This is a genomic window from Candidatus Methylomirabilota bacterium (assembly GCA_035936835.1).
Lineage (GTDB): Bacteria > Methylomirabilota > Methylomirabilia > Rokubacteriales > CSP1-6 > AR37.
Genome location: DASYVT010000113.1, coordinates 1 through 55,915, shown reverse-complemented (window position 1 = coordinate 55,915; position 55,915 = coordinate 1). Strand labels below are relative to the sequence as shown.

The following is a 55,915-nucleotide window of genomic DNA, read 5'->3' as shown; positions in this document are numbered from 1 at the left end:
GAGAGCATCACGCGCCGCACGAAGAACCGCGTCTCATCGAAGGGAATGAGCTCCACCCAGACCTCGACATCGTCCGTGGCCCGCGCCTTCCACCATTCGCGCACCCGCGCGGGCCCCGCGTTGTAGGCAGCGATGGCCAGCCGCGGCTCCCCGAACTCCTTCATGAGCCCCGCCAGGTAGAGGCTGCCGAGAGCGAGGTTGGCGCCGGGATCGGCCAGCATGTCGTCGCCCGCCGGCAGCCCGCGCCCCTTGGCCAGCTGGCGCGCGGTGTCGGGCATGAGCTGCATGAGCCCGCGCGCGCCCACGCGCGATCGCGCCTGCGGGTCGAAAGATGATTCCTCGCGCACGACGGCGGCGACGAAATACGGGTCCAGCGCCGCGCGCGTAGCGGCGTCGTTCAGCTCCGTGCGCCAGCCGAGCGGGTAGAAGAAGTCCCAGAAGGCCCGCGGTAGCGAGGGTGGGGCGCTTCGGGCGAGGCCGATGAAATGCCGCCTCAGGATGCGAAGCGATTGGAAGTGTCGCGCCTCCTGCGCGTAGGCGGCCGAGAGCGCGTAGAGCCGACGGGGGTCGCCCGTCGAACCCCGCACGGCCTCGTCCATTTCCTCGTCGGCGAAATCGCCGAGCCCGACGGCGCGGAGCGCCTCGACCCGCGCGTATGGCGCGTCGGCCTGGAGCGTCTCGCGCGGGTCGACCGGCAGCGAGGCCGCGAGCTGGGCCGAGGCGGGGTTGCGCGCCGGGTTCGCCTGGGCGCGAGGCGCGCGGCGAGCGGCCAATACGCCGTAGTAGCTGCGCGGCGCCTCGGCCACGACATTGGCGAACTGCCTGGCCGCGCCCTCCGCATCTCCACGCTGCTCATGCGTGCGCCCGATCCAGTACATCGAGGCGTCGCGATAGCCCGGGCTGGCCGTCCGGACGCCCTGGATGCGGCCCCAGCGCTCGGCGGCCTCGGCATACTCTGCGCGCAGCCACGAAAGCCAGCCGAGCCGCCACGCCGCGCGCAGCCCCTCCTCGGACTCCGGATAGCCGTGCGCCAGCCTGAGATAGGCGGGCTCGGCCGACTTCGGGTCGGGGCCCGATTCGAGGAGCCGCGCCTTGAGAAGGAGCGCTTCGGGGACTTCCGGCGCCTTCGGGGAATCGGCAGCGAGCCGGTCCACGGCGGCGATCGCGCCGTCCCGGTTCTTCCTCTGCTGGATCTTCGCCGACTCGAGGAGCCACGGCGCGCGCTTGTCGGCGGGCGACAGCCCGAGCCCGCGGTTGACCGCCGCGAGCGCCACATCGTCCCGCCCCGAGCGCCGCGCGCCGTCCACCACCACGCGGAGCGCCCTCAGCGTCAAGTCCACGGGCCGCGCTCCGGCGAGGACCGCCTCCGCCTCGGTGCGCGCCTGGTCACCGACACCGGCTGCCGCCAGGCGCTCCGCGCGCTCGACGCGCTGGACCGGGGTGAGTGGGGCGACGGGAAGGCCTCGCGCCTCGAGGGCGCGAAGCTCCCGCGCCGCCGCATCGGCCTGCGGCGTGGCGGGGGCTGAGAGCCAGAGATCGCGGAACGCGACCGCGGCCTCGCCCGCGCGGCCGGCCGCGGCGAGAGACTGGCCCATGCGGAGCCGCGCCCGCGGCGCCTGGGCGTCGTCGGGGAACCGGTCGAGGAAGCGGCGCCAGAGCCCGGCCGCGCCCGCGTCGTCTCCAATCCGCGAAGCCTGTTCGGCGGCAAGGAGAAGCGCGGGCGCCGCGGCGCGGCTGTCGGGCGCGGCGTCGGCGGCCTGCAGCGCCGCGGCGCGCGCGGCGGAGGCGTCGCCAAGGCGCGCCAGGCTCTCGGCCTGGTGGAGCAGCGCGTACTCGGCGATGGGGGATGCGATGCGGCTGACGTCGCCCAGCTCGCGCGCGGCCTGCGCCCAGTCTTGGGCCCTGTACGCCCCGAGCGCGGCGGCGAAGCGCTCGCGCGCCTCGGGCGACAAGCGCGGGACCGCGGGTCCTGCCGCCCGGACGGGGACGGTGAGGACCAGGAGGGCGAGGCATCCGACGGCAGCGAGCGCCCGTCGCATACTTCGAGTCTACCGCAGGGACGTGTCGCGGGCGATTTTCCGGGTGTAGACGATCCGCTGGATCGCCGTCAGGTTGGTCAGCAGGGCGAGCAGCGCCATGACGGGCGTGAGCAGATGGAACGTCGCCCCCACGATGAGAGCGATGAGCCGCTCCGGACGCTCCATCACGCCGATCTCGCAACTCACGCCGATGGACTGGGCGCGCGCCTTCGTGTAGCTGACCATGACCGTGCCGGCGAGCGTGGCCATGGTCAGGATCGCGCCCGGCGTGTCGGTCGTGTGCTCGTAGTAGACCAGGATGCCGAGCAGGACGGCCAGGTCCGAGTAGCGATCCACCACGGAATCGAGGAACGCGCCGTAGTCGCTGTCCGAGCCGGCGAGGCGCGCGACCGCACCGTCGAAGAAGTCGAAGAGCCCCGCCACCGCGAGCAGCGCCGCCCCCCAGCGCAGGCGCCCCACGGAGAAGACGTAGGCCGCGGCGATGCTCACGCCGAGCCCCAGCACGGTGAGATGGTTCGGGCGGACCCGCGCGCGAAAGAGGAGCCGCGCGACAGGGTCGAAGAAACGGTGCAGCGGGGCCTTGTAGTGACCGAGCATCTACAGCGGCTTCAGGAGCGCGTCTTCCAGCGCTCCCCGCACGCGGGCCATCTCGTCGGGATCTTCGATGCGGAGGCCGTGCGGGTCCGCGACGTAGAAGGTGTCGAAGGCGTGGTCGATGTCCGTGGCGATGCGCGCGCTCGCGATCGACAGCTCGAACCCCGCCAGCGTCCGGGTAATGAGGTGGAGGAGGCCCACGCGGTCGGGGCACTTGACCTCGACCACGGTGTGCGTGTCCGACAGGTGGTTGTCGACGGAGACCTTGGCCGGGCCCGGGACCGGCTCGTCGCCGGAGCGGCTGCCCCGCCGCGCGGCCAGGAGCTCTTCCACCGTCTGCTCGCCCAGGAGCACGCGGCGCAGCGACTGGAGCGTCCGGCGCCAGCGCGCCTCCTCGGTCACCGCCTCGCCGAAGGGGTCGTTGACCTGGAAGGTGTCGATGGCGACGCCGTCGGCGCGTGTGTGGATCTGGGCCGAGAGGATGTTGATGCCGTTGGCGGCCAGGCTGCCCGCGATGAGGGAGAAGAGCCCCGGCACGTCGCGCGTGACGATGACGAGGTCCGAGGAGCCCAGGTCCGGGTGGTGGAAGAGCTCGGTCGCCACCGGCTCGTCCTCGAGGCGCTCGATGAGCCGCATGTGCGCGGCGATCCTCGCCGGCGGTGTCGTCGCCAAGTAGCGCTCCGAGGTCATGGCGAGGTGCCCCGGCACCGCGCGCTTGAGGCCTGCGTCCCGGAGCTCGGTCAGGACGCGCTGGGCGACGTCTTGGAGCGTGAGCTTCTCAGGGCGGCCGCCCGTCAACCGCTGGAGCGCGGCGCCATAGAGCTCCCAGAGGATCTGCGCCTGCCAGCCCGTCATGACGCCGGGGCCGACGGCACGCATGTCGGCAAAGGTGAGAAGGTAGAGCTTGCGGAGGCGCTCGGGCGTGCCGCAGAGCGCGGCCAGCGCCTCGACCGTCTTGGGATCGTTGACGTCACGCCGCTGGGCGATGTGCGAGAGCGCGACGTGCTGGGCGACCAGGAAGACCACCGCGCCTGCGGCCTCTCCCTCGAGCCCGATGCGCGCCGTCAGCTCCTCGGCGAGCGGAATGCCCTTGGCGACGTGGCCGTGCCCCTTGCCCTTGCCGATGTCGTGCAGGAGCATGCCCAGCATCAGCAGGTCCGGCCGGTGGACCTCGTTCAGGACCTGCGCGATCCCTTCGGAGGAGGCGGACGCGCCGGGCGCCAGCGCCTCGAGATTCTCCACGGCGAGGAGCGAGTGCTGGTCCGCCGTGAACTTGTGGTAGACGTCGTACTGGACGAGGCAGGTCAGCGCGTCCCACTCGGGCAGGTAGCGCCCGAGAAAGCCCACCTCGTGCATCTGGCGGAGCGTCTGCGCCACGCGTCCCCAGTTGCGGCAGATGTCGAGGAAGAGTTCGCGCGCCTCCGGCGAGCGGCGGAAGCCGTCGTCCACGAGGTCGAGGGCCTCCTCAACCGCCCGCTCCACGTCCACGCCCAGCTCGAACCCGAGCCGGTGCGAGTGCCAGAAGGCCTTCATGAGCCGCGCGGGCTCGGCGCGGAAGTCGCGCCCGTCGGGGTGGACGAGGTGGATGCGCTCGTCCATCACGAAGAGCCCGTCGGCCAGCGCCTCCTGGCGGAGCCGGCGCAGCGCGGTGCCTCTCCGCGAGAGCGTCTCCTGGCAGCGCGCGATCAGGCGGCTCGACACCCGGTGGATGACGCGGGCGTGGAGGTAGTAGTCGCGCATGAATTTCTCGACGTCGAGCGAGACCTCGTCGCTCTCGTACGCGAAGCGCTTGGCGATCTGCGGCTGGACGTCGCGCGAGAGCACGTCGTTCTTGTGGCCCGAGAGGAAGTGGAGCTCGTTGCGCACGCGCCAGAGAAAGGTCAGGGCCGCGTCCGTCAGCCGCTCCTCGCGCTGGGTGATCAGCCCCTTCTCGAGGAGATCCCGCAGGGTGCGCGCGCCGAACTTGGTCGAGGCGAGCCACATCGCCGTGTGGAGGTCTCGCAGGCCGCCCGCCGACTCCTTGACGTTGGGCTCGCCCATGTAGGGCGAGCCGCCGAACTTCCGGTAGCGCTGGTCCCGCTCGGTCAGCGCCGTCTCCAGGAACTGGCCGAAGTCCTTGCGGTAGACGTTCTCGGCCAGCACGCGGCGGAAGCGCTGGAAGAGCCGCCGGTCGCCGACCACGTAGCGCGCCTCCTGCATGGAGGTACGCGACGCGAAATCCGTGCGGGCCATGGCGACGCAGTCGGGAAGACTCCGGACCGAATGCCCGACCGTCAACCCCAGGTCCCACAGCGTGTAGAGCAGCACCTGTGTGACGCGCTGGACGAAGGGCCCCATCTCCCCGTCGTAGATGACCATGAGGTCCAAGTCGGAGAGCGGGCCCAGCTCCCCGCGCCCGTAGCCGCCCAGGGCCACGAGCACGATCACCCCGGGGACGGCGCCCTCCTTCTTGGCGTCCTCCACGGCCAGGCGGAAGATCGTCGAGAGGAAGCCGTCCATGAAGGCCGCATAGGCCTGCACCGACTGCTGGCCCGAGGCGCCGCCGAGGTGGGCGGCCTTGAGGAAATCGACGTTCTGGGCAAGGTGCTGGCGGAGGAGCTCGAGCCTCAGCCGGCGCCGGCGCTCCGCACCTTCGGCGGCCGTGCCTTCGAAGCCCCGCTCCGCCTGCGCCTCCACGCGCCGGAGTTGGCGGAACAAGTCCGCAGACATGTCGAAACCCTACATGGCAGGGCCAGGGATGTCAAACGTGGCGCGGACTTGGACGGCGGGATGATCTACCCAGCACTCGGCTCGCCTCCGGCTGCGCCTCGAACGATCTACCCAGCACTCGGCTCGCCTCCGGCTGCGCCTCGAATTACAATAACGGCCCATGAGACGGATCTGGCGCGAGGCGCTCTCGGCAGTGACGCCCTATGAGGCAGGCAAGCCGCTCGAGGCGCTCGAGAAGGAGCTGGGGCTGGCGGCCATCCTCAGGCTCTCGGCCAACGAGAGCCCGCTGGGCCCTTCCCCGATGGTCATCGAAGCGCTGCGCCGCGAAGCGCCGCGCGCCCACCTCTACCCGGACGGCGGCTCGACGGCGCTCCGCGAAGCGATCGGGCGGCGGCTGGGTGTTCCGCCAGGCTGGATCATCGCCGGCAACGGCGGCGACGAGATCCTGGGGCTCATCGCGCGCGCGGCCTTCGAGCCCGGCGACGAGATCCTGATGCCGCACCCGGCCTTCGAGCCCTACGACATCGAGGCGCGCCTCTCGGGCGCCACGCCCATCAGAAGCCCGCTCAAGGGCTACGACACCGACCTCGACGACATCCTGGCGCGCGTGACCCCGCGCACCAAGACCGTCTTCCTCTGCACGCCTCACAACCCGGCGACGACCATTATCAGACGCGAGCCGCTCGAGCGGTTCCTCGCCGCGCTCGGCGATGACCCGCCGCTCGTGGTCCTCGACGAGGCGTACCGCGATTTCTGCGACGATCCGGAGACGGCAGACGGCGTCCCGCTCGCGAAGCGGTACCCGCGGCTGATCTCGCTCCGCACCTTCTCGAAGATCGCGGGGCTGGCGGGGCTGCGGGTGGGCTATGCGGTGGCGCAGGAGGAGGTTATCAGCTGGCTGGGCCGCGTGCGCGCACCCTTCAACGTCAATCGCTTCGCCCAGGTCGCGGGCGTCGCGGCGCTCGAGGATGCCGCGCATCTCGAGCGGACCCGCGCGCTCATCCTCGCCGAGCGCCCGAGGCTCCTCGCTGAAGTGGCGCGGCGCGGCGCGCCCGCGCCCCCCTCACAGTCGAACTTCATCCTCCCGCGTGTCGGCGGGCAGGCGGATGCGCTCAGGGCGGCTCTCCTCAAGGCGGGGATCCTGGTGCGGGACGGCGCGGCCGTGGGCTTCCCCGGCCATCTCCGGATCGCCGTCAGCACCCGCGAAAACAACGACCGCCTGCTCAAAGCCTGGGACCGCGCCGCCAGCTAGCGCTCCTACCCAGTCGCAACGTCTCAACAGGTCAGCTGCGGTCGGCGCTCTCGAGCGAGCGGATGCGGCGGGACAGCGTGACGAGGAGCCGCTGGGTCAGCTCGGGCACCTCGCGCAACAGCTCCTGGAAGTTCTTCCTGTCGATCACCAGCACGCGGAGCGACGTCGCCGCCCGCACCGTCACGGAGCGCGGTCCTCCGTCGAGGAGGCTCATCTCGCCGAAGAAATCGCCGGGCTTGAGGAAGACCCGCTTCTTACCCGGCTTCTCCACGGCCGCCGACCCGTCGAGGATGACGAAGAACTCGTCGCCGGGCTGCCCGGCCCGCGTGAGCGACGTGCCCTCGGGCACCTCGACCACGCGCGAGATGTCGGAGAGCGAGCGCAGCTGCTTCTGGGTGCAGTCGGCGAGCAGCGGGACTTCCTCCAGGTGACGGATCTTCTCGTCATGGCTCACGCGAGGCCCGGAGGGGTCCGCTCGGCGCAGGGCATCTTTGAGGTCCTGCGGGATCGAACCGTCGAGGATCCTGCCGATCAGTTCCATGCGGCCTCCTTCGGCGTTACCAGCGAGCGGGCGGCTTGGCGCCCCGCGCCTTGTCGTCCCCCGCCTTGGTCGCCGCTTCCCGCTCGGCGTGCAGCGCGCGGAGGTCCCGTTCGAACTTGCCGATGCGCTCCTGGGCCAGGGCCGCCTGCAGTCGCAGGTCCTCGGCTTCCTTGTAGACGCGCGTCATTTCCTTCTGGAGCTTGGCCGCTTCGTGCCGCGCACCGGACCACTTGACCCAGAGCACCGCCGAGAGCACCACGAGGACCAGGCAGGCGGCGATGAGGGCCCAGGGACGCCGCGGCGGCCGCTCGTCCCGCAGCGGGCCGGCGTCCTGCTCGTCCTCTGGGGAGCGATCCCTGCGCATGTCACTTCGAGACTAGCATCACGGGGTCGGGCGCCGCCAGAATTTGCTAGAGTGCGGCCGTGATTCCGGGCGTCCACGTGGGCCACGTCACCGATCTCCGGTCGCTCACCGGCTGCACGGCCATCCTGCCTGAGCGGCCGGCGGTGGGCGCGCTCGAGATCGCCGGCTGGGCGGCGGGGGTCCACGGCATCGAGTTCCTCGACCCCCGCCACCTGGCGCCGACGGTGGACGGCATCGTCTTAGCAGGAGGCAGCGCCTTCGGCCTCGAGGCCGTCTGGGGCGCGATGGAGTATCTCGAGGAGCATGGCCGGGGCTTCCCGGTCTCCCGCACCGTGGTGCCGCACGTCGCGGGCGCGATCATCTTCGATCTGAACGTGGGCGATCACCGCGTCCGGCCGGACCGCGCCATGGGCTACGCCGCGTGCGCCGCGGCCCGGCCGGGGCCGGTGGAGGAAGGCAGCGTGGGCGCCGGGACGGGCGCGACGGTGGGGAAGCTCTACGGCATCGAGCGCGCCATGCGCGGCGGCCTCGGCGTCTCGCGCGTGGAGCGGGATGGCGTCGTCACGGCCGCGCTCATGGTCGTCAACGCGGTCGGCGACGTGCGCGACCCCGTCACGGGCCGCCTCATTGCGGGAGCGCGGGACGCGGCCGACGGCAGGCGGCTGGTGGACTCAGCCGCGGCCCTCGAGAGCGGCGCACCGCCTCCCGGATTCCGCCCCGTCAACACCACCATCGGCGTCGTCGTCACGTCGGCCGCCCTCGGCAAGGCCGAGGCCGCGCGCGTGGCGCGGCTGGGCCTCCAGGGATTCGAGCGGGCGCTCTCTCCCCCTCACCTGCCGACGGACGGCGACGCCCTCTTCTGCCTGTCCGTCGGGGACGCGCGGGCCGATCTCGCGTCGCTGGGCAGGGCGGCGGCGGAGGCCGTGGCGGCGGCGATCGCGCGAGCCGTGCTCTGCGCGACGTCACTGCCGGGCCTCCCGGCGGCGCGGGAGATCGAAGCCCAGAATTCTTGAAGTGCCGCGCGCGGCACGGGGTAGAATCCGGGAGTAGAAGTTGCTTTGCGCCCACTCGGCGCCGCCGTTCTCCGGATCATGCTGGGCGTGGTCTTTATCGCCCACGGCTACTACGTCTACGACGTAGTCACTTCCGACGCGCCCAGCGCGATGATCACCAAGCGGCTCGGCCTGCCCCTCGGCGACTACATCACGTCATACATACTCCTCGCCCATTTCGTCGGCGGCATCATGCTGATCCTCGGGGTCTTCACTCGCATTGCGGCGATGGCGAACCTGCCCATCATGATGGGGGCGGTAGTGCTGTTCCAGTTCGACCAGGGGTTCTTCCTGCGAGGGGTGATCATCGACGCCGCGTGGGGCAAGGCGGACGTGGTGGGCTACGAGTACGCGCTGTTCGTCCTGGCTGCGATCCTCGCCCAGTGCTTCCTCGGCACGGGCGCCCTCGGGCTGACCAAGAGCTAGCCGGGCCTTCAGCGCAATGCTCCTTTAGATTGGCACTCGGGGCGATCGAGTCGCCCCTCAGCTCGGGCGCACCACGGTGCACGTGATGAATTAACGCGTTTCTTCCATCCAGAGCCCGAGCGCGCGCAGCGCCGGCTCGTCATTGAAGTGGAAAAGACAGGCCGGAGCCGACGCCGAGAGGTTCTGGTGCTGGACCCACTGCCAGGGCGGAACGGCGACACAGTCGCCCTGCTCCCAAGTGAAGGTCTCATCCCCGATCTTGCTCTCGCCGCGGCCTTCGATCACGTGGAAGACCCCGCTCGCAGTCCGGCGCTCTGCCGGCGTCCGCTCGCTGGGGCGCAGCCACTGCGCCTCGCAGCCCATCGTGCGGAGCGGAAAGGTTCCGGTGCGCGGGTTGACGTAGCGGAGGACGACCGGCCGGCCGGCCGTCGCCTCAGCCGCCATCGCCTCGAGCGCGCCCCGCACCGTGCTCCACGGCCAGCGCACCTGCGGGTAGCCCGTGTCCTCGTACCGCGAGGCGCGGGGCACCATGCCCGCGGCGGTGAACTCGTCCTGGGAGGAATCGCCTGTCGTCGAGGGGGCGGCCGCCGGGCGCATCTTCGACGCCCAGGCCGCCTCGAAGCTCCGGACGAGCGGGATGTCGAGCCCGTCAAGCCAGATCACCGGCTCCGTCCCCTCGTGGCCGTGGTCGTGCCAGCGCATCGGCGGGGTGATGATGAGGTCTCCCGGCTCCATCGCGCACTTGACGCCGTCCACGGTCGTGAAGGCGCCGCGCCCCTCGACGATCAGCCTGAGCGCGGCCGGGGTGTGGTGGTGGCTCGGCGCCGTCTCGCCCGGCAGGATGATCTGGAGCCCCGCGAACAAGGTCGCCGTCGCCGCGTACGCTCCACCCAGGCCCGGGTTGCGCAGCACGAGCACGCGGCGCTCGGCCTGCTCGATCGGCACGAGGCGCGCCGCCTCGAGCAGCGGCCCGCGCATCTCGGTCCAGCGCCAGCGGTGGGGCACCGCGCGGGTCATACGCTCCTGAGGCAAGAGCGCGTGCAGCGCCGTCCACAGCGGCGCCAGGGAGAGCCGGTCCAGCCCCGCCGAGTACTCGGCGGGCAAGTTCGGATCGCGGGTCGTCATCGAGCTAGAATCCACGTTCATCTCCACCCAGGTGACGTAGGAAAGTGCTTCAGCATACGGGCGCCCGCAGGCGCCGTCAAGAACGTCACCCGCGGCGTGCCGGGCTGGGCGTCACGACCCGATCGAGCCAGGTTGTCACGATCGAGCAGAAGCCCGCGGGGTCGTCGAGGATCAAGTGGTGCCAGGCGTCCTTCACCTCGGCGAACTGGCCGCGCTGCACCGCGGTGGCGACGCGGAGCCACGCGTCGCGGTCCATGATCCGGCTGCCCTCGCCGCGCACCACAAGCGTGGGGCAGACGACGCCGGGCAGGAGCGGCCAGGCGTCGGGCCGCGCCTGGGCGAAGACGCGACGATCGAAAGCGTAGTGCCAGACGCCGCACTTCCGTTCGACGACGGCCGCCTCGCCGAGATGGCGGATCCAGTCCGCGGGCGCCTTCGTCTCCGGCGGCGAGAGCCGGTAGCGCGCGCCCGCCTCGGACGGATTCGCGAACTCAGGGCCCGGGCGCTCGACCTGCTTGAGCGCCCAAGCCGTCTCGTCCTCCGACCATTGGGTCATGGTGTCGGTGATGACGAGGGCGCCCACCCGATCTGGGAATCGGGCGGCGAGATACGCGCCGACGTAGCCTCCCAGCGAGTGACCGATGACGAGCGGAGACCGCCAGCCGAGGGCGTCGAGGACGGCGACGATGTCGGCGGCGTAGTCCGCGGGCCGGTAGGCAGGGGGCTCGGACCAGCCGCTGCCGCCGTGGCCGCGCAAGTCGAGGGCGGCGACGGAGAAGCGCTCGGCCAGGAGCGGCGCGGTCCAGTCCCACCAGTGGCTGTGGGCCGCCAGCGAGTGGAGGAGGAGCGCCGGCGTCCTGCCGGGCTCGCCCCACTCGTGGAGCCGGAGGCGCAGACCGTTCACCTCGATGTCGCGCGCGGCGCCGCAGGCCATCCTAAGCGGCTCTACTCCTCCGATGCTCCAGGCCTCAGCGTGTCGCGGGCGTCCGCCAGGCGCTCGGCCTCGCTCCGCACCTTCGCCAATCGTCCCGGGTCGTAGAGAAAGCGCGGCTCCGTCGTGTAGCCCGACCAGCTCGCCATGTAGTCGGGCCGTGACAGCCCGAGCGCGAAGTCGGAGATCTTCGCCGGGTTGGCGAAGTCCGCCATGATGCCGACCTCTCCGAAGAGCTGCGGGCGCTTGTCGTCAAGAAGGGCCCCGAGGGCCTTGGGATGGGGCCCGTGGGGCAGCCCGACGGGGTGCACCGAAACCATGCCCTCCGAAAAAACACCGCCGCGGCTGAAGAACTTGCCGGTGTGGTACCCGAGAGTCTCGCAGTAGTCGAGATTGTTGTGGAAGAAGGGCACCCAGAGCCCTTCCTTCTCGGCCGAGCGCACGGTGAAGACGCAGATGTAGCAGCCGGGCAGGATGAAGACCGTGTGCCCCGAGGGCGGCACGTGCGAGCGGTCGGCGACCAAGGGACGCACGTCCTCCACGGCGAACTTGTACGGCAGGTACGTGCCGCGCCAGCCGACCGCGTCGAACGGATGCGTCGCGTGCACGCGGCGCGCGTAAGTGCCGTCGGTCTTCGAGACGATCTCGAAGCGCCCGGCTTCGTTGCGCGTGTCGAGCGAGCGCGGGAATTTGTAGTCGCTCCGGCTGTGGGTGAGGAACTGCCCCGTCGTCACGGCCTCGGCCTTCTCCGGGTCGCCCGCGAAGCTCTCGTAGACCCAGTAGTACTGCGGGCCCGGGTCGCACTCGAAGCGGTGCGTGATGCCCTTGGGGATGATCAGGAAGTCGCCCTTGCGGTAGGCGATGGGACCAAACGTGGTCTCGAGCGTGCCCGAGCCCTCGTGGACGAAGAAGACGAGGGTAGCCGAGTGGTGCTCGAAGAAGTAGTCCATAGGCGCCGCCGGCGCCGTCACGTTCATCGCCGCCGTCGCGTTGGCGATCAGGCGCCCCATGCCGCGATAGACATCACGCGGCGCCTCGGGCTTGAGCACTCCGAGCGCGTGGTGGACGCCGCCGACAGGACGGAGCGCCGACTCCCAGTGCGGCGCGAAGGTCGCGCCGTCGAGCAGACGGCTCTCCTCGGGCAGCCAGTTCGTGGGCGGGTAGAGGTGGTAGGTGTGGCTGACCTTGCCGGCGAAGCCGCCGCGGCCGTGCTCCTGCTCGTACACGTGGCGCATGAGCGGTCCCGCGTGCGGTGCGCGCGGCACGATCCCGACCTCGGGCACTCCGCTGAAGTACTCGAATTTCTCCATGGTCGCCTCCTGAGTCAGCTGTGCCTAGACGGTGGCGAAGAAGCGCGCGGGCGCCCCCTCGGTGCCCGCGATCTTGTAGAAGGGCGCGGCGAAGTCGACGCGGCGGCGGGGCAGCGCGCCCAGGTTGGTCAGCCCTTCCATGATGACCACGCCCGCGCCGAGGATGACCCGGTGCATCGCGAAATCCTCGGAGGTGAAGTCAGCCAGCCGCGCGCAGTACTCCTCGAAGAAGTCGAAGCCGATGTTTTTTGGACCCCGGTCCACCAGCCACTGCGCAGACTCCGGTGGGAAGTACGGCGACTGCGTGAAGTAGTCGGGCCACGTCCCGTACATCTTGTCGGTCCAGCCGGTTCGCAGCAGGACGATATCACCGCGCTTGACGTCGCCGGCGCCGGCCTTCTTGAGGTCGTCGATCGTGATCGCGTGATTGGCGCCGACCCAGGAGAGGTCCACGACCAGCGCCTCTCCCATCACCTGGTCCAGCGAGATCTCCGCGGTCGTGATGCCGTTCTTGAAGACGTGGAGCGGCGAGTCGATGTGCGCCCCGGTGTGGAGGCTTTGGTGGACGCTCGAGACCTGCCAGAAGCCGGGCCCCCGATTGTGCGGCGTGACCTCGAGCCGCATGTTGGTCGAAGGCGGGCTCATGGTGCTCGAGTCCACGGTGACGGAGAGATCGATAAAGCTTCCCATCCGGCCTGCCTCCTAGGGCTTGCGCGCGATGGCGCGCGCCGCCCCGCTGAGCTCCACGATGTGCACTCCCGTGTTCGCGCGATCGGCGAGATAGACGAGCCCACGGTCGTCCACCTCGACATTGTTGGTCTGGATGGCGACCTTGCAGCGGTCGGCGCCATTCACCTTGACACAGCGCTTGTCGGTATTGGCCGTTGCCGCCGGGATGAAGTACGCGACCTCGCGCGGGTGGAAGGGATCGCGGATGTCCACGGCGCGCACGCCCGCGTTGAAGTACGCGATGAAGACGAGCCGGCCATGGTAGATCGGCGTGAATGACTCGCTGCTCGAATGCGGCCCGAACCGCCCGCCCCGGCGGCAGAAGTCGCCCGGGTTGGCGGGCACCTCGAAGGTCGAGACGGAGAAGGGGCGCGCCTCCGTGGTGACGTCCACCAGGAAGGTGAGCTGGCGAAACTCCTGACACTCGTTGCGGAGCGACTCGGAGACGAGCAGCACGAAGTCCCGCACCTGCCCTTTGGCGTCGCCCGTCCTGTCGGTGATGGGCACGCCCAGGATGGGGAAGCTCGTGTGCCCGCCCCACGCGGGCGACATGTCGAGGCGTCCCACCTGCGGGTAGAGGAGATTCTCCCTGGTGGGCGCGAACCGGTCGGCGGCGCCCGGGTCGCCGGCCAGGAGCTTGTCGCGATCCACGATCTGCAGCGCGCCGTCCGCGCCCGTGCCATAGGCGAAGTAGACGCGCTTCCGGTAGGCGATGGGCCCGTGCACGCCCTCCGGCGCCGGCCCGGTCGACCCCGGCTCCTGACCCACGAGCCCGAAGTCGCGAATGAAGCGCGGCTGCGCGGGATCGGAAAGATCGTAAATCTTGGTCATGCGATGGGTTCGCCAGCCGGCGGGCCGCCCGTCGGAGACGAGGTAGGCGATGCCCGTGTCGCACTCCCACCAGTTCTTGTGCGTGGCGTCGAGGCCGGAGACCACCGTGGTGAGGAATGCCGGACGGGCAGGGTCGCTGACGTCCCAGACCTCGTGGGCGAGGTTGCCGAGGGTGCGAAGAAGATACGTTTTCTCGGCCGTTCCACGGGGAAGTGTCTTGCCGTCGCACACCCGGACCATCGATGCCCCACCCGCCTCCGCCTCGCCGGAGGCGCCCGGAATGTGGTGGAGGTAGCGGGCGCGGCGCGGGTCCGTCACATCCACGATGGAGGTGCCGTTCCGCTCGACCTGGCCCGTGAGCGGATTGAGCCGCGTACCGCCGTGATGGCCGACGTAGGCGATCCAGCGATTGCCCTGGTGATGGATGACGGGCTGGTAGGCCGAGCGGCCCTGGAGATCGTCGTGGGCAAGGAGCCGCATGTCGTGCTGCTCCGCCTCGCGGGCAGGCGGTTGCTGAGCCGCGCCATGGGAGGCAAGGAGAGTTACGAACGCCAGGACGAACCCCGGGGCCCCCCACCTGCGCCACGCATATGGGAACTTCACTCTCGCCATGTCATCCCCTCCATCGAGCTGTCGGGGCCCAAGACTAGCATCGGCGCTCCGGGTATGCTATCCGTCTCATTCACCACAAGGGGGTCCAGGATGCGGCTCGACGGGAAAGTTGCGATCGTCACGGGCGCGGCCAAGGGGATAGGCGCAGCCATCGTCGAGACCTGCGTGCGCGAGGGCGCGCGCGTCGCCGGGCTCGACCTCGACGGCGGCGGTGTGGAGGCGCTGGCGGAGAAGCTGCGAGGGCGCGGCGCCGACATGCTCGCGCTCCGTGCCGACGTGACGCGCTCGGCCGAGATCGGCCGGGCTCTCGATGCCGTCCTGGCGCGCTGGGGACGGGTGGACATCCTCATCAACAACGCGGGCGGCTTCGCGGTGATCCGCGCCACCGAGGACATCACTGAAGAGGAATGGGACGCAATCGTCGCCTCCAACCTGACGAGCGTGTTCCTCTGCTCCAAGGCGGTCCTGCCGATCATGAAGCGGCAGCGCTACGGCCGGATCGTGAACCTGGCCTCCGTGGTCGGCCGCGCCGGCGCGGTCCGCGTCACCTCCCACTACGCGGCGGCCAAGGCCGGCGTGATCGGGTTCACGCGTCACTTGGCCCTCGAGGTCGGCGCCGACGGCATCACCGTCAACGCGGTGGCGCCCGGCACCACCGCGACCGAGCGCGTGCTGAAGGCCCGGACGCCCGAGGAAACGCGGCGGGTGGCCGAGGCCATCCCCGTGAGACGTCTGGGCGAGCCCGGGGAGATCGCCGAGGCCGTGGTCTTTCTCGCGTCAGACTCGGCGGCGTTCATCAACGGCGCCACGCTCGACGTCAACGGCGGCCAGGTCATGGCGTAAGCCCCAGGTGATGGCCTGAGCCCCAACTTAGGTTGTGAGCCAATGACCGATACGCTCCTTGTGGAAGCCCGCCGCGAGCTGGCGCGGCTGCCCTCGGTACTGGAGGCCCTGCTGTCCGGTCTCGACGAGGCGGGCGCGCGTACGCGACCGGCGACGGACGAGTGGTCGCCGGTCGAGATCGTCTGCCACCTGCGCGATGAGGAGACCGAAGACTTCGGCGCCCGCCTGCGCGTCATCGTGGACGGCGCCGACGAATTCGCCCCGATCGATCCGGAGCGCTGGGCCAAAGAGCGGCGCTACCACGAGGCGAATTTGCCCGATGTGCTTGAGGCGCTCCGGGTGCGCCGCCAGGCCAGCCTCGACCTGCTCGCTTCCGTCACGCCGGAGGCGCTCGAGGGATCGCGGACTCACAAACGGCTCGGGCGCCTCTCGGGGCGCGACATCCTCGCGGCATGGGTGGCTCACGACCGCATCCATCTGGCACAGCTCGCCGGGACACTCGCGCGGATCTGGGCGCTTCGATGGGCACCCCTCCGGGCCGAATACGCGGGCTCCATTCCCTACTCGCCGGACCCGCAGCGGTGACCTCACCCCCCGCAGTGGGGCAGGCCGGTTGCCATCGCCCGGACCCTGTGCTACTTCTCACGCCGTCGCGCCAGAAGATCGACAAGGAGGCGCTCATGCGCAAGCTGCTCGGCATCACGCTCGCTCTCGTCGCCGTCGGGCTCATTCTGCCGGAGACGGGTCCCCTCTCCCCCACCGGGGGAGAGGGCAGGGTGAGGGGGCTGTGACTCCATGACCGCCGTCGGCATCGTCGGGCTCGGTCTCCTCGGCTCCGCCATCGCCTCGCGCTTCATCAAGGCGGGCCATGTCGTCGTCGGCTTCGACATCCTGCCCGCCCGCGTCACAGCCCTCACCGCCCTGGGCGGCAAGGCCGCGCCCTCGGCCGCCGCCGTCGCGCAATCGGCCGAGGCCGTCTGCACCCTCCTGCCCTCGCTCGCGGCAGCCGAGACGGCGGTGCTCGGGCGTGACGGCATCCTGGCTGGCGCGCGGCCGGGCCTCACCGTCATCCAGATGAGCACGATCTCCCCGGCGCTCACTGAGCGGCTGGCGCGCGAGGTCACGGGCAAGGGCCTGGGCTTCCTCGACTGCCCCGTCAGCGGCACCACCTCCATGATCGAGCGCGGCGACGGCAGCTTCTTCGTGGGAGGGGAGCGTGCCCTCTACGATCGCTGGCGGCCGGTGCTCGAATTCGCCCTGCCGCGCGTGGTTCACGTCGGCCGCGTCGGTCAGGCCATGACGCTGAAACTCGTGGCCAATCTCCTCGTGGCGCTCCACAGCGCGGCGGCCGCCGAGGCCCTGACCCTCGCGCGCAGGGCCGGCCTGGATCTCGATCTCACGCTCGAGGTGCTCAATTCGAGCGCCGCGGCGTCGGCCATGCTGAAGGTCCGTGGCCCCATGATCGTGCGCAACGAGTTCCCCGCCCAGATGAAGCTCGACCTCTTCATGAAAGACCTTCACCTGATGCAGGAGGCCGCGGCGGCCGTCGGCGCGCCAATCCCCTTCACCGACCTGGCCGAGCGCCTCTATGCCGCCGCCCAGGCGGCAGGCCACGGCAGCGAAGATCTCGCGGTGGTGGTGACGGCGCTCGAGAAGCAGGGAGCGGGAGGGCGGAAGGCTTCACGTTCCGCGAAGCCTACCCGCCGACGCGCGAAACCAGCTCCCAAGAGCAGCGGAAGACGGCGCCCTCGGCACAGATGACGGTTCGAGATCATCCCGACACCTTCACCCCTGGCGGCCGCCGCATCTGCCGACGGGAATGTTGGAACTCAAGACCTGACCCCTATCCTTCCCGCTCAGACGCTCATTGGATGACCCGGTCCGCTCGCAGGAGCAGCGCCTGGGGGATCGTCAGCCCCAGCGCCTTGGCCGTCTTGAGGTTGATCACCAGCTCGAACGTCCTCGGCTGCTCGACCGGGAGGTCGGCAGCCTTGGCGCCCTTGAGGATCTTGTCCACGTAGGTGGCCGCCCGCCGAAAGTTGTCAGAGAGGCTTGGCCTGTAAGCCAGGAGACTACCGGCCTCGGCGTCGTCACTCTGCCCGGACACCGTCGGCAGGCGGCGCCGTGCCGCGTGGTCGGCGATTCGTGTTCGGTGATTCAGGAGCACCGAGTCCACGAGAAGGATGACGGCGTCGACCCGGTCCGTGGTGATCGCCGCGAAGGCGTGGTCGATCTCGCTGGGGTCCCGTGCCTCCAGGGGTTAAAGCCGTACCCCCAATGCCCGGGCCGCATCCTGCGCCTCTCGCACCTGCTGTGCGTAGAAGGGATTGGCCGGATTCCCGAGGAGGGCCACCCGAGAGACCTTGGGGACGACCTCCTTGAGCATCTCCAACTGCTTCCCGACCAGCTCGGGCGTCATCGTCGACATCCCGGTGATGTTTCCTCCTGGGCGCGCGAGGCTGGCGACGAGTCCCGACGCCACAGGATCACCAGACGACGTCATGACGATGGGGATTGTCTCCGTCGCTTGCTTTGCCCCCCGGGTCGCCGGCGTACTAGGTGTCACGATGACGTTCACCTTGAGACGGACCAGCTCGGCCGCGAGGCCGGGTAGCCGGTCGTATTGCCCCTCCGCCCATCGGAACTCAATGGCGATGTTCTGACCTTCCACATAGCCCAGCTCGCGCAGGCCTTGCCGGAAGGCCTGAAGGTAACGCGAGGTTCGTGCGTCAGAAACGGAGCCCGGGGATAGCCAACCTATGCGGGGGAGGCTCGCCGGCTGCTGTGCCTCGCCGGCGAGCGGCACAACGAGGACTGCGACGGCGAGAAGCGCGATGAGAACGGCGATGAACGTGATGGCGTGCATGGACCTTGCGCGTCTCCAGACTCGGCGCCGGCGCATGAAGCTCCTCAACGGTCAGTCGCTCCCCCGTTGCGGCGAACTAGAAATAGACGGAACCATATGGTTCGCCGAAGGTTGCATCGGCAGCAGTCTATTACCGCCGGGGATCAATACCTCGCCGCCCGGGAAGGGTATGGCCGAGCATTTCCTGAACGGTCCCCGCGCGCCGGGCTAGCTCCGCGCTCCGAGGAAATCGACCAAAGCGGCCAGGAAGCGGTCGGCGTCCTCGACGACGGCGCAGTGCATGGCACCTGGGAGGACGAGCAGCTCCGAGCCCACGATGCGCTCGTGGATGACGCGGGCCATGGCGGGCGGGGTGCCGGGGTCCTGCTCGCCGACTACGACCAGCGTCGGGCAGCGGATGGCGCGGACGCGCTCGCTGAGGTCCACGAAGCCTATGGCGCGGATGGAGGCGGCGTAGCCGCGCGGGTCGCTCTTGCGCAGCATGTCGGCGATGCGCTCCACGACCTCGGGACGCTTGGTGCGAAACGCATCGGTAAACCAGATCGCCATGGTGCGGTCGACGAGGGCCGCGGTCATGCCTTCGTTCTCGGCCACGCGCATCCGGTCCTCCCACATCGGGCGCACGCCGGGGCGGTAGCAGGCCGTCGTGTCGCAGAGCACGAGGCTCCGGATCCTCGACGGGCGCGTGAGGGCCGCCGTCATGCCGATGAGCCCGCCCATGGAGACGCCAACGAAGTGCGTCTCCGCGATGCCGAGGGAATCCAGCAGATCGAAGAGATCGTCCGCCATCTGCTCGAGGGTGTACGGGCCCGGCGGGATCTCGGAGCCGCCGTGGCCGCGCACGTCGTAGCGCAGGACACGATAGCCCTTCGTGAGGGCCGCCACGTGGTCGTCCCAGAGGGCGAGCGTGACGCCGAGCGGATGGGTCAGCGTGACGACGGGCGCTCCGGAAGGGCCTTCGAGGCGGTAGTTGGTCTTCATGAACCCCTCATCTTCTCAGCCCTCGCCTCGCCGCTCGAAGCGAGCGTCTCAGCTCGAACTGCGACCCTCTCCCCTGAGGGGAGAGGGGTGTGGCTAGCGGAAGCGCGGCATGACCTCGCTCGCGAAGAGCTCCATGGAGCGGCGCACCCTGTCCTGAGAGAGACCGCCGAAGTTCATCCAGCACATCACCTGCCCGACGCCCAGCTGGCGCATCTCCTCGATGTGCCGCGCGACCGTGTCGGGCGAGCCGAAGGCGAGCGTCTCGGCGACGAGCCCTTCCCACGTGACCTTGGAGAGGCGCTCCGCCATGGCACGGAAGCCGGGCTGGAGCGACGGGTGCGCGTCCTCGATGCGGTCGGGGACGACGAACTTCTTGAAGGACTCCTGGTACCAGAGCTCGGCGTCCTTGGCCTCGGCGAGCGCCTTCGCATCGGTCTCCGCCACGTAGATCTGGCGCGAGACGCCCCAGCGGGAGAGAAGGCCCGCGATCTCTTCCGGGCTGCGCCCCGACTTCTTCAGAGTCTCGACGTAGGTATCGCGGTTGGTGACGAGCTGGCTGACGGGGCCGAAGAGGACGGAGTTGAGCATGGGCCAGCCGCGGAGCGCCGTGTTCTCGATGCCGTCCTTCGTCACGCACACCTGGTAGAGCGGCGGGTGCGGCCGCTGCACGGGCTTGGGGATGACGGACACCTCGGACACCGTGAAGAAGCGCCCGTCGTAACTGAAGCGGTCCTCGGTCCACGCGCGCTGCATGATCTCCACGGCCTCGTCGAAGCGCTCGCGGCTCTCCTCCTGCGGGACGCGATAGCCGCGGAACTCGGCGGGGCGGTTGCCGCGGCCGACGCCGACATCGAGCCGGCCGTTCGAGATGATGTCCACCAGCGCCATTTGCTCGGCGAGCCGGATCGGGTGATGGAAGGGCAGGATGGCGGCGGCCAGGCCGATGCGGATCCGTCGCGTGCGCGAGGCGGCCGCGGAGGCGAGCGCCGCCGGGTCGACCGAGAGCCCGTACTCGATGAAGTGGTGCTCGGTGAGCCAGATCTCGTCGAAGCCCAGCTCTTCCGTCCACTCGATCTGGTCGAGCTCGCCACGGATGATGTCGGCGTGGCGCTGTCCCGGCGTGGCCTGGAAGAAGTAGAAGGTGCCGAATTTCATGCCGTGACCTCCGTCACGCCACTCCAAGATAGCGCGATTTCACGTCCTCGTTGGCGAGAAGCTCGTCGGGCCGCGACGAGTGGACGATCTGGCCGCGGCTCAGGATATGCGTGCGATCCGCCACGGAGAGCGCCAGCGGCAGGTTCTGCTCCACGAGCAGGATGGACAGGCCTTCGCGCTTCAGCTCGCCGATGACCCGGCCGACTTCTCTCACGAGGAGAGGTGCCAACCCCTCGGTGGGCTCGTCGAGCAGGAGCAGGTCGGGGTTGGTCATGAGCGCCCGGCCGATCGCCAGCATCTGCTGCTCACCGCCGGATAGCTTGTTGGCGCGGTTCCTGCCGCGCTCGGCCAGGCGTGGGAAGAGCGCGTGCACGCGCTCGATGGTCCAGCGGCCGCCGCCGCTCCTGGCGACGTCCAGGTTCTCCCGCACCGTCAGCGAGGGGAAGACGCGCCGGCCCTGCGGCACGAGCGCCATCCCGGCTTCGATCATCCGATACGGAGGCCAGCGCGTGATGTCCTGATCCTTGAAGCGGACGCTGCCGCGCCTTGGAGGGGTGAAGCCGATGATGGAGCGGATGAGGGTCGTCTTGCCCATCCCGTTCCGGCCGAGGATGGCCAGCACCTCGCCTGGGGCGACGCGGAGCGAGACGCCCTGGAGCACGTGGCTCTCGCCGTAGTACGTGTGGATGTCCTCGACCTCGAGCGCCGCGTGGGGTTCAGGCACCGAGGTAGATCTCCCTAACTTGTGGATCGCGCCGGACCTCGGCGCGCGGGCCGTCGGCGATGACGCGCCCGTAGTGGAGCACCGTCACGTGGGGCGAGAGCTCGAGGGCGATGTCCATGTCGTGCTCGATCATGAGGACGGTGATGGCGGGGTCGAGGCGGGCCAGGAGACCGGCCATGAGGCGGGACTCCGCCGGCGACAGCCCGGCCGTGGGCTCGTCGAGCAGGAGCACGCGGGGCCGCCCGGCCAGGGCCAGTGCGATTTCGAGCTGGCGCTGCTCGCCGTGGGAGAGATTTTTCACCAGGGCGTCGCCGACGCCGTCGAGCCCGACCGATTCGAGCGTGGCGCGCGCGCGGGCGTGGAGGCCGATATAGGCGCCGACCGGGCGCAGCATGGCGAAGCGCGTTGGCGTCAGCGCCTGGACGGCGAGCAGGCAGTTCTCCAGCACCGTCAGGTCAGGGAAGAGGTTGGTGATCTGAAAGGTGCGGGCGAGACCCTCGGCGGCGCGGACGTGGGCAGGAGTGTCCGTCACGTCGCGCCCGAAGAGCGTGATGGTGCCGGCCGTGACGGGCAAGGACCCCGAGATGAGGTTGAACAGCGTGGTCTTCCCCGCCCCGTTCGGCCCGATGAGCGCGCGCCGCTCTCCCGGACGCACGGCAAGCGTCACGCCCGCGAGCGCCTGAAGCCCGCCGAAGGACTTGGACACGCCCTCGAGCTGCAGCGCGAACTCCATCCTCAGCGCACTCGCTTCACGGTGTGCCGGGCCTAGTCACGAGCCAGACGAGGCCCGAGGGAGGCGCGGGCCCGAGGCGTACTTGCCGTACGTTGAGGGCCCGCGCCGACCGAGAACGAAGTATGGCGAAGTGAATCGGCCCGGTACTAGCAGTATTTGCATGGCGGGTAGTCGCGCGTGTACAGCGGCATCTTCAGGAACTCGTCGGGGTTGTACTTCCAGAACTGGCTCACCGCCGGGTACGTGAAGATCACGGAGTTCTGGAGCTGGCCGCCCACGCGCTCGACCTTGCGGATGTAGACGTTCTGGATCGGGTTGCCCCATTTGTCTATCACGACCGGGCCGCGCGGGAAGTCCTTCAACTCCACCTTCTTGAGCGCGGCCAGGAAGGCCTCGCGATCCTCGACCTTGCCGTTGATCGCCTTGATGGCCTCCACGATCCAGCGCATGTTGGTGTAGCAGGTCTCGGCGTAGTAGGAGGGCACCTTGCCCGCCTTGGCCTCGAAGGCCTTCGCGTACTTCTTGTTGGCGGGGGTGTCGAGCGCGGCCGAGTAGTGGAGCGCGGTGTAGACGTTCAGCGCCTCGTCGCTCATCTGCGGCAGCACCGACTCGTCCGTGACCGTGCCGTTTCCGAGGAGCGGGATCTTCGCCTTCAGCCCCGAGTCGGCGTACTGCTTCACGAACTGGAGCGACCCGCGGCCGAAGAAGACGGCGAAGACGGCATCGGCGTCGCCCTTGATCTGGGCGATGAAGGGCGAGAAGTCGGTGGTGTTCAGCGGCGTCCATATCTTCTGGATGATCTGGCCGCCCGACTCCTCGAAGGTGCGCTGGAAGCCGCCCACCGTCTCCCACCCGAAGGCGTAGTCGAAGCCGATGGTGGCGACCTTCTTGTACTTGAGGTTCTTGGCGACCCACTCGCCGAAGGGCTGCATCGACTGGCTGCTGTTCCATCCCGTCCGCACCACCCACTTGGCGGGCTTGCGCTGGGTCAGGTCGTCGGAGGACATGACCGGGTATGTCGTCGGGATCTTCGCCGCGTCGGCGAAGGGATGGAGCGCGTACCCCGTCGAGGCGAGGAGACCGCCCGTGAGGAGCGCCACGTGGTCCTGGTCCACCAGCTTGCGCGCCTTGGTCAGCGCCGTGGCCGTGACGCCCTCGGTGTCCTCGACGATCAGCTCGATCTTCCGGCCCGCGACCTGCCGGTTGATCTCGTCCAGGTACAGCTCGCTGCCGCTCAGCATGTCCTTGCCGAGGGCCGAGGCGGCGCCGCTGAGCGGCGCCAGCAGGCCGATCTTGATGGGACCGCTCTGGGCGTCGGCGGGCGCCGGGGCCGTTCCGGCCGACGCCAGCGCCAGCAGCGCGATGAACACGGCGAAGCGAATGAACATGACGGGCCTCCTTGCGTTCAGCGCCGTCGGCCGCGGAGCGCGCCGACGACGCCGTGCGGGGCGAACAGGATGACGCCGATGTAGACGGCTCCCAGGATGAGGAGCCAGCGCTTGGTGTACACGCTCACGAAGTTTTTGAGGAACACGATGATCCCGGCGCCGATCGCGGGGCCGATCAGGGTGCCCGGGCCGCCGAGCGCCGTCATCAGGAGCGCCTCGACGGATGTCACGAGCTGGACGTCTGTTGGGCCGACGAAGCCGTTGTAGTAGGCCCAGAGGACGCCGGCCACGCCCGCGAAGGTGCCGGCGAGCACGAAGGCGACGTACTTGTGAAGCCACACGTTGTAGCCGAGCGCCTCCATGCGCGACTCGCTGCCGCGGATGCCCTTGAGCCCGAGCCCGAAGGGCGACACCACGAGGAGCCCGAGCAGCGCCCACGCCGCGGCCGCCGTCAGGAGCGAGAAGTAGAAGAAGGGCAGAGGCGCGCTGAGGCTCAGCGCGCCGAGCTCCGGCCGCGGCACGCCCGAGACGCCGTTGTCTCCCTTGGTGAGCGACACCCACCGGAAAGCGAGCCCCCACACGACCATGCCCAAGGCGAGCGTGATCATGAGAAAGTACGTGCCCCTCGCGCGGATGGCGATGACGCCGAAGACGGCGGCGGTGACGGCCGCCAGGGCGATGCCGGCCGCGGCGCAGCCGAGGAGGCCGACCTGGCGTTCGGTGGCAAGCAGCGCGACGGCATACGCGGCGACGCCGAAATACGCGGCCTGACCGAGCGACGGCAGCCCCGTGTAGCCCAGCAGCACATCGAGGCTCATGGCGAGAATGCCGAAGATGAGCGCCTGGGTAAGGAGGGTCAGCGGATACGCGGGCATCACCGGCCCAAGGGCGGCCAGCCCACCAACGACAACCACTGCAAAGGCCGCGCGCCGGCGAATCACGCGAAGCGGCTCGCCGCGATCATCAGCCCCGGCCGAAGAGCCCGGTGGGCCGGATGGCGAGGATCAGGGCCATCGGAGCGAACAGCGTGAAGTAGGCCAGCTCGGGAAAGAGCGCCTTGCCGAAGTTGTCGAGGAGCCCGACGAGGAGACTGCCCGCCATGGCGCCCGGCAGGCTGCCGAGGCCGCCCACGATCACGACGACGAAGGCGTACGGGAGCACCTCGAAGTCGGCGCCCGGGTAGACGCCGAGGAAGCCGGCGCCGATGACGCCGCCGAGCGCGGCCAGCCCCGCGCCGAGCCCGAAGACGGCGAGGGAGATCCGCGGCACGTTGATCCCCACGCCCTGCGCCATCTCGCCGTCGTCCACCGCGGCGCGGATCATGGCGCCGACCCGCGTCCGGTCCAGCAGGAGCCAGAGCCCGACACCGACGGCGACGGCGACGCCCACGATGAAGATGCGGTAGACGGGGAAGACGGCGCCGCCCATGCGCAGCGCACCCGAGAGGGCCGCGGGCACCGGCAGGTTGTAGGGATCGCCGCCCCAGATCAGGAGCGCCAGGTCCTGGAAGATCAGCGCGAAGCCGATCGTCATGAGCACCTGTCCCAGGTCCTGGCCGCGAAGCCTGCGCAGGAAGAAGCGCTCCATCCCCATCCCGACCAGCGCGATCGCGACGGTCGCAACGATCACTGCCATCGCGAAGCTCCGGGTGCGGAGCGCCACCGTCAACCCCAGGTAGCCGCCCAGCATGAAGTAGGAGCCGTGGGCCATGTTGACGATGCGCATGACGCCGAAGATCAGCGAGAGCCCGCTCGCGAGGAGGAAGAGGAGCGCGCCGTACGACACGCCGTTGAACGTCTGGACGACCCAGAAGTCCGGCCGCACGCGAGGCCTAGCCCAAGCGCAGCAAGCGGGCGGCGTTCCCGCGGACGACGCGGTCCTGGTTCTTCCGGCTGAGCGCCGTTGCTTTGGCCTGGATGATCGCGAGCGGCCGCTCGTACCCCATGTCGAAGCAGAAGTCGGTGCCGAGCATCACGCGGTCCGCGCCGACCGTGTCGACGAGGTAGCGAAGCGCGCCCGCGTCGTGGCTGATGATGTCGTAGCTGAAGCGGCGGAGATAGGCGCTGAAGGGTTTCTTCGCCCGGTCTTTCGTTTCCGGCCTCACGCCCTGGCCGTGACGGAGACGGCCGTGGAGGTACGGCATGGCGCCGCCCGCGTGGGGCAGGCAGACTTCGAGCTTCGGCAGCCGGTCGAGGACGCCTCCGAACACCAGGTGCGCGGCGGCGATCGCGGTGTCGAACGGGTTGCCGAGGAGGTTGCCGAGGTAGAAGGGCGTCAACCGCTCGGCGCCGACCACGCGGAGGGGATGCAGCAGCACGGGCAGCCTGAGCGCCGCTGCGCGCTCGAAAATGGGGAAGAACGCCGGGTCGGACAGCTCGCGGCCGCCGACATTGGTGCCCATGTAGACACCCCTGATGCCGGGCAGGTTGGCCGCGCGCTGGAGTTCAGCGAGCGCCCGCGCAGGATCCTGCATCGGCAGCGTGGCGCAGGCAACGAAGCGGTCCGGGTGCGCGACGTGCGCCGCGCTCGCGGCGTCGTTGAACGATGCTGCGAGGCGCGCGCCGGTCGCGCCGTCGGCCCAGTACACCATCGGGGCGGTGAGCGAGAGCGCCTGCACGGCCACGCCCTGCCGGTTCATCGAGCGGATGCGAAGATCGAGGTCCCAGTAGCGCGCCTCGAGCACCGCCGTGCGCGATCCGCCGATCACGAGGACGGGGCCTCTCGGGTTCGAGCGGTCCACGCCCGCGCCGAACGACGCCCCCGCCTCCTCAACGACGCGGATGAAGGTCTCGGGGAAAAAGTGGGCGTGGACGTCGATGCCGAGGGGCTTGGTCATGGGTCGGGATTCTACCCTTAATGCTCAGGCGATGGTAGTCTCAAGGTTACCGTGAGACTCCCCCGCGACCGCTTCGACTATTCACCGATCACGAGCCGCCGCCCGTGGACACTGCCCAAGGGCGCGCGCATCGCCGTCTGGACGATCGTCAACATCGAAGAGTGGGACATCGAGAAGCCGATGGCCCGCCAGTACCTGACGGCGCCGCAGGGCGTCAGCACGGTGCCCGACGTGCCGAACTGGGCGTGGCACGACTACGGGATGCGCGTGGGCTTCTGGCGGCTGCTCGAGGCGCTCGCCAAGCGCAAGATCCGCGCGACTACGTCGATCAACGCCCACGTGGTCGAGTCGTACACGCCCGTGGCCAAGGCGATGCTCGACGCGGGGTGGGAGTTCATGGCCCACGGCGTGATCCAGGGCGCGATGCACCTCCTGCCCGACCAGCGCGCGGCCATCCGCCAGTCCGTCGAGATGCTCAAGAAGTTCACCGGCAAGAAGCCCAAGGGCTGGCTGGGCCCGGGACTGACCGAGACCTGGGAGACGCTCGACTACCTCGCCCAGGAGGGGATCGAGTACGTGTCCGACTGGGTCAACGATGACCAGCCCTACGAGATCCGCACGACGGCGGGCCCGCTCGTTTCGGTGCCGTACACGATCGAGCTCAACGACATCCCGATGATGGTGATCCAGCACCACACGTCATCCGAATGGCTGCAGCGCGCCAAAGACCAGTTCGACCGGCTCTACGCCGAGGGCGCCAGGAACCCGCGCGTGATGGCCCTCGCCGTGCATCCCTACATCTCGGGCGTGCCGCACCGGATCAAGTACTTCGAGGCGGTCTACGACTACATGCGGAAGAAGAAGGGCGTCTGGTTCACCACCGGCGAGGACATCTACGAGTGGTACAAGGCCTCACGATGACACGCCGGGGCAAGGTCATCCAGTTCCCGAAGCGGCAGCCGCCGGCCGAGCCCGCTGCTCCTGCCCTCGTCAAGGTGCGCCGCTGCCGGGACCAGGCCGAGGCGCTCGTGGTGCGCGCGCTCCTGGACGGTCACGGCATCCCCGCGGTGATGCGCGGGCAGTTCGTCCAGTCCGTGCATCCGTTCAGCGTCGGCGACGCGGGCGCGGTAACCCTTTTCGTCGCCGCGGCCGACGCCGACCAAGCCCTGTCGCTCCTCGCCCGCGCCTAGCGGTAGAATTTCTCGGGGTTCGGGTCCTTCTTGTCGTTGAAGGCGCGGCCCATCTCCTTCGCCTCGTCCGTGTGGTAGTAGTTCGCCACGAGGTGGTCGATGGTGATGCGGCTCATGCCGAAGACGCCGTTGTGGCGCGCGTGGAAGGCGGCCTTGAGCGCGGCGAGCGCCTGCGGCCCGCGCTTCTTCAGCTCCTCGCAGATCGCCTCGGTGCGCGCGCGCAGCTCCGCGTGCGGCGCCACGTCGTTCACGAGACCCATCGCCTGCGCCTCCTTCGCGCCGTACTTGCGGTTGAGGTACCAGATCTCCTTGGCGCGCTTTCTGCCCACCGAGTCTTCCAGGTACCAGGTGCCGAAGCCCGCGTCGTAGGAGCCCATCATCGGCCCCACCTGCCGGAAGGTCGCCTGATCGCTCGCCACCGTCAGGTCGCACATGTTGGCGAGCACGTTGCCGCCGCCCACTGCGAAGCCGTTGACCATGGCGATGACGGGCACGGGCATGAGGTCGATGAGGCTGTAGAGGTCCACGACGGGCGGCGTATTGTGGTAGTGGAGCCGGCCGTCGTTGGGCTCCTTCTCGCCACCGATGCAGAAGAAGCGGTCGCCCGCGCCGGTCAGCACGACCACGCGCACGCCCGCGTCATTGCGCGCGTCGTTGAGCGCGGCGATCAGATCGAGCACGGTCTGGCGCCGAAAGGTGTTGCCCTTGTCCGGGCGGTTGATGGTCAGCCACGCGATCTGGTTCGTGACCTCGTACAGGACGTCGGCGTAGGACATGGTCGGGCCTCCGTGAGACGGGTTAGGTCAGCGTGATGCGGAAGAGCTTGGCCGCGTTGGCCGTGAGCGCATCGCAGAGCGCTTCGGGATCTGCGTTTCGGAGCTCCGCGATGAGCGCGGCGGTCAGCGCGACGAAGGCGGGCTCGTTGCGCTTCCCCCGGTGCGGCGTGGGCGGCAGGTACGGGCAGTCGGTTTCGACGACCAGGCGGTCCTCGGGCACGAACCGGGCGACGTCGGGAAGCGCGCGGGCGTTCTTGTAGGTCACTGGCCCCGCCAGCGAGATGTAGAGCCCCAGGTCGAGACAGCGCCGCGCGATTTCCACGTCCCCCGAGAAGCAGTGCATGACGCCCCCGGTCTCCCCCGCTCGCTCCTCGGCGAGGATCGCGAGCGTCTCGGCGTGCGCGTCGCGGCAATGGATGACCAGCGGCTTGCCCGCGCGGCGGGCGATGTCGATCTGGCGGCGGAAGACCTGGCGCTGGACGTCCGGCGGCGAGAGGTTGCGGAAGAAATCGAGGCCCATCTCGCCGAAGCCGACGACCTTGGCCTCTTCACTCGCGAGCCGCTCCATCTCCTCGAAATCGGCCTCCGTCGCTTCGGCGGCGTCGTGAGGATGGATCCCGACCGTCGCCCACACGTCGGGCAGCCGCTTCGCCAGCTCCACCGTGGCGCGGTTGGTATCCCGATCCGTCCCGATCGTCACCAGGCCGCGCACGCCCGCCCCGCGCGCGCGCTCGAGGACGGCGTCGAGATCCTCCGCGTAGTCGGGGAAGTGCAGGTGCGCGTGGGTGTCGAAGAGCCGCATCAGGCGCTCATGATAGCTCAGGGTGTGACGGTGAAGCGCAGGCGTCCGATCAGCTGGCCCGATGCCGTCACCACATCCACGCGGTAGCGCCCGTCGTAGGGCGGCTTGAGGTCGGTCTTCCGCGAGTAGGTCCTGAAGCCTTCCTTGCGTCCGCCGCGAAGCGGCGCGAGCGGTACACGCCCGAGGAGTTGCCCGTCCTTCCACCAGACATGCTCGATGGGCTGCCGCAGTCCGGCCGGCGCGTACACGGCGGTATAGGCCGCGATGCCCCCCCAGCCCTCGACTGTCTGCGCGGGGATCGGGCTCTCGACAGGTTCGACCGGCTCGAGCATGGTTACGCTGCGGGCGGCGGTCGCGGTCGCGACAAAGAGCGGGGCGGGCGGCACCGCCGCGCGCCCGAGCCACAGCGCCGCCATGGCCGCGACGGCGAGCACGGTCGAGCGCACGTACGCTTGCCGCCAGCTGAGCGCGCCCCGCTCGCGGAACACCGGCATCATCGCCACTGCGGTCAGCGCCGCCGCCCCCTCGAGCGCCAGGATGGGCCGAATGCCGAGGAGCGGCAGCGCCACGTTGAGCGCGGCGAAGATGGAGAAGGCCAGCAGCGCCTGGTTGAGCCAGCGCCGTGGGTGGACGATGGCTGCGTACCAGGGATCGATCGCCGTCACGAGGGCTCCCGCCACGACGCCGGCGAGAAACAGCGCGTTCAGTGAGTCGAGCGTCGCGCTCGCGTAGTAGGCGGGGAGCACGAAGAGCAGGAGCCCGTGGTAGAGGGACTGTATGGCGTAGTCCGCGGCGCTGAGGATGCGGCGCCGGCCGCGGCGCTCGAGCGGCTGGCGAAGCTCGGTGACCGCGGCCACGAGCACCACGAGCAGGAGAAGGTAGCCGACGATCCAGCCCACGTGAGGCAGCCCGCGCCTGAAGACGAAGAGCGTCGCGAGCCCCAGGCCGAGCGAGAAGGCGGAGATTCCCCAACGCTTGAGCCAGTCGATCCGCGTCCGCCGCGCGGCGGGCGCGTCAGTCGGCGGGGGCGCTGGGGATTGCAGTCGCGGCGGCATGCCGGGCTTCCCGGTAGAAGAGGAAGAGCGCGATCGTGAACACGGTCTGTGTCACCGCGATCACGCAGTCGACCAGCACCTGGACGACGAAGTGGTCGGCCGCGCCCGCCAGCGCCGAGAGCGTCATCGCGACGGAGAAGACGGCCACGAAGAGGGATCCGCCCGTCCAGAAGATGGCCAGGCGGCGGCCGACGGTGAGCGCGTTGCTGGCGCGGAGCGCGGAGCCGAGAGGCGCCCCGTCGAGGACCACGAGCGCGTCCACGAACGAGAGCCGGACCAGGGCGAGCACGCCGGGCACGACGAGCGCGATCAGCCCTGCCAGGACGAGCGCGCTCGCGACGAGCCGGGCGATAAAGAGCCGCGGCCAGATGGCGAAGCCATGCCGCATGGCCTGGGCATAGCTGGCGGGCTCGCCGCGCGTGATGCGCGCCAACGCGGCCAGCGTGGCAGCCACCACCAGCGGGCCGAAGGCGCCTTCCACCATCAGGCCGACCCGGAAGCCGCGCGCGCCGGCATCCGCGGCGCCTTTGGAAGTCGCGAAGAAATCGATGTAGTTGATGATCAGGTGGCCCGGCAGCCACACGGTCAGCGCGATGAGCGTGAACAGGTCGAAGTGCCGGGCGAGGAGCCGGAACGTCTCCTCGATGATGTCCCGGCGCACTACTTGACCTTGGACCCGGGCGGCACGTCCTTGTCGAGCGTGAGAAGGGACACGGTGCCCTCGTGCGAGGCGGCCAGCACCATGCCGTTGGACTCGACGCCCATCAGCGTGGCGGGCTGGAGATTCGCGACGATGACGACCTTGCGGCCGACGAGCGGCTCGGGCTCGTACTGCTCCGCGATGCCGGCCACGACGGTGCGGGTTTCGTCCCCCACCTTGACAGTGAGCTTGAGGAGCTTCTTCGACTTCGGCACGCGCTCGGCGGCGAGCACCTCGGCCACGCGGAGCTCGACCTTCATGAAGTCGTCGATGGGGATCTTGACGGGGCCTGCCGGCGCGGCCGCCGCTGCCGATTTGGTTTCTTCGCTCACCTTGGCCTCGATTCTCGGGAAGAGGGCAGCCATCTTCTGGACGGCTGGAACGCTCGTGAGCTGCCCCACGACGGCATCCTCGAGCCTCGGCGGCTTCGTGTAGCCGAGCGCGCCGCGTATCTTGGCCGCCGCGTCAGGCACGAACGGATCGAGGATGATGCCGAGGAACTGAAGCGCGTCGGCCAACGTGCAGAGAACTCTCTCGAGTCTCGGCCGCTTGGCGGGGTCCTTGGCGAGCTCCCAGGGCGCGGCCGTATCCACGTAGCGGTTGAGAGCGCCGATGAACTCCCAGATCCCGCCGAGCGCCTTCTGGAACGCAAAATCCGACATTTCGCGCTCGACGCCGCTCCGGGCCTGGACCGCGAGCGCATGGATCTGCTGGTCCTCGGGAGTCGGCTGCCCGCCGGCCTCCGCGATGGCCCCGAACCTCGACAACAGAGTCGTGGCGCGACTCGCCAGGTTGCCGAGGTCGTTGGCGAGGTCGGCGTTGAGACGGCCGACCAGGGCCTCCTCGGTGAAGGAGGCGTCGAGCCCGAAGTTCATCTCGCGCAGGAGGAAGTAGCGGAAGGCGTCGTGGCCGTACTTGTCCGTGAGCTGGAAGGCCTCGACGACGTTGCCGACCGACTTCGACATCTTCCCGCCGCCGAGCGACCAGAACCCGTGGACGTTCAGGCGCTGGTAGAGCGGGATCCCGGCCGCGTGGAGCATGGTCGGCCAGTAGACGCCGTGGGGCTGGAGGATGTCCTTGCCGATCAGGTGCTCGACGTGGGGCCAGAGCTCCTTGTAGAGCGCGCCGTCCGGGTAGCCGAGCGCCGAGACGTAGTTGATCAGCGCGTCGAACCAGACGTACGTGACGTACTGGTCGTCAAAGGGCAGCGGGATGCCCCACGTGAGCCGCGACGTGGGCCGGCTGATCGAGAGGTCCTGGAGCGGCTCGCGGAGGAAGCCCAGCACCTCGTTCCGGTAGCGCTCGGGCTGGATAAAGTCCGGGTGATCCTGGAGATGCTTGATCAGCCACGTCTGATGCTTCGACATCCTGAAGAAGTAGTTCTTCTCCTTGATGAAGGTGAGCGCCGTCTGGTGGTCCGGGCATTTCCCGTCCACGATCTCCTTCTCGGTGTAGAACCGCTCGCAGCCGTAGCAGTACCACCCGCCGTACTCGCCGAAATAGATCTCGCCGGCGTCGTAGAGCTTCTGAAGGATGGCCTGGACGACCGCCTTGTGGCGCGGCTCCGTCGTGCGGATGAAGTCGTCGTTGGTGATCCCGAGCTGGCGCCAGGTCTCGCGGAAGACGCCGGAGATCTCGTCGGCGTAGGCCTGCGGTGTCACGCCCGCGGCGGCCGCAACCTGGGCGATCCTTTCCCCGTGCTCGTCGGTGCCCGTCAGGAGGTAGACGCGCTCGCCGCGCAGACGCCGGTATCGGCACATCGCGTCGGCCATGATGGTCGTGCACGCGTGCCCGAGGTGCGGCCGCGCGTTGACGTAGTAGATCGGCGTGGTCAGGTAGAAGGTGCGGTCGGCCATCGAACCCTTACTTCGCGATCCAGGCGTTCCAGAAGTACAGATACGGACCCGGCTTGAAGCCGCGCACTTCCTTGCGCGTCACCCAGAGGTCGAAGTAGTCCCCGAACTTGATGCGCCCGACGTCCTCGTAGAACAGCGCCTGGACCTTCTCGATCATCGTGCGGCGCTTCTTGGGGTCGGTCTCCCGCGCCATCTCGGCGAGGAGCTTGTCCTTCTCCTCGAGGCACCACGAGCCCGGCCAGTTGCACTGGACGGCGGTCGCGATGGCCGGGTCGGGGTTGAGCGTAAAGCCCGTCGAGAAGATGTCGAAGAGCTCGGGCTTGCCGCGCCGCTGGACCAGCGTCGCCCAGTCGAGGACCTGGAGGTCGACCTTGAAGCCCACGTCCTCCATCTGCTGCGAGGACATGAGCGCCGTGTTGTACATCCACTCGTACTCCTTGGTGGTGATCCAGCGTACGGGCTGGCCGGCGTAGCCGGCTTCCTTCAGGAGCTGGCGCGCCTTTGCCTTGTTCTTCTGGTTGTAGCCCGTTACACCCGCCTGCGAGTGGAACAGCCCCTGCTCGGGGTAGAAGAGCGCGCCGTCGAGCCGGTAGAAGGCCTTGTTGCCGATGCCGGCCGACATGATCGGCTCCATGTCGAGCACGGCCTGGAAGGCTTGCCGCACCTTGCGGTTGGCCATCACGCCTTCCTTGTGGTTCGGCACGGCGGTGATCCAGCCGTAGGGCTTGACGATCTGCGCCTCGAGGGCCGGCTGGCCCTTGACGCGGTCCACCTGGTCCTGCCGGATGCTCTGCGCGAAGTTGTACTCGCCGGTCTCTGTGCCGGCCAGCCGCACGGAGGCCTCCGGGACCGGGATGAAGTAGATCTCGTCGATGTACGCCGTGCGCTTGCCGCCGTAGCCGTTGGGCGGCTCCGAGCGGGCCGAGTACTCCTTGAAGCGCGCCAGCCGGACGTGCCGGTCGGGCTTGTGCTCGACGAAGCGGTAGGGGCCCGTGCCGATGTACTCCTTGACCGGCAGGTCGCCCGCGGCGGCGAGGATGTCCTTGGGATAGATCGCCGCGCCGTTGTTGGGCGAGCCCAGAGCGAACAAGAGCGAGCCCGAGGGCTCCCTGAGGTAGATCACGACCGTATACGGATCCTTGGCCTCGACGGCCTCGACGTTCTTCCAGATCGCCTTACCCGGCGTGGCGAGCTTGCCCCAGTGCTGGAGCGAGGGCACGACGTCGGCCGAGATCATCTCCTTGCCGTTGTGGAACCGCACGTCTTTGCGGAGCGTGATGGTGTAGCGACGTCCGTTGTCGGCGATCGCGTGCCCCTCGGCCAGCATCGGGATCGGGCTCATGTTCTTGTCGTACGTGTAGAGCGTCTCGTACACGTGCCAGGTGATCTGCTGCGTGATGACGGCGGTCGTCGCGTGGAGGTCGAGCGTCGGCGCCTCGCCGATCATCCCGGCCTTGAGTACGCCGCCCATGCGCGGCTGCTCCTGCGCCGTCGCGCCGGGCGCGGTGGTCAGGAGCGCGAGGGCGACGAGCGTGGCGATTCGCGTGATCATGGGTGGCCTCTCAGAGCGGTTGGACGTGGGGGCGGCCTTCCCACGTCAAGGCCTCGAGCGGCACCTCGGCCTCGGTGCCGTCCTGGAAGCCCACCACCACGGTCTGCTTGAGCACGCGCAGCGAGCGCACCTTGCCCGTCATGCACCCCTGCGTGCCGCAGTCGGCCTGGCAGGCCGAGCCGACCTTGGGCAGGTGCTTGCGCAGCTGGTCGTAGGTGGAGAACTCGTAGAGCAGGCAGCACTTGAGCCGGCCGCAGTTGCCGAGGAGCCGGCTGTCCGTGAGCGGCATGTCCTGAGTCTTGGCCATCTTGACCGAGATCGGGTCGAACTTCTTGAGATACGACGTGCAGCAGAGCTGCCGGCCGCACGGGCCGATGCCGTCCATGAGCTTGGTCGTGTCGCGCGCGCCGATCTGCCGCATCTCGATGCGCGCGTGGAACTCATGGGCGAGATCGCGCACGAGGTCGCGGAAGTCCACGCGGTCCTCGGCATTGAAGAGGACGGTGACGCGGCGGTGCTTCGGATCGATCTCGACGTCCACGACCTTGAGCCTGAGCCCCCGCGCCCGGGCGCGCTGGCGGCACGTCTCGGCGTGCTGGAGCTCGCGCTCGCGGCGCGCGCGCCACTCGGCCACTTCCGCGTCCGTCGCGCGACGCATCACCTGCCGGTAGAGCCGGCCCCGCTTGAACTCCGGCAGCGGGCGCTTGGGCCGCCTGATCTCGCCCACAGCGGTGCCCTGGCCCGTCGCTACGACGACGAAATCGCCGACGGCCAGATCCTCTTGATCCGTCAAGTGGTCCTCGGCCTGGAGCGGAACGCGCAGCCGCACGCCGATGAGATACGGCAGCTGCGCCTCGGGCTCCACCGCCGCCTCAGTGTCAGTGGTCTCGCTCATGATCGCCCCTATGCCGCCTTCGTCAGGCGGCTCAGCAGCACCTCGACCGTGAGCCGAGGTGAGACGCTTCCTTGGATGGCCTGCCATGCTTCACGGCAGGCGGAAAGACCCGCCACGACTTCGTCCAGCGACCGTCCCGAACCATCGGCTTTCCCGGCGAACACGGCAAGGCGGGAATCGGCACCGCCCTGGGAGCAGAGGAGGTCGCGGTACCACAGCCAGCAGGTCTCGACCACGGCCAGCGCCGCTTCGCGGTCGCGGCCGACGGCCTCGCCGACCTGGAGGACGGCCTCGACGCCGCGCGTCTGCGCCTGCGCGAGCCATCCGAGCGCGCGCGCGCGGTCCTCGCCGGCGCCGCCGGGTAGGAGCGCGACGGCGCCCTCGGCAGCGCGGGGACGGAAGCGGACGATCTGGCAGCGCGAGAGCACCGTGGCCGGCAGCGCGCGGACCTGGCTCAGGACCAGGATGATCACGGTCCGCGCCGGCGGCTCCTCAAGAGTCTTCAGGAAGGCCTGGGGCGCCGCGCCCGTCATGGTCTCCGCCTCGTCCACGATGAAGACTTTCCACGGCGCCTCGGCGGCCTTGAGCGACGCCAGCCGTTCCAGCTCGCGGATGTTCTCGACGCGGATGGCGAGCGTGCCCTTGGGGTTGCTCGCGGGCGGCGTAGGGCCGAGGAGGTGGACGTCGGGGTGGAGACCGCGGTCCACCCGCGAGGCCGCGGCGCCGCCCGACGGCGCCACCAGGGCCTTGGCGAAGGCCAGCGCGGTCGTCCTGCGCCCGGCGCCGTGCGGGCCGATGAAGGCCCAGGCGTGCGCGACGCGGCCTCCCTCGACGGCGCGGCGGAGAAGATCCACCGCTTCGGGCTGGCCGACGATTACGTTAAGTGCATTGGGCACGTTAAGTGCGTTGGGCGTGTCAAGCACCACGGCCCGCCTCCTGCTTCAGCAGCAATCCTTCGACCGCGCGGACGACCGCGGCGTGGAGCGCGTCCTCGGGCTGCGCGGCGCTGAGCACGACGACCCGGTTCTTCTCGGCGCGCGCGATCTCGAGGTAGCCCTCGCGCACGCGGCGATGAAAGGCGAGATCCATCTTCTCAAATGCGTCGAGCGTGCGGTCGCTGATCCGCTTGATGCCCTCCGAGGGGTCGAGGTCGAGGAGCAGGGTCAGGTCCGGCATGACGCCACCCGTGGCGAGCGCGTTGAGATCCCGGATCGTCTCGAGCTCCATGCCGCCGCCGAATCCCTGGTAGGCGAGCGTTGCGTCGGCGTAGCGGTCGGAGACGACGACGGCCCCGCGCGCGAGCGCCGGGCGGATGACCTGGGCGACGTGCTGCTGGCGCGCCGCCATGAAGAGGAACGTCTGCGTAAGGGGCGTCGGCGGCACACCGTCCTGCTCAAAGACCCTACGGATGGCCGAGCCGAGCGGCGTGCCGTCAGGCTCGCTGGTCAGGAGCACCTCGAGCCCGCGGGCGCTGAGCCACTGCCCGAGGAGCCGACAGTGCGTGGACTTGCCCGAGCCCTCAACTCCTTCGACCGTGATGAAAAAGCCGCGCATGTGGGTAATCTAACACACTAAAAAAGCGAGTGTCTCTCGACTTCCCCACGACGCTGTGGTACGACTGACGCCATGGAGATCCACGAGCAGCTGGAGCGCCGCATTGCGCGCTTCACCGACCGCGTGGCCGACTGGGACGCCTTCGCGGACGCGCGCGTCGAGGGCTTCCGCCGCGCGCAACACCGCTTCATCGGCGCCGGCGCCTCGGGCAAAGGCGACGCGAGGGCCATCCCCGCCGAGCACTTCACGCTGTCCATCATGTACGTGCCGCCCGGACAGGGAAACGCGCCCCACACGCATCCCGTCGAGGAAGCCTTCTTCATCCTCGAGGGCAAGGTCAAGGTCTTCCTCGAGGACGGCAAGGGCGGCCGCGCCGAGACGGTGCTCGGCAAGTGGGACTGCATCTCCTGCCCGGCCAACGTCGTCCACGGCTTCGAGAACGTGGGTCTCGAGGGCGCGTATCTTCAAGTGATGCTCGGCGCCGCCCAGCCGGGACTCATGGGCTACGCCGACCCCGAGCTCGCGAAGCAGCGCGACGCGCATCTCCGGCCGACCCGCGCCTGAGCGGACGCCTGGACCCCGACCCCGACAAAAAACTGGCCGGCGAGCTTGTCGGCGCCTCCATCCGACGCAAAGAAGACGACCGTCTCCTGCGCGGCGCCGGCCGCTTCACGGACGACTTCGCGCTGCCCGGCATGCTCTGGCTGGCTGTCGTGCGGAGCCCCCACTCTCACGCGGTGATCGCGCGCATCGACGGCGCCGATGCCGCGCGGATCCCCGGCGTCGCCGCGGTGCTGACGCGGGCCGAGCTGCCCGCCCTCGCAGGCTCAGTCCCGCCGCTCGTCCCCGCGCCCGAGTTCCACCCCTACCACCATCCCGTGTTGGCAGCCGAGCGGGTCACGCATGCGGGCGAAGCCGTGGCCGCCGTCGTCGCGGACACCGCGTACATCGCAGCCGACGGCGTCGAGAGCGTCCGCGTGGAATACGAGCCGCTGCCGGCGGCGGCCACCGTCGAGGCGGCGCTCGCCCTGGGCGCGCCGAAAGTCCACGAGAGCTGGCCGGGTAACCTGGCGGGAGTGTCCGAATCCGGGACGGGCAGCGTCGCCGAAGGCTTCGCCAAGGCCGACGCCGTCGTCGAGATGCAGCTCTACTACCCGCGCGTCGCGGGCATGCCGATCGAGCCGCGCGCGGTATTGGCCTCACACGATCCCGCGGCGGGTCTGCTCACGGTCTGGCTCTCGACCCAGGTGCCTTTCGCGGTGCGGAGCGCGATCGCGGGCGTGCTCGGCATGGCCGAGGAACACGTGCGCGTGATCGCCCCTGAAGTCGGCGGGGGCTTCGGGGTCAAGGGCCACGTCTATCCCGAGGACATCCTGGTGCCTGCGGTCGCGCGGCACCTCGGGCGCCCGGTCAAGTGGATCGAGACGCGGCGGGAACATTTCATGACGGCGGCGGCCGACCGCGACCAGGCGCACCGGGCACGGCTCGGCGTCACCAGGGACGGCGCCATCGTGGCACTCGAGACGGAGTTCACGCGAGACCACGGCGCGCACACGACGCTCGGCGAGGCCATCACCTACAACACCATCAATCACCTGGTCGGCCCCTACCGCGTCCCCAACTTCCACGCCGTGGGACAGAACGTCGTGACCCACAAGACCTTCGCCGCCGCGTATCGCGGCGCGGGGCGCCCCGAGGCCAACTTCGTCCTGGACCGCCTCCTCGACCGCGCCGCGCGGCAGATCGGCATGGACCCGGCCGATCTCAGGCGGAAGAACCTCGTGCGCCTCGAGGAGATGCCGTGGCGGACGGGGTTGACGTACCGCGACGGCGTGCCCATCGCCTACGACCCCGCCGACTACGTGAAGATGTTCGACCTCACGCTCGAGAAGCTCGGCTACGCGGGCTGGCGCGCCGAGCAAACGAAGCGGCGGGGCTCATCCCGACCGATCGGTATCGGGATCTCCGCCTACGTCGAGGGCACCGGCCTCGGGCCCTTCGAGGGCGCCAACGTCCGCGTGGATCCGGGTGGCACCGTCTTCGTCGACATCGGCGTGTCGTCCCAGGGCCAGGCCCACGAGACAACACTGGCCCAGATCTGCGCCGATGTCCTCTCGGTGCCGATCGAGCAGGTGGTGATTCGCGGCGGCGACACCCAGCTCGTCGGCTACGGCATGGGCACGATCGCGAGCCGCGTGGCGGCCGTGGCCGGCCCCGCCGTCTCTCGCGCCGCGCACGAGACCGCCCGCAAGGCCAGGATCGTCGCCGCGAGCATCTTCGAATGCGCTCCCGAGGACGTCGTGCTCGAGCAGGGGCGGATCATGGTGGCGGGAGTGCCGAGCAAGAGCCTGCCGCTGGCCGCCGTGGCGAAGGCCGCGGTGCGGAGCCGCGCGCTCGCGGATGCGGGCGGCCCCGGGCTCAACGCCTGCGCCTTCCACTACCCGGGCACCGTCGCCTGGGCCTTCGGCGTCCACGCCGTCGCGCTCGAGGTGGACGTCGAGACGGGCGCGCTCCGCCTCCTCAAGTACGTCGCGGCGCACGACTGCGGCCGGCCCATCAACCCGATGATCGTCGAGGGACAGATCCACGGCGGGCTGGCCCAGGGCATAGGCACGGCGCTCGGCGAGGAGCTGATCTATGACGAAGCCGGCCAGCTCCTGACCGGCACCTTCATGGACTACCCGATGCCGCGCGCGGGCGTCATGCCGCCGCTCGAGATCCACCACCTCGACTTCCCCTCGCCGATCAACGAGCTCGGCATTAAGGGCGTGGGCGAGAGCGGCGTCGTCTCCCCCGCCGCCGCCATCGGCAACGCCGTCGAGGACGCGCTCTGGGACCGCGGCGTCCGCGTCACGCGCGTGCCGCTCACGCCCGCGCGCATCTTCGAGCTGCTGCGGGCGGGCGCGGGGGCGTAGTTCCGTCGGGCGGGGCTGGGGGGTGCCCTCCCCGACACCTTGCTTCCGCTCGGGTCTGGCGCTAGTCTCCCGGCAGCCCTTCCACCCCACAACCGGGCATTATGCTGGAGGTCCCCCCATGCAGTGTCCCCAGTGCCAGCAGGACAACCCATCTCAGGCGCGGTTCTGCATGAGGTGTGGTGCGGGCTTCACGCCGAGCTGCAGCCACTGCAGCACCGAGCTGCCCGTGGGTGCCGCTTTCTGTTTCGCATGCGGGCGCCCGGTCACTGCGGCGGCTCCCATTCCCGCGGCGCGATTCGCCTCACCCGAGAGCTACACTCCCAAGCACCTCGCGGACAAGATCCTGACCACCCGGAGCGCCTTGGAAGGAGAGCGCAAGCAAGTCACCGTGCTCTTCGCCGACGTCTCTGGCTTCACGGCGCTCTCGGAGCGGCTCGACCCCGAGGAGGTGCATCGGCTGATGACCAGGGCCTTCGACCTAATCCTAGCCGAAGTCCACCGTTACGAAGGCACGGTCAACCAATTCCTCGGCGATGGCATCATGGCCCTCTTCGGCGCTCCGATCGCCCACGAGGATCATGCCCAGCGAGCGGTGCATGCCGCGCTTGGCATCGGCGCCGCCCTGGCGCGCTACCAGGAAGAGCTCCGACCGCGCGGGATCACCTTCCGGGTCCGGCAGGGCATGAACACGGGGCTCGTGGTCGTGGGAAGCATTGGGAGCGATCTCCGGATGGACTACACCGCGATGGGCGACACGACCAACGTCGCCGCGCGGATGCAGCAGGCGGGCGCCCCAGGGCAGGTCCTGATCGCCGAGGCGACCCACCGCCTCATCGCGGATTATTTCCACACCCTGCCGCTCGGCGAGATGACCCTCAAAGGAAAGAGTGAGCCCGTGGCCGCGTGGGAGGTGACGGCGGCGCGAGCGGCGAGAACCCGGATCGAGATCGGGGCCGAGCACGGGCTCACCCCCTTCGTGGGCCGGCAGCGGGAGCTCGGTATCCTGATGGACTGCTTCGAGCAGGCGCGGGGCGGCCGGGGGCAGATCGTGTTCATCGTCGGAGAGCCAGGGATCGGCAAATCCCGGCTTCTCTACGAGTTCCGGCGCGGCCTCGGCGCGGAAGCCACCTGGCTCGAGGGGCACTGTGTGCCCTTCGGCCAGTCGACGGCATTTTCCCCGCTCATCGACTTGCTGAGGCGGAGCTTCGGGATCGAGGAAGGCGATCCCGAAGCGACGATGGTCGGGAAGATCGAGCGGGGCGTCCTCGCTTTGGGCGAGGATCTCCGGCCCATCCTACCGTTCGTCCTCCACCTCCTCACCGTCGGCTCTGGCGATACGGCCGTGCTGGACATGGATCCTCAGCAGCGTCGCGGGGAAATCTTCGACGCCCTCCGGCGCCTGACGGCCCGCGCAGCGGAGGCGCGGCCGCAAGTCGTGGTCTATGAGGACCTTCACTGGATCGATCAGGCGACAGAAGAGTACCTCCTGTCCTTCGCCGACAGCATCCCGGCCAGCCGTGTCCTTCACGTCCTGTCCTACCGCACGGGGTACAGCCATCCATTCGGGGAGCGGACCTACCACACCCGCCTCGCCCTCACCGCGCTGCCGAGCCAAGCGAGCGTGCGGATGGCCGAGGCGATGCTCGCCACCTCGGACCTGCCCGAGGAGCTGACGGCGCTGATCGTCCGGAAGGCCGAAGGAAACCCGTTCTTCGTCGAGGAGGTCGTGAAGTCCCTGCAGGAGGCGGAGGCCATAAGGCCGGTCGGAGACCGCTATGTCCTGGCCAGGCCGGTCCACGAGATCGTGGTGCCCGACACCATCCAGGACGTCCTCATGGCACGTGTCGACCGCCTCCCGGAAGCGGCGAAGCGCACTCTCCAGATGGCCTCCGTGATCGGACGCGACTTCAGCCGTCGCCTCCTGGATCGGCTCTCGGACGCCGGAGAACGGACCGAGAACGTCCTTGGCCAGCTGAAGGCCGTCGAGTTCATATACGAGAAGGCCGTCCTCCCCGAGCTCTCGTACACTTTCAAACACGCGCTGACCCACGAGGTGGCGTACGGCTCGCTCCTCATCCAGCGACGAAAGGAGCTGCACGAAAAAATCGGCTTGGCCATCGAGGAGCTGTATGGTGACCGGCTGACCGAGCTGTACGAGGTCCTCGCCTACCACTTCGAGAGGAGCGAAGCCTGGCAGAAGGCGCTCAAGTATCTCCTCAAGGCCGCCGACAAGGCCGCCAAGGCCTTCGCGACCCGCGGGGCGATCGCTCTCTACGAGCAGGCCGAAGCGGCGGCCGCTCGCCTCGGCGACGATGTTCCCGGCACGACTCGGATCGGGATCCATCAGGCCAAGGCCGACCTCTATCTTCTCGTGAGCGACTTCGAACGCGCCCGCACCGAGGGCGAACGTGTCCTGGCGCTCGCCCGGCAGATCGCCGACGGGCCCGCCGAGGCGGCAGCCCTCGTCGCCATGTCGTTCGCCTCCTGGCTGGGACACAAGTTCGACCAGGCTCTGGAGGACGCTCGGCAGGGCATCGCTGTCGCCGAGGCCGTGGGGGCCCAGTCGGCCCTGGCCGGCGGGCATCTCAGCACCGGCCTCGTCTACGACGTGACCGGCCGCATCCGCGAGGCAAGAGAGAAATTCGAACAGGTCATCAGCATCAGCCGGGCGGTGGGAGATGTCGTGAACGAATCCTGGGCGCTCGTTTTCGCGGCCGAGATCAAGGGGTGGGAAGCCGCGTTCGACGAGGCCTCGCGGATGTACGCCGATGGCCTCCAGATCGCCCGCGCCCACAACGTCCTGCTCCCCATGCTCGAAGGACTCTTCATGTGGGCCATCAACCTCACGGGCAAGGGCGACTATGACGGTGCGCTCGCGATGCTCGAGGAGGGACTCGCGCTCGCCGAGAAGGTCGGCGACGAGAACTACACGCCCCGCTATCTGAACTCGCTCGGGTGGCTCTACATCGAGTGCGGAGATCTGGATCGCGCGCGCGAGTTGAACCGCCGCGGGAGCGAAGGGGGGCGGAGGCGGCGGGATCGAGGCGCTCAGGACGCCGATGAGTCGATCGCCAACGCCGAGCTCAACCTGGGCGACATCTGTCTCATCACGGGCGACCTACCGCTCGCCCACGAGATCCTCGACGGCGTGCATCGCCAGGTGAAGAACCCGGCGACCAGCGAGTGGATGCGCTGGCGCTACTCGCTGCACCTTTTCGCGAGCCTGGCGGAGCTCGAGCTGGCCCGTGGTGACCTCGTGAAGGCGCGCGAACTGGCCGACCACTGCCTCGAGCTGGCCACTCGCACGAATTCGCGGAAGTACCTGGTGAAGGCCTGGCGGCTCAAAGGCGAGATCGCGCTGGCCCGGCGGCGGTGGGACGAGGGCGAGGCCGCACTTCGCCAGGCCTTGCACATCGCTCGGGCCATCGCCAGCCCGACTCAGCTATGGAAAACGCATCTGGCCGTGGGCCGGCTCCACAGTGAGGCAAAGAGGCCTGACCTGGCCCGCACCGCGTATCAGGCTGCCCTCGCCGTTGTCGACCACGTCAAGGCAGGTTTTCGCAACCCGGAACTGCTGGTGAGCTTCGAGCGCACTCCACTGATCCGGCAGGTCTACGATCTCGGTGCGCTCGACTAGGCGGTGCCAGCGGCGCGCTGGAGCTTGGGGGCGTTGAAGCGGCGCTTGTAGTAGGTGATCCAGATCGCGATGAGGGGCGTGCCGATCGCGGTCGGCCAGAGCCAGCGCACCGTCGTCGGCAGGCTGTGGAAGTTCACCACCGAGAAGGCCGTCACCGCCGCGATGTAGGACCCGATCATGTTCGCCATGTGCTTGTACCACCACGCGCGCTTCTCGGCCGGCGGACGGATGAACCGCAGGACGTCGAGGCCGGCGATCGCGAGCCCGACGAAGCCGAAGACGATGGCGACCGTGGAGAGCTGCTGGAATCTGGGCGTCGGCTTGGCGATGCCGAGTATCACCAGGGTCGCGCTCGCCGCGACCGTGATCCCGGCGGCTGCCCAGTCGAGCGCGGACGGGCGCTGTCCGAGATCGGGGCGCTTTCGGTAGAGCACGCGGTAGCCGGAAAGCGCCGCGTAGAAGCTGAACACCGCCGTCAGCACCAGGAACAGGATCGATCGCCAGAGGCCGACGACGATGGCCGTCGCCGCGACCACCCCCATCGCCCAGAAGTAGACCTTGCCCCACCTCCGGTGAGTCGGGCCGCCCTTGACCGTCATGAGCGCGATCGGCGCGACGACGAGCGCCACCGCGCCCGCCAGGATGTGGACCCAGAGCGTGAGCCGTATCGCCGTTTCCATGGAAGCCCTCCTCAGCGGCTTTTCGCCCGCCGCACAGGCGCGCGGTGGAGCCGCTCGAGCGTCTTGAGTGTCTCGTCGCTCCAACGAAGGAGCGCGTTGGCCCGACTCGCCCCAAAGCGGAGCGTCATCAGCCAGTACGGCAGCTCGGGATGCGCGCGGTGCTTTCTCAGCAGTTCGCGCTCCCGGTCGGCGTAGCCCCGCTTGAGCGCCTGCTGTCGCTCACGAAAGCGCTCCACGTGACGGATGCTCTCCTCAACCGGACGGCGCCGTCCGAAGAAGAGCTTGAGCAGCAGCTCGCTCCTGAAGCCCTGCTCCCGCGCGGGCTCTCCGAGCCATGCCCCGAGCCGCTCCTGTCCCTCGGCGGTGATGGAGTACACGTAGCGGTCGGGCTTGCCCTTCTGGCGCTCGAGGCGCCGCTCGGCCAGTCCCTCGGCCGCCAGGCGCGCGAGGATCGGGTAGATCTGCCCGTAGCTCTCGCTCCAGAAGTGGCCGACGCTGCCCTCGAACCGCTTCTTGAGGTCGTAGCCAGAGGCGGGGCCCCACCCGAGCATCCCGAGCACCGCGTATTCGGTCGTGCCGGCCTTGCGCTCCATATATCTATAAGATACACATCTGCCAGATATAGTCAAGCGCCCCGGAGGGACGGCGGCGCCTTCCGGTGGTACGCTACAGCTCCTAGCGGCTCACCGGAGGTCCACAGGAGGGGTCACCGATCATGCGCGGCGTCGTCTTTCTCGGAGAGCGGAAGCTGGAGATCCAGGAGTTCCCCGATCCCACCCCGGGGCCGGGCGAGGTCGTCCTCGCCATCAAGGCGTCGGGCATGTGCGGCAGCGACCTGCACCCCTACCGCGCAGCCGGCAATGCCGCGGCCGCGTTGGGGCTGGGCAGCGGCGGGCCCGTCATCGCGGGCCACGAGCCCTGCGGCGTGGTGGCGGCCGTCGGCGCCGGCGTGCCGGCCGATTTCGCGCCCGTCGGCGCGCGGGTGATGAATCACCACTACAAGGGCTGCGGCCGCTGCAAGCACTGCCGCGTCGGCTGGTCCCAGCTCTGCCGGGGCGGCATCACCGTCTACGGCATGACGGGGCACGGCGGCCACGCGCCCTTCATGAAGGCGCCCGCGTTCACCATGGTCCCGCTGCCCGACGAGCTCTCTTTCGAGGAAGGCGCGGCCGTCTCCTGCGGTACCGGCACCGCCTACGGTGCGCTCAAGCGCATCGACGCTTCGGGACGCGACACGCTCGCAGTGTTCGGCCAGGGCCCTGTAGGCCTCTCTGCAACAATGCTCGGTCACGCCATGGGCGCGCGCGTCATCGCCGTGGACGTCTCCGTCGAGCGGCTCAAGCTCGCCAAGGAGTTCGGTGCCGACGCGGTGGTCAACTCGAAGGAAAGCGATCCGGTCGCCGCCATCCACGACCTGACCCACGGCGAAGGCGCCGAGACAACGATGGACTGCACGGGGGTCGCCGAGGCGCGCGTCGCCGCCGTCAGGAGCGCCGGCACCTGGGGGCGCGTCGCATTTGTTGGCGAGGGCGGCACCGCGACCTTCGACATCAGCAAGCACCTGCTGCGCCGCCAGCTGACCATCCACGCCTCGTGGACCTTCAGCGCGATGGGGCAGGCCGAGTGCGCGCGCTTCATCGTGGACAAGAAGGTGCCGCTCAAGAAGCTCCTGACCCACCGCTTCAAGCTGGACGAGGCCGAGAAGGCCTACAAGCTCTTCGACACTCAGACGACGGGGAAAGGGGTCTTCGTCTTTTAGAAAACTGCTGGAGGCCGTTCAGGGCTCGTCGCGGTCGTGATGGGCCAGCCCGAGCATGGCGGCGATGGCCAGGGCCATGCCGACGGCGCAGGCGAGCGCGGACAGCGCACTCCGCCCTCGTGTCCGGTCCACGGTCTGCCACCCCACGGCGCCCGCGCCGTCCTTCGCCATCATCCAGAAGCGCGGCTCGTCACGCGCGTCCTCGACCACCCGGCTCACGCTACCAACCACGCCGCCGCCCGTTCTATAGGTCACCTTCACCGTCGAGTTCGCCGGCGGGCGCAGGCCGCGCCGGCCGTCGCCGAAGCGGAGCTCGCCAATCCCGTCGTCTTCGATGGTGACGGCATAGACGCGCTCGTCCGGCCGCGCGCGCCTCAAGCTCTCGACGCGCGTCCAGGCCAGGCCGTCCACCTCGACCGTAATGTCAGGATCGATCCGCTTGGGAATCATGCGGAGGCTGAAAAGCCTACAACGCGTGGATCGGGAAGATGTGCTCGCGGATGGCCTTGACCTGGCGCATGGCGTACTCCTCAGCCCACTGCCGCGTGTCGGCGGGCAACTCGAGCGGCGGGTCCCAGAGGCGCATGCTCTTCAGACCATGGGCGGCCAGCTCCTTCTGGCAGGCGCGCGGAATCTCGGCAGGAAGCTCCGCGCCGTTCATCGCGGCCCACGCCGCGGTCCACGCCCGCGCGACGTTCGGCAGGTCGTAGCCGCCGCCGCCGAGCGCGACCACGCGGGGGGACAGCTCGAGAAGCCGCGCCACGATCTTGGTGAAGCCCTGCACCGTCCATGCGAGATGGGTCAGCGGATCGGTCCGGTGCGAGTCGATGCCGAGCTGGAGCACGACCACGTCGGGCTCGAAGGCGCGCAGGAGCGGCGGCACCACCGCCTCGAACGCGGGCTCGTAGACCGCGTCGTCCGTGTAGGGCTGGAGCGGCAGGTTGACCGAATAGCCGATCCCCTTGCCCTCGCCCATCTCCTCGACGAAGCCTGTGCCCGGGAAGAGCCGGTCACCGCGCTCGTGGCTCGAGATCGTCAGCACGCGCGGGTCATCGTAGAAGGCGAACTGGACGCCGTCGCCGTGATGCGCGTCGATGTCCACGTAGGCAACCTTCCAGTCGCGCCGGCGCAGCTCCATGATGGCCAGCACCGCGTCGTTGACGTAGCAGAAGCCCGAGGCGCGCTCGGGCATGGCGTGGTGGAGCCCGCCCGCGAAGTGGAAGGCGCGCGCGGCCTCATTGTCGAGAACGAGCCGCGAGGCGAGCAGCGAGCCGCCGGCCACGAGCTGAGCCGCCTCCCAGAGGCCCGGGAAGATCGGGTTGTCGCCGGCCCCGAGCCCGTAGCGCGCGGCGTGAGGCACCGAGTCGCCCGCGCTGACGGCGCGCAGGATCTCGATGTAGTCGCGGCTGTGGAAGCGGGTGATAGCGTCGACGGAGGCGGGCTCGGGCGTCAGCACCTTGAGGTTCGGCCCCGACGTGAGGCCGTAGGCCTCCATGAGCCGCCACGTCAGGCCCAGGCGCTCCATACGGAGCGGGTGCTCGGAGCCATAGTCGAAGCGCCGCCACTCCTCGGAATGGACGAGCGCGGTCTTCACGGCTTCCGTCGCCGCCAGATACCGGATTTGCCGCCGGACTTCTCGAGCAGACACAGCCCCGACAGCACCACGCCCCGGTCCACCGCCTTGACCATGTCGTAGACCGTGAGCCCAGCGACGGCCGCGGCGGTCAGCGCCTCCATCTCGACGCCCGTCTTGTCCACGGTGCGGACGCGCGCCTCGATGGTGACGGTCGAGCGCTTGGGGTCGAGGGCGAAGGCGATGTCGCAGCCGGTGATGCGCAGCGGGTGGCAGAGGGGGATCAGATCGGGGGTGCGCTTGGCCGCCATGATGCCGGCCGTACGCGCCACGCCCAGCACGTCACCCTTGGCCATCTGCCCGGCGCGGATCGCGCTGAGCGTAGCGGGGCGCATCTTCAGCACGACGCGGGCCACCGCTTCCCGGGCCGTTTCCTTCTTCGGCGAGACGTCCACCATCCGGGCGTCGCCGGACGGCGTCAGGTGGGAGAGGCCGCGAAATCCCGGCGCCTCCCGTGACGGCGGCATGGCGTTCCCGGCTCGGGTGCTCCGCGTCAGGCGTGCGCGGCGTCGCGCGCGTGACGGACCATCGACTCCATCTGGTCCTTGCCCATCAGCTTGAGCTTCTTGAGCTCGCTGACCCGCCACTGCTGGTCCGCCGTGAGAAACCCGCGACTGTTGAGCTCCTTCAGCTCCTGCTCGTATCGGGCGTGCTCTTCCTGGAGCTGGCGGAACTCGGGGTTCTCAGCGGACAAACGCGCGATCAGCAATTCCAGATCGGCCATGTGGACCTCCTCGTCGGGTGATGTTGCGGCCGTGTCGCCTCCTTATACCCCCGCGCTCTTTTCACTGTCAAGGCTTCCCGCCCCTCAAAAGATGGGGTGCCGTGGCCTTGAACTGGACGGTGACCTTGACCCCCTCATCCAGGCCCAATTCCTCAACGGCACGCTGCGTCACGAGTGCCGTCAGCGGGAAGCCGCAGTCAACGGAGACGCGCACATGGAGCCCGACTGGGCTGAGCCGCGCGACCGTACCCTTGAGGCGATTGGGGGGGAGCGCCGCGCCGGGGGGCGGTGAGCCTGTCTTGAGCGTGACGTCCTCGGCCCGGAGACAGAGGCGCACGCGCTCGCCGGGTACGGCGGCCTGCGCGACCTCCATGCTCTGGCCTCCGGCCTCGATGAGCGAAACTCCGCCCGTCGAGGAGAGCACACGGCACTCGATCATCGTCTCCACGCCGACGAAACGCGCGACCTCCTCCGATACCGGCGCGCGGAAGACGCGCGAGGTGACATCGAGCTGAACCAGCCGCCCGTCGATCAGCACCCCCACCCGGTCGGCCAGCACCATCGCTTCTTCATGGTCGTGAGTCACGAGGACCGTGGTGATGCGCTCCTCGCGGAGGATGCGGCCGAGGTCCCCGATGAGGGCTTCGCGCGTCGGCTGGTCGAGCGCCGAGAAGGGCTCGTCCAGCAGGAGCAGCTCGGGCTCGACGACGAGCGCCCGAGCGAGCGCCGCGCGCTGGGCCTCCCCGCCCGAGAGCGTGCGCGCCGGGCGCGACGCCAGTGGGGCGATGGCAAAACGCGCGAGCCAGCGGGCAACCCGCGTCTCAACCTGCCCGCGCGCGGCGCGGCGGAAGCGCAGGCCCATGGCGACATTGTCGAAGACCGTCGTGTCAGCGAGGAGCGGCTCCTGGAAGACGCTCGCCATCCGCCGCCTCACCGCCAGCGCCGACTCGGCGACAACCGGTGCGCCCTGGAAGCGCACTGTCCCAGCGGCGGGCGCCTCGAGGGCGCCGATCACGCGGAGGAGGCTCGACTTGCCCGCGCCGTTGGGCCCGATGACCGAGAGCACCTCTCCCCGCGCCACGGAGAGATCCGGCACGTCGAGGACGGCGCGGCCGTCGTGGACGACGCGGATGCCCGAGAGCTCGACGACGAGGGTCATTGCTCCCCCTCACCCTCCCAGCTCTCGCCTCGCCGCAAACGTCTCAGCTCGAACTGCGGCCCTCTCCCCAGAGGGGAGAGGGGGGAGGAGGGCAGGACGTGGATGGAGCCGCGGTGTATGGAAAGCTGCCACTGGCGGTCGCGGGCGATGTCGAGAATCTCGTAGACGAGGCGCGGCACCTCGATCTCGAGGTCGTACTCGCCCTGGGCCGGCGCCCCCGGGGCGTCGAGCCGGACGTAGAGCGTCCACGTCGTCCCAAAGTCGGCCTCGCCGACCACGCGCCCCTGCATCAAGTTCATGTGGTGTCCCGAGTCTGGCGAGCCGCGGTCCTTGCGGATGAGCCGCACGTACTCCGGCCGGATGAAGAAGGCGAGCGCGCTGTCGGGCGCCGGCAGGTAGGAGCGCGTGGGCGAGTTGACCGCTTCCAGGAGCTGCCCCCGCCAGTGGAACTGGATGCGGTCGGGCGTCGCCTTGAGGACAGTACCATGGAGCACATTGCGGATGCCGACGATGCCCGCCACGCGCTCCGAGGCCGGCTGCCACAGGAGCTCGGCGCGCAGCGCCGTCTGGATGACGCGCCCGGCTTCGTAGACCACGATGCGGTCGCCGAGGCGATAGGCCTCGGTGAAGTCGTGGGTCACGAGGACGGCCGCGGTCCGCCACTCCGCCAGCACGGCGCGGAGGTCGTCGCGCAGCGCCTGGCGCAGCGGCAGGTCGAGCGCGGAGAGCGGCTCGTCGAGGAGAATGAGCGCCGGGTCGGGAGCGAGCGCGCGGCCGAGGGCCACGCGCTGCTGCTGGCCGCCCGAAAGCTCGCGAGGGCGGCGTGAGGCCAGGTCCGCCAGCCCGAGCCGGTCCAGCACCTCGCGCGTGCGCTCGCGGCGCGCGGGCGCGGCGAGGTGGCGGAGGCCGTAGGCGACGTTGTCCAGCACGTTGAGATGAGGGAAGAGCGCGTAGCCCTGGAAGACGTAGCCGAGCCGGCGGCGCTGCGTCGGCACGTCCACGCCCCGCGCGCCGTCGAAGAAGACCGTCCCGTTGACGACGATGCGGCCCGAATCGGGGCGGACTAGCCCTGCTAAGCACTGGAGCGTGAGCGTCTTGCCCGCTCCCGAGGGGCCGAAGAGCGTGACGACCTCGTCGCCGGCTTCCCAGGCGACGTCGAGCGTGAAGCCCGGCAGCGCCTTCCTGACCTCGAGAAGGAGCGCCACGTCAGAACCGGAGGCGCGCGAGACGCCCGATCCCCATCAGGAGGAGCACCACCGTCGCAACAGCGATCAGGGAGAGCGTGTTGGCCTCGGCCATGCGGTTGGACTGGACGAGGTCGTAGATGGCGAGCGGCGTCGTCTGCGTCAGGCCGGGGATGCTGCCCGCGACCATCAGCGTGATGCCGAAGTCGCCTAGCGCCCGGCAGAATGCCAGCACGGTGCCGGCCATGACGGCGCGCGAGGCGAGCGGAAGGGTGATGGACCAGAACACGCTCCACTGGGAGCGTCCGAGGGTGAGCGCCGCCTGCTCGAGCCTTCGGTCCACCGACTCGAAACCGGCCTGTGCGGCCTTGATAAAGAGCGCGCTCGATCCCACCCATGCCGCCAGCACGGCCGCCCGCCACGTGAAGGCAAGCTCGATCCCCGCGGCGTCGAGGACGCGCCCGATCACGCCCTGGCGGCTGATCAGGACGAGGAGGTAGTAGCCGAGCACGGTCGGCGGCAGGACGAGGGGCAGGACGACCACGGCTTCGGCGAGGTCGCGGCCGGGGAAGCGCTTGAGCGCGAGCACCCACGCCAGCGGCAGCCCCGTCGCCACCGTCAGGATGGTGGCGGTCACGGAGACCTTGAGCGAGAGCCAGAGCGGAAAGTAATCCATGCGGTCTAGAACTCCCCGGGCAAGAGGAAGCCGTAGCGCTTCATGATGGGACGCCCCTCGGGGCCGTTGACGAACTGGATGAAGGCCGCGCCCAGGTCAGGGTGCGGGCTCCGCTTGACCACCGCCGCGACCTGGTTGAGCGGCGCGTAGAGCTTCGGATCGATCGCCGCGTACGTGATCCCCGGCGCATCGGCGATCGAGAGCGCCACGATGCCGGCCTCGACGGCGCCCGTCTCGACGAACTGGAGCGTGTGGCGGATGTTTTCGCCGTACACGAGCTTCGGCTTGACCTTCTCCCACACGCCCGCGCGCTCGAGCGCCTCCTGGGCGGCGCGGCCGTAGGGCGCGTGGGCCGGGTTGGCGATCGCCAGGCGCCGCACCTCGGGCTTGAGGAGATCGCCGAGATCACGCACCGCGATCACAGACTTCTTCGGCACGGCCAGGACGATCCGCCCCTGGGCGTAAAGCGTCCGTGTCTGGGGAATGACCGCCCCCGCGGCCCGGAGATCGTCGACAAAGCTCTCGTTGGCGGCAAAGAAGACATCGGCCGGGGCGCCGTGCTCGATCTGCTTGGCGAAGTTGCCCGTCGATCCGATCACGAGCGTCACGCGCGCGCCCGTCGCCTTCTCGAAGAGCGGCTTGATCTCGCGGAAGGCCATGTCCAGGTCGGCGGCGGCGTACACGACGAGAGTCGGGACGGTGGCGGGCTGGGCCTCCGCCCCGCGCGCCACGGCAAGTGCAAAAGCGAGGGCAACGAGACCGGATCGTGTCATGGGCCCACAGTATAGCGGAGGCCTTCAGGCGCGGCGGCCCTGCTGGATCCAGGTCAACGCCCAGTTCACCAGGAACATCACGAGCAGGAGGATCAGCGAGAGCGCGATGGCCGCGTCGAAATTGCCCTTGCTCGTCTCGAGCACGGTCGCCGTGGTCAGCACCCGCGTCGAGCCCTTGATGTTGCCGCCGACCATGAGCGAGGCGCCCACCTCTGAGATGACGGCGCCAAAGCCCGCCATGACGGCTGCCAGCATGGGCAGGCGCGCCTCCTTTAATAAGGTCCACACCATCTGCGCCCGCGAGGCGCCGAGCGCCAGGAGCTGGAGGCGGAATTTGTCGGGCACCTGTTGGATGGCCGCCAGCGTGAGCCCCGTGACGATGGGAGCGGCGATCACGAGCTGGGCCAGGACCATGGCGGTCGGGGTGTAGAGCAGCTCGAGCATTCCGAGGAGCCCATTCCGCCAGAGGACGATCGTGACGAAGAGACCGACGACGACCGGCGGCAGCCCCATGCCGGTATTGATCAGACTCACGGCGAGGCCGCGCCCCGGAAAGCGCGTGAGCGCCAAAGCCGTGCCCAGCGGGATGCCGACCACGAGCGAAAGCAGCGTGGCCGTCGCGGAGATGCGAAGCGACAGCCACGTGATCTGCCACACGCCGGCATCGCCGCTCGCCAGGAGCTGCAGCGCCTGGACAATACCCTGCCCGATCAGCTCCATGGGCGGCCTTGGCTATGGGAAGTCTGCGTCGGTCCGACCGGCGATCGGCACGAAGAGGGGCTGGCCGAACTTGTCCATGCCGAACGTCCTGATCACGGCCTGTGTCTCGGACGCCAGGATGAATTCCGCGAAGGCCCTGCCGCCCGCCCCGTTCACACGCGGCCCGTTCGCCGGGTTGACCTCCATGACCGAATAGATATTAAGCAGCGGCTTGTCCTTCTCGACGAGGACCGGCAGGCTCACGCGCTTCTGGAAGGCGAGCCACGTCGCGCGGTCCGTTAGCGTATAGGCACGCCGGTCATTCGCGATGCCGAGGGTCTGCCCCATGCCCTGGCCCGACTCGATGTACCAGGGGCCGTTGGGCTCGACGCCGGCCTGCTTCCACAGCCCGAGCTCGAGCGTGTGCGTGCCCGACTTGTCCCCGCGAGAGACGAAGCGCGACCGGCTCTCCGCGATCCTCTTCATCGCGTCGAGCGCCTTTGGAAAACCTTTGATCTTCGCCGGGTCCTCCGGCGGGCCGATGATGACGAAGTCGTTGTACATGACGAGGCGCCGATTGAGCAGCTTGCCCTCTTCGACGTACTTCCGCTCGACGGAGGGAGCATGGGCCAGCGTCACGTCGGCCTCGCCGCGCGCCGCCAGCGCCAGGGCCTGCCCCGTGCCGACCGAGATCGTCTTGACGGTCAGCCCCGTCTTTTTCTCGAACATGGGCACCAGCACGTCGAGCAGCCCGGAGTCCTGCGTGCTCGTGGTCGTGGACAAGATAACCGTCGAGGACTGGGCCCATGCCGCGCCGGGAAGCGCCAACAGCAGGGCGGCGGCGAGCAGCCGGCGCATGACTCCCGCTACCGCGTCAGGACGCGCCCGGCGGGGACGGCGTTGTAACGCGGGCCGTCCACCACAACCTGCCCGTTGACGACGACGTAGGGAATGCCCACGGGGTGCCGGTGCGGGTCGGGAAAGGTCGCCTCGTCGCGGACGGTCTTGGGGTCGAAGAGCGCCAGGTCGGCGGCGTAGCCGGTCTTGACCACGCCGCGATTCTTGAGGCCGAGCTTGCCGGCGGGCATGCCGGTCATCTTGTGCACCGCCGTCTCCCACGAGAAGAGCCGCTTCTCGCGGCAGTAGACGCCGAGCACGCGCGGGAACGTCCCGTAGCTCCGCGGGTGCGGCTTGCCGGGATGCGGCCCCGGCCCCGAGTGGAGCGAGAGCGAGTCCGAGCCGATCATGGTGTGGGGATCGGCGCTGGCGATCGCGACGTTCTCCTCGCTCTGGGAGAAGCCGACCATGCTGACGCCGGCGCGCTCCGAGAGGACGAGGTCCATCATGGCGTGCGCAGGTTCCCGCCCGGTGAGCCGCGCGAGCTCGGCCAGGTTCTTGCCCGCGAGCTCGGGCCTCGAGCAGGTCGCGACCATCACCTCGTCCCAGCCGTAGGAGCCGGAGCCGGTGCCCCAGCGCTCGCCCCCGATCAGGCAGTCGGCGATGGCGCGCTCGCGCGCCGCCGGATCGGCGAGGCGATCGAGAAGCTTCGCCGTGCCGCCGTCGTGCATCCAGGGCGGCAGGAGATTGTCCATCTTGGTGCTGCCCGCGGGGTACGGATAGACGTCGCCCGTCACGTCCACCCCGCGGGCTCTGGCGTCCGAGATCATCCGGAGCGCGCGCTCCATCTTGCCCCAGTTCTCCCGCCCCGAGGCCTTGACGTGGGCGATCTGGACGGGCACGCCGGCTTCTTCGCCGATCCTGATCGCCTCTTCGTAGGCTTTCTCGAGGGTGCCCGCCTCGCCGCGGACGTGAGAGAAGTAGTGCCCGCCGCGCGTGGCCATGCTCTTCGCCAGCGCGATCAGCTCCTCCGTCGAGCCGTAGATACCCGGCGCGTAGACCAAGCCCGTCGAGTAGCCCCAGGCGCCGGCGTCGAGCGCCTCCGCCAGGTGCCGCTCCATCTGTTTCTGCTCGTCTGCTGTCGCCGGCCGGTTATCGCCCCCCACCGTCGCCAGGCGCAGCGCGCCGTGGCCCACGAACTGGACGACGTTGACGGAGGTGCCGAGGCCGCGCACGTGGTCGAGGTACTCGCCGAAGCTGTGCCAGCTGACGGGCGGCTTGTTGCCGATGCCGCCGATCCAGTCGCGGATCGCCTCTTCGCGGCCCGGCGCGATCGGCCCCGGTGAAAAGCCGCACATGCCGACGACCTCGGTCGTGACCCCTTGGCGCACCTTGGATTCGGCGCCCGGACACTTGTCGTAGACGAGGTCGGAATGCGAGTGGATGTCGATGAAGCCCGGAGCGACCATCAGCCCCTTGGCGTCGATGGTCCGCTCGACCTGGCCGGCGAGATTAGGTCCGACGGCGGCGATCCTGTCGCCCTCGAGCGCCACGTCGGCGGCCACGCCCGGGGCGCCGCTCCCGTCCACCACCATGCCGTGCTTGATCAGGAGCGACCAGGCCATGGCTACTGCGCTGCGTCGATGATCTTCACGGACTTCATCTTGTCGCCCTTCTTGATGTTGTCCACGATGTTCATGCCCGAGACGACCTTGCCGAACACCGTGTACTTGCCGTCGAGGAAGTTCGCCGGGGCGAGCGTGATGTAGAACTGGCTGCCGGCGGAGTCGGGGTCGTTGCTCCGCGCCATGGCGACGGCGCCGCGCTCGTGCTTGTTCTTGTTGAACTCGGCCTTGATCTTGTAGCCGGGGCCGCCCGTGCCGTCGCCCTTCGGGTCGCCGCCCTGGACGACGAAGTTGGGCTCGATGCGGTGGAAGGTCAGCCCGTCGTAGAAGCCCTTCTTGGCGAGGGTGACGAAGTTCTCGACCGTCTTGGGCGCGTCATCGGCGAAGAACTCGATCTTGATGACGCCGCCCTTCTCCATTGCGATCTCGGCCGTCTGGCTCACGCGCGCGGGTCCTTTCTGGGGCTCTGCGGGTTTGGGGGCCTGGGCCCACGCGGCCGTGGGCACGGCCGGGGACGCGCCGAGCGCGACGACGAGGGCGGTCAGCAGCAGCAGTCGGGTTCTCACGTGCGAATTCCTCCTGGATGCGGGGATAGGGAAGTCATTATGCCCCAGCCGTCGCGTCCGGGGCAAGGTCAACGCACTGCGCCATTCGAAAAATCCGTGCTACAGTGAGTACATGCAGGAGCGTAAGGATATCAGGAACGTCGCCATCATCGCCCACGTCGACCACGGGAAGACCACCCTCGTGGACGCCATGCTCTGGCAGTCCGGTATCTTCCGCGCCAACGAGCACGTGGTCGAGCGGGTCATGGACTCGATCGACCTGGAGCGGGAGAAGGGCATCACGATCATGGCCAAGAACACGGCCATCCACTACCAGGGCGTCAAGATCAACATCGTGGACACGCCCGGCCACGCCGACTTCGGCGGGGAGGTGGAGCGGACGCTGACCCTGGTGGACGGCGTGCTGCTGCTGGTGGACGCGGCCGAAGGCCCCCTGCCCCAGACCCGCTTCGTGCTGAAGAAGGCGCTCGAGGCCGGCCTCACCCCGGTGGTGGTCATCAACAAGATCGACCGCCAGGACGCCCGCGCCGCCGAGGTGCTGGACGAGGTCTACGACCTCTTCATCGACCTGGACGCGGCGGTGGAGCAGCTCGAGTTCCCGGTGCTCTACACCGACGCGCGCAAGGG

At 69.3% G+C, this 55,915-nt stretch carries 54 protein-coding genes and 1 pseudogene (1 of these 55 cut by a window edge); 13 read left to right on the top strand and 42 right to left on the bottom strand.

Features of this window, described 5'->3' with window-relative positions; translation table 11 throughout:
• The 3 genes in view from VGV06_09060 to glnD are tightly spaced (at most 9 nt apart) and all read right to left on the bottom strand, a layout consistent with a single transcriptional unit that may run on beyond the window.
• Positions 1 to 2,039, bottom strand: partial view of a lytic transglycosylase domain-containing protein gene (locus VGV06_09060; protein HEV2055307.1) — the 5' portion only. Its footprint begins 55 nt before the window's first position; only the first 2,039 of its 2,094 coding nucleotides appear in the window; it begins with the start codon at positions 2,037 to 2,039; its stop codon lies off the left edge, out of view.
• 9 nt (positions 2,040 to 2,048) lie between these two features.
• Positions 2,049 to 2,636, bottom strand: a complete 588-nt coding sequence (locus tag VGV06_09055; GenBank protein ID HEV2055306.1) for a CDP-alcohol phosphatidyltransferase family protein — start codon at positions 2,634 to 2,636, stop codon at positions 2,049 to 2,051.
• Positions 2,637 to 5,342 carry a [protein-PII] uridylyltransferase gene (glnD, locus tag VGV06_09050; protein HEV2055305.1) on the bottom strand — a complete coding sequence of 902 codons (2,706 nt, stop codon included), beginning with the start codon at positions 5,340 to 5,342 and terminating at the stop codon, positions 2,637 to 2,639. It abuts the gene before it with no gap.
• A gap of 160 nt (positions 5,343 to 5,502) precedes the next feature.
• Between glnD and hisC the strand changes: the two genes are divergently transcribed.
• Positions 5,503 to 6,594 carry a histidinol-phosphate transaminase gene (hisC, locus tag VGV06_09045; protein ID HEV2055304.1) on the top strand — a complete coding sequence of 364 codons (1,092 nt, stop codon included), beginning with the start codon at positions 5,503 to 5,505 and terminating at the stop codon, positions 6,592 to 6,594.
• A 31-nt stretch (positions 6,595 to 6,625) separates the two neighbouring features.
• Here hisC and VGV06_09040 read toward each other — a convergent pair whose 3' ends face one another.
• Positions 6,626 to 7,135 carry a cyclic nucleotide-binding domain-containing protein gene (locus VGV06_09040; protein HEV2055303.1) on the bottom strand — a complete coding sequence of 170 codons (510 nt, stop codon included), beginning with the start codon at positions 7,133 to 7,135 and terminating at the stop codon, positions 6,626 to 6,628.
• 16 nt (positions 7,136 to 7,151) lie between these two features.
• On the bottom strand, positions 7,152 to 7,499 hold the full coding sequence (locus tag VGV06_09035; GenBank protein ID HEV2055302.1) for a hypothetical protein: 348 nt from the start codon (positions 7,497 to 7,499) through the stop codon (positions 7,152 to 7,154).
• Between the two features lie 59 nt (positions 7,500 to 7,558).
• On the opposite strand from VGV06_09035, the gene VGV06_09030 reads away from it, so the two are divergent.
• Together VGV06_09030 and VGV06_09025 are read left to right on the top strand one after the other, a co-directional pair.
• Positions 7,559 to 8,512: a P1 family peptidase gene (locus VGV06_09030; GenBank protein HEV2055301.1), complete on the top strand. Its 954-nt coding sequence runs from the start codon at positions 7,559 to 7,561 to the stop codon at positions 8,510 to 8,512.
• A 45-nt stretch (positions 8,513 to 8,557) separates the two neighbouring features.
• Positions 8,558 to 8,977 (top strand): DoxX family protein, encoded by a 420-nt coding sequence (locus VGV06_09025; protein HEV2055300.1) that lies wholly within the window; start codon positions 8,558 to 8,560, stop codon positions 8,975 to 8,977.
• A 90-nt stretch (positions 8,978 to 9,067) separates the two neighbouring features.
• Here the strand turns inward: VGV06_09025 and VGV06_09020 are convergent, their stop codons facing one another.
• The 5 genes from VGV06_09020 to VGV06_09000 all read right to left on the bottom strand — a co-directional run bounded on the left by VGV06_09020 (position 9,068) and on the right by VGV06_09000 (position 14,383).
• Positions 9,068 to 10,117: a cupin domain-containing protein gene (locus VGV06_09020; GenBank protein ID HEV2055299.1), complete on the bottom strand. Its 1,050-nt coding sequence runs from the start codon at positions 10,115 to 10,117 to the stop codon at positions 9,068 to 9,070.
• A gap of 70 nt (positions 10,118 to 10,187) precedes the next feature.
• A complete protein-coding gene (locus tag VGV06_09015; GenBank protein ID HEV2055298.1) occupies positions 10,188 to 11,036 on the bottom strand; it encodes an alpha/beta hydrolase in 849 nt (282 codons plus the stop codon).
• Between the two features lie 11 nt (positions 11,037 to 11,047).
• Positions 11,048 to 12,343, bottom strand: coding sequence for a homogentisate 1,2-dioxygenase (locus tag VGV06_09010; GenBank protein ID HEV2055297.1), 1,296 nt, complete (start codon positions 12,341 to 12,343; stop codon positions 11,048 to 11,050).
• Between the two features lie 24 nt (positions 12,344 to 12,367).
• The gene (locus VGV06_09005) at positions 12,368 to 13,033 is read right to left on the bottom strand and encodes a cyclase family protein (GenBank protein HEV2055296.1); all 666 of its coding nucleotides are present in this window, start codon (positions 13,031 to 13,033) and stop codon (positions 12,368 to 12,370) included.
• A gap of 12 nt (positions 13,034 to 13,045) precedes the next feature.
• On the bottom strand, positions 13,046 to 14,383 hold the full coding sequence (locus VGV06_09000) for a hypothetical protein (GenBank protein HEV2055295.1): 1,338 nt from the start codon (positions 14,381 to 14,383) through the stop codon (positions 13,046 to 13,048).
• 222 nt (positions 14,384 to 14,605) lie between these two features.
• Between VGV06_09000 and VGV06_08995 the strand changes: the two genes are divergently transcribed.
• The 3 genes from VGV06_08995 (at position 14,606) to VGV06_08985 (ending at position 17,119) form a co-directional block, all read left to right on the top strand.
• On the top strand, positions 14,606 to 15,358 hold the full coding sequence (locus VGV06_08995; GenBank protein HEV2055294.1) for an SDR family NAD(P)-dependent oxidoreductase: 753 nt from the start codon (positions 14,606 to 14,608) through the stop codon (positions 15,356 to 15,358).
• A 42-nt stretch (positions 15,359 to 15,400) separates the two neighbouring features.
• Positions 15,401 to 15,943: a DinB family protein gene (locus tag VGV06_08990; protein HEV2055293.1), complete on the top strand. Its 543-nt coding sequence runs from the start codon at positions 15,401 to 15,403 to the stop codon at positions 15,941 to 15,943.
• Positions 15,944 to 16,153: 210 nt separating this feature from the next.
• Positions 16,154 to 17,119, top strand: coding sequence for an NAD(P)-dependent oxidoreductase (locus VGV06_08985; protein HEV2055292.1), 966 nt, complete (start codon positions 16,154 to 16,156; stop codon positions 17,117 to 17,119).
• A 103-nt stretch (positions 17,120 to 17,222) separates the two neighbouring features.
• On the opposite strand, the pseudogene VGV06_08980 reads toward VGV06_08985, so the two are convergent.
• The 9 genes and pseudogenes from VGV06_08980 to VGV06_08940 all read right to left on the bottom strand — a co-directional run bounded on the left by VGV06_08980 (position 17,223) and on the right by VGV06_08940 (position 26,041).
• Positions 17,223 to 18,224 (bottom strand): annotated as a pseudogene (locus tag VGV06_08980) (ABC transporter substrate-binding protein).
• A gap of 207 nt (positions 18,225 to 18,431) precedes the next feature.
• Entirely contained in the window at positions 18,432 to 19,205 is a 774-nt protein-coding gene (locus VGV06_08975) for an alpha/beta fold hydrolase (GenBank protein HEV2055291.1), read from the bottom strand.
• 93 nt (positions 19,206 to 19,298) lie between these two features.
• Positions 19,299 to 20,360, bottom strand: a complete 1,062-nt coding sequence (locus VGV06_08970; protein ID HEV2055290.1) for an LLM class flavin-dependent oxidoreductase — start codon at positions 20,358 to 20,360, stop codon at positions 19,299 to 19,301.
• A gap of 13 nt (positions 20,361 to 20,373) precedes the next feature.
• Complete coding sequence (locus tag VGV06_08965) at positions 20,374 to 21,084, bottom strand: ABC transporter ATP-binding protein (GenBank protein ID HEV2055289.1); 711 nt, start codon at positions 21,082 to 21,084, stop codon at positions 20,374 to 20,376.
• Complete coding sequence (locus VGV06_08960) at positions 21,077 to 21,817, bottom strand: ABC transporter ATP-binding protein (GenBank protein HEV2055288.1); 741 nt, start codon at positions 21,815 to 21,817, stop codon at positions 21,077 to 21,079. Before VGV06_08960 ends, VGV06_08965 begins: the two co-directional genes overlap by 8 nt.
• Before the next feature lie 146 nt (positions 21,818 to 21,963).
• Complete coding sequence (locus tag VGV06_08955) at positions 21,964 to 23,205, bottom strand: ABC transporter substrate-binding protein (protein ID HEV2055287.1); 1,242 nt, start codon at positions 23,203 to 23,205, stop codon at positions 21,964 to 21,966.
• 17 nt (positions 23,206 to 23,222) lie between these two features.
• Complete coding sequence (locus VGV06_08950) at positions 23,223 to 24,146, bottom strand: branched-chain amino acid ABC transporter permease (protein HEV2055286.1); 924 nt, start codon at positions 24,144 to 24,146, stop codon at positions 23,223 to 23,225.
• 22 nt (positions 24,147 to 24,168) lie between these two features.
• Complete coding sequence (locus VGV06_08945) at positions 24,169 to 25,029, bottom strand: branched-chain amino acid ABC transporter permease (protein ID HEV2055285.1); 861 nt, start codon at positions 25,027 to 25,029, stop codon at positions 24,169 to 24,171.
• A gap of 7 nt (positions 25,030 to 25,036) precedes the next feature.
• Positions 25,037 to 26,041, bottom strand: coding sequence for an amidohydrolase family protein (locus tag VGV06_08940; GenBank protein HEV2055284.1), 1,005 nt, complete (start codon positions 26,039 to 26,041; stop codon positions 25,037 to 25,039).
• A gap of 51 nt (positions 26,042 to 26,092) precedes the next feature.
• On the opposite strand from VGV06_08940, the gene VGV06_08935 reads away from it, so the two are divergent.
• Positions 26,093 to 26,962 carry a polysaccharide deacetylase family protein gene (locus tag VGV06_08935; GenBank protein HEV2055283.1) on the top strand — a complete coding sequence of 290 codons (870 nt, stop codon included), beginning with the start codon at positions 26,093 to 26,095 and terminating at the stop codon, positions 26,960 to 26,962.
• Complete coding sequence (locus VGV06_08930) at positions 26,959 to 27,231, top strand: DUF2007 domain-containing protein (protein HEV2055282.1); 273 nt, start codon at positions 26,959 to 26,961, stop codon at positions 27,229 to 27,231. Before VGV06_08935 ends, VGV06_08930 begins: the two co-directional genes overlap by 4 nt.
• Here the strand turns inward: VGV06_08930 and VGV06_08925 are convergent.
• From VGV06_08925 to tmk, 9 genes are read right to left on the bottom strand one after another with little or no spacing between them, the layout of a single operon-like run.
• On the bottom strand, positions 27,228 to 28,007 hold the full coding sequence (locus tag VGV06_08925) for an enoyl-CoA hydratase-related protein (GenBank protein HEV2055281.1): 780 nt from the start codon (positions 28,005 to 28,007) through the stop codon (positions 27,228 to 27,230). The genes VGV06_08930 and VGV06_08925 overlap by 4 nt on opposite strands.
• A gap of 22 nt (positions 28,008 to 28,029) precedes the next feature.
• Positions 28,030 to 28,809, bottom strand: coding sequence for a TatD family hydrolase (locus VGV06_08920; protein ID HEV2055280.1), 780 nt, complete (start codon positions 28,807 to 28,809; stop codon positions 28,030 to 28,032).
• A 17-nt stretch (positions 28,810 to 28,826) separates the two neighbouring features.
• Positions 28,827 to 29,864, bottom strand: a complete 1,038-nt coding sequence (locus VGV06_08915; GenBank protein HEV2055279.1) for a DUF5924 family protein — start codon at positions 29,862 to 29,864, stop codon at positions 28,827 to 28,829.
• Positions 29,824 to 30,525, bottom strand: a complete 702-nt coding sequence (locus VGV06_08910) for a YciC family protein (GenBank protein HEV2055278.1) — start codon at positions 30,523 to 30,525, stop codon at positions 29,824 to 29,826. The genes VGV06_08915 and VGV06_08910 overlap by 41 nt, the downstream gene beginning before the upstream one ends.
• Complete coding sequence (gene metG, locus VGV06_08905; protein ID HEV2055277.1) at positions 30,525 to 32,420, bottom strand: methionine--tRNA ligase; 1,896 nt, start codon at positions 32,418 to 32,420, stop codon at positions 30,525 to 30,527. The genes VGV06_08910 and metG overlap by 1 nt, the downstream gene beginning before the upstream one ends.
• A 7-nt stretch (positions 32,421 to 32,427) precedes the next feature.
• Positions 32,428 to 33,972, bottom strand: a complete 1,545-nt coding sequence (locus VGV06_08900) for an ABC transporter substrate-binding protein (GenBank protein HEV2055276.1) — start codon at positions 33,970 to 33,972, stop codon at positions 32,428 to 32,430.
• A gap of 10 nt (positions 33,973 to 33,982) precedes the next feature.
• Positions 33,983 to 34,867, bottom strand: coding sequence for a regulatory iron-sulfur-containing complex subunit RicT (gene ricT / locus VGV06_08895; GenBank protein HEV2055275.1), 885 nt, complete (start codon positions 34,865 to 34,867; stop codon positions 33,983 to 33,985).
• Between the two features lie 8 nt (positions 34,868 to 34,875).
• Positions 34,876 to 35,790, bottom strand: coding sequence for a DNA polymerase III subunit (locus VGV06_08890; protein ID HEV2055274.1), 915 nt, complete (start codon positions 35,788 to 35,790; stop codon positions 34,876 to 34,878).
• Positions 35,783 to 36,421, bottom strand: a complete 639-nt coding sequence (tmk, locus tag VGV06_08885) for a dTMP kinase (GenBank protein HEV2055273.1) — start codon at positions 36,419 to 36,421, stop codon at positions 35,783 to 35,785. Before tmk ends, VGV06_08890 begins: the two co-directional genes overlap by 8 nt.
• A gap of 72 nt (positions 36,422 to 36,493) precedes the next feature.
• Here tmk and VGV06_08880 point away from each other — a divergent pair, with 72 nt between their 5' ends.
• The 3 genes from VGV06_08880 (at position 36,494) to VGV06_08870 (ending at position 42,973) form a co-directional block, all read left to right on the top strand.
• A complete protein-coding gene (locus tag VGV06_08880; GenBank protein HEV2055272.1) occupies positions 36,494 to 36,985 on the top strand; it encodes a cupin domain-containing protein in 492 nt (163 codons plus the stop codon).
• Positions 36,982 to 39,336 carry a xanthine dehydrogenase family protein molybdopterin-binding subunit gene (locus VGV06_08875; protein ID HEV2055271.1) on the top strand — a complete coding sequence of 785 codons (2,355 nt, stop codon included), beginning with the start codon at positions 36,982 to 36,984 and terminating at the stop codon, positions 39,334 to 39,336. The genes VGV06_08880 and VGV06_08875 overlap by 4 nt, the downstream gene beginning before the upstream one ends.
• Positions 39,337 to 39,454: 118 nt before the next feature.
• Entirely contained in the window at positions 39,455 to 42,973 is a 3,519-nt protein-coding gene (locus tag VGV06_08870; protein HEV2055270.1) for an adenylate/guanylate cyclase domain-containing protein, read from the top strand.
• Here VGV06_08870 and VGV06_08865 read toward each other — a convergent pair.
• Both VGV06_08865 and VGV06_08860 read right to left on the bottom strand, forming a co-directional pair.
• On the bottom strand, positions 42,970 to 43,653 hold the full coding sequence (locus VGV06_08865) for a DUF2306 domain-containing protein (GenBank protein HEV2055269.1): 684 nt from the start codon (positions 43,651 to 43,653) through the stop codon (positions 42,970 to 42,972). The two genes, VGV06_08870 and VGV06_08865, sit on opposite strands and share 4 nt — an antisense overlap.
• Before the next feature lie 11 nt (positions 43,654 to 43,664).
• Positions 43,665 to 44,246, bottom strand: a complete 582-nt coding sequence (locus VGV06_08860) for a PadR family transcriptional regulator (GenBank protein HEV2055268.1) — start codon at positions 44,244 to 44,246, stop codon at positions 43,665 to 43,667.
• A gap of 122 nt (positions 44,247 to 44,368) precedes the next feature.
• On the opposite strand from VGV06_08860, the gene VGV06_08855 reads away from it, so the two are divergent.
• Positions 44,369 to 45,412, top strand: coding sequence for a zinc-binding dehydrogenase (locus VGV06_08855; protein HEV2055267.1), 1,044 nt, complete (start codon positions 44,369 to 44,371; stop codon positions 45,410 to 45,412).
• Between the two features lie 18 nt (positions 45,413 to 45,430).
• On the opposite strand, the gene VGV06_08850 is transcribed toward VGV06_08855, so the two are convergent.
• From VGV06_08850 to VGV06_08795, 12 genes are all read right to left on the bottom strand, one after another.
• Entirely contained in the window at positions 45,431 to 45,862 is a 432-nt protein-coding gene (locus VGV06_08850; protein ID HEV2055266.1) for a hypothetical protein, read from the bottom strand.
• A 16-nt stretch (positions 45,863 to 45,878) separates the two neighbouring features.
• The gene (locus tag VGV06_08845; protein HEV2055265.1) at positions 45,879 to 47,006 is read right to left on the bottom strand and encodes an acetoin utilization protein AcuC; all 1,128 of its coding nucleotides are present in this window, start codon (positions 47,004 to 47,006) and stop codon (positions 45,879 to 45,881) included.
• A complete protein-coding gene (gene moaC / locus VGV06_08840) occupies positions 47,003 to 47,512 on the bottom strand; it encodes a cyclic pyranopterin monophosphate synthase MoaC (protein HEV2055264.1) in 510 nt (169 codons plus the stop codon). Before moaC ends, VGV06_08845 begins: the two co-directional genes overlap by 4 nt.
• Before the next feature lie 26 nt (positions 47,513 to 47,538).
• Entirely contained in the window at positions 47,539 to 47,769 is a 231-nt protein-coding gene (locus tag VGV06_08835) for a YdcH family protein (protein HEV2055263.1), read from the bottom strand.
• Positions 47,770 to 47,836: 67 nt separating this feature from the next.
• Positions 47,837 to 48,928, bottom strand: coding sequence for an ABC transporter ATP-binding protein (locus tag VGV06_08830; protein HEV2055262.1), 1,092 nt, complete (start codon positions 48,926 to 48,928; stop codon positions 47,837 to 47,839).
• The gene (locus VGV06_08825) at positions 48,925 to 50,133 is read right to left on the bottom strand and encodes an ABC transporter ATP-binding protein (protein ID HEV2055261.1); all 1,209 of its coding nucleotides are present in this window, start codon (positions 50,131 to 50,133) and stop codon (positions 48,925 to 48,927) included. The genes VGV06_08830 and VGV06_08825 overlap by 4 nt, the downstream gene beginning before the upstream one ends.
• 1 nt (position 50,134) lies before the next feature.
• On the bottom strand, positions 50,135 to 50,788 hold the full coding sequence (gene modB / locus VGV06_08820; GenBank protein ID HEV2055260.1) for a molybdate ABC transporter permease subunit: 654 nt from the start codon (positions 50,786 to 50,788) through the stop codon (positions 50,135 to 50,137).
• A 5-nt stretch (positions 50,789 to 50,793) separates the two neighbouring features.
• Positions 50,794 to 51,561: a molybdate ABC transporter substrate-binding protein gene (modA, locus tag VGV06_08815; GenBank protein HEV2055259.1), complete on the bottom strand. Its 768-nt coding sequence runs from the start codon at positions 51,559 to 51,561 to the stop codon at positions 50,794 to 50,796.
• A gap of 24 nt (positions 51,562 to 51,585) precedes the next feature.
• Complete coding sequence (locus VGV06_08810) at positions 51,586 to 52,281, bottom strand: ABC transporter permease (GenBank protein ID HEV2055258.1); 696 nt, start codon at positions 52,279 to 52,281, stop codon at positions 51,586 to 51,588.
• Positions 52,282 to 52,293: 12 nt separating this feature from the next.
• Entirely contained in the window at positions 52,294 to 53,118 is an 825-nt protein-coding gene (locus VGV06_08805) for a substrate-binding domain-containing protein (GenBank protein HEV2055257.1), read from the bottom strand.
• An 8-nt stretch (positions 53,119 to 53,126) separates the two neighbouring features.
• Entirely contained in the window at positions 53,127 to 54,722 is a 1,596-nt protein-coding gene (locus VGV06_08800) for a D-aminoacylase (GenBank protein ID HEV2055256.1), read from the bottom strand.
• 2 nt (positions 54,723 to 54,724) lie between these two features.
• The gene (locus VGV06_08795; GenBank protein ID HEV2055255.1) at positions 54,725 to 55,288 is read right to left on the bottom strand and encodes a peptidylprolyl isomerase; all 564 of its coding nucleotides are present in this window, start codon (positions 55,286 to 55,288) and stop codon (positions 54,725 to 54,727) included.
• Positions 55,289 to 55,400: 112 nt separating this feature from the next.
• Between VGV06_08795 and VGV06_08790 the strand changes: the two genes are divergently transcribed.
• Positions 55,401 to 55,915, top strand: a 515-nt coding sequence (locus tag VGV06_08790; GenBank protein ID HEV2055254.1) for a GTP-binding protein, incomplete at its 3' end; no start/stop codon positions are given.

Coding starts and splice junctions, on each gene's coding strand:
- VGV06_09055 (HEV2055306.1), bottom strand. CDS start 2,636: ATGCTCGGTCACTACAAGGCCCCGCTGCACCGTTTCTTCGACCCTGTC.
- glnD (HEV2055305.1), bottom strand. CDS start 5,342: ATGTCTGCGGACTTGTTCCGCCAACTCCGGCGCGTGGAGGCGCAGGCG.
- hisC (HEV2055304.1), top strand. CDS start 5,503: ATGAGACGGATCTGGCGCGAGGCGCTCTCGGCAGTGACGCCCTATGAG.
- VGV06_09040 (HEV2055303.1), bottom strand. CDS start 7,135: ATGGAACTGATCGGCAGGATCCTCGACGGTTCGATCCCGCAGGACCTC.
- VGV06_09035 (HEV2055302.1), bottom strand. CDS start 7,499: ATGCGCAGGGATCGCTCCCCAGAGGACGAGCAGGACGCCGGCCCGCTG.
- VGV06_09015 (HEV2055298.1), bottom strand. CDS start 11,036: ATGGCCTGCGGCGCCGCGCGCGACATCGAGGTGAACGGTCTGCGCCTC.
- VGV06_09010 (HEV2055297.1), bottom strand. CDS start 12,343: ATGGAGAAATTCGAGTACTTCAGCGGAGTGCCCGAGGTCGGGATCGTG.
- VGV06_09005 (HEV2055296.1), bottom strand. CDS start 13,033: ATGGGAAGCTTTATCGATCTCTCCGTCACCGTGGACTCGAGCACCATG.
- VGV06_09000 (HEV2055295.1), bottom strand. CDS start 14,383: ATGCGGCTCCTTGCCCACGACGATCTCCAGGGCCGCTCGGCCTACCAG.
- VGV06_08995 (HEV2055294.1), top strand. CDS start 14,606: ATGCGGCTCGACGGGAAAGTTGCGATCGTCACGGGCGCGGCCAAGGGG.
- VGV06_08990 (HEV2055293.1), top strand. CDS start 15,401: ATGACCGATACGCTCCTTGTGGAAGCCCGCCGCGAGCTGGCGCGGCTG.
- VGV06_08985 (HEV2055292.1), top strand. CDS start 16,154: ATGACCGCCGTCGGCATCGTCGGGCTCGGTCTCCTCGGCTCCGCCATC.
- VGV06_08975 (HEV2055291.1), bottom strand. CDS start 19,205: ATGAAGACCAACTACCGCCTCGAAGGCCCTTCCGGAGCGCCCGTCGTC.
- VGV06_08970 (HEV2055290.1), bottom strand. CDS start 20,360: ATGAAATTCGGCACCTTCTACTTCTTCCAGGCCACGCCGGGACAGCGC.
- VGV06_08960 (HEV2055288.1), bottom strand. CDS start 21,817: ATGGAGTTCGCGCTGCAGCTCGAGGGCGTGTCCAAGTCCTTCGGCGGG.
- VGV06_08955 (HEV2055287.1), bottom strand. CDS start 23,205: ATGTTCATTCGCTTCGCCGTGTTCATCGCGCTGCTGGCGCTGGCGTCG.
- VGV06_08940 (HEV2055284.1), bottom strand. CDS start 26,041: ATGACCAAGCCCCTCGGCATCGACGTCCACGCCCACTTTTTCCCCGAG.
- VGV06_08930 (HEV2055282.1), top strand. CDS start 26,959: ATGACACGCCGGGGCAAGGTCATCCAGTTCCCGAAGCGGCAGCCGCCG.
- VGV06_08925 (HEV2055281.1), bottom strand. CDS start 28,007: ATGTCCTACGCCGACGTCCTGTACGAGGTCACGAACCAGATCGCGTGG.
- VGV06_08920 (HEV2055280.1), bottom strand. CDS start 28,809: ATGCGGCTCTTCGACACCCACGCGCACCTGCACTTCCCCGACTACGCG.
- VGV06_08915 (HEV2055279.1), bottom strand. CDS start 29,864: ATGCCGCCGCGACTGCAATCCCCAGCGCCCCCGCCGACTGACGCGCCC.
- metG (HEV2055277.1), bottom strand. CDS start 32,420: ATGGCCGACCGCACCTTCTACCTGACCACGCCGATCTACTACGTCAAC.
- VGV06_08900 (HEV2055276.1), bottom strand. CDS start 33,972: ATGATCACGCGAATCGCCACGCTCGTCGCCCTCGCGCTCCTGACCACC.
- ricT (HEV2055275.1), bottom strand. CDS start 34,867: ATGAGCGAGACCACTGACACTGAGGCGGCGGTGGAGCCCGAGGCGCAG.
- tmk (HEV2055273.1), bottom strand. CDS start 36,421: ATGCGCGGCTTTTTCATCACGGTCGAAGGAGTTGAGGGCTCGGGCAAG.
- VGV06_08880 (HEV2055272.1), top strand. CDS start 36,494: ATGGAGATCCACGAGCAGCTGGAGCGCCGCATTGCGCGCTTCACCGAC.
- VGV06_08870 (HEV2055270.1), top strand. CDS start 39,455: ATGCAGTGTCCCCAGTGCCAGCAGGACAACCCATCTCAGGCGCGGTTC.
- VGV06_08865 (HEV2055269.1), bottom strand. CDS start 43,653: ATGGAAACGGCGATACGGCTCACGCTCTGGGTCCACATCCTGGCGGGC.
- VGV06_08860 (HEV2055268.1), bottom strand. CDS start 44,246: ATGGAGCGCAAGGCCGGCACGACCGAATACGCGGTGCTCGGGATGCTC.
- VGV06_08855 (HEV2055267.1), top strand. CDS start 44,369: ATGCGCGGCGTCGTCTTTCTCGGAGAGCGGAAGCTGGAGATCCAGGAG.
- VGV06_08850 (HEV2055266.1), bottom strand. CDS start 45,862: ATGATTCCCAAGCGGATCGATCCTGACATTACGGTCGAGGTGGACGGC.
- moaC (HEV2055264.1), bottom strand. CDS start 47,512: ATGCCGCCGTCACGGGAGGCGCCGGGATTTCGCGGCCTCTCCCACCTG.
- VGV06_08835 (HEV2055263.1), bottom strand. CDS start 47,769: ATGGCCGATCTGGAATTGCTGATCGCGCGTTTGTCCGCTGAGAACCCC.
- VGV06_08830 (HEV2055262.1), bottom strand. CDS start 48,928: ATGACCCTCGTCGTCGAGCTCTCGGGCATCCGCGTCGTCCACGACGGC.
- modB (HEV2055260.1), bottom strand. CDS start 50,788: ATGGATTACTTTCCGCTCTGGCTCTCGCTCAAGGTCTCCGTGACCGCC.
- modA (HEV2055259.1), bottom strand. CDS start 51,561: ATGACACGATCCGGTCTCGTTGCCCTCGCTTTTGCACTTGCCGTGGCG.
- VGV06_08810 (HEV2055258.1), bottom strand. CDS start 52,281: ATGGAGCTGATCGGGCAGGGTATTGTCCAGGCGCTGCAGCTCCTGGCG.
- VGV06_08805 (HEV2055257.1), bottom strand. CDS start 53,118: ATGCGCCGGCTGCTCGCCGCCGCCCTGCTGTTGGCGCTTCCCGGCGCG.
- VGV06_08800 (HEV2055256.1), bottom strand. CDS start 54,722: ATGGCCTGGTCGCTCCTGATCAAGCACGGCATGGTGGTGGACGGGAGC.